This is a genomic window from Corynebacterium vitaeruminis (assembly GCF_001054325.1).
GTDB classification, from domain to species: Bacteria; Actinomycetota; Actinomycetes; order Mycobacteriales; family Mycobacteriaceae; genus Corynebacterium; species Corynebacterium vitaeruminis_A.
In genome coordinates this window covers 230,063-287,733 of record NZ_JVVM01000020.1, presented here as the reverse complement: position 1 = coordinate 287,733, position 57,671 = coordinate 230,063, and the positions used below count along the sequence as shown (strand labels likewise).

General features: G+C 58.5%; 51 protein-coding genes, 1 tRNA gene, 1 other RNA gene, 1 pseudogene and 1 riboswitch (2 of these 55 running past the window's edge). Of the genes and pseudogenes, 26 read left to right on the top strand and 28 right to left on the bottom strand.

Annotated features, from left to right (window positions below; all coding sequences use genetic code 11):
• Positions 1-1,169: the 5' portion of an aminodeoxychorismate synthase component I gene (locus ADA16_RS05515; RefSeq protein WP_048759889.1), read on the bottom strand. 97 nt of this gene lie to the left of the window's left edge; only the first 1,169 of its 1,266 coding nucleotides appear in the window; the start codon lies at positions 1,167-1,169; its stop codon lies off the left edge, out of view.
• A gap of 126 nt (positions 1,170-1,295) precedes the next feature.
• Between ADA16_RS05515 and metG the strand changes: the two genes are divergently transcribed.
• The 4 genes from metG to rsmA all read left to right on the top strand — a co-directional run bounded on the left by metG (position 1,296) and on the right by rsmA (position 6,245).
• Positions 1,296-3,122, top strand: coding sequence for a methionine--tRNA ligase (metG, locus tag ADA16_RS05510; RefSeq protein WP_048759886.1), 1,827 nt, complete (start codon positions 1,296-1,298; stop codon positions 3,120-3,122).
• An 18-nt stretch (positions 3,123-3,140) separates the two neighbouring features.
• Positions 3,141-3,965 carry a TatD family hydrolase gene (locus ADA16_RS05505; protein WP_048759883.1) on the top strand — a complete coding sequence of 275 codons (825 nt, stop codon included), beginning with the start codon at positions 3,141-3,143 and terminating at the stop codon, positions 3,963-3,965.
• Between the two features lie 178 nt (positions 3,966-4,143).
• Entirely contained in the window at positions 4,144-5,283 is a 1,140-nt protein-coding gene (locus ADA16_RS11445; RefSeq protein ID WP_048759881.1) for a resuscitation-promoting factor, read from the top strand.
• A 65-nt stretch (positions 5,284-5,348) separates the two neighbouring features.
• Positions 5,349-6,245: a 16S rRNA (adenine(1518)-N(6)/adenine(1519)-N(6))-dimethyltransferase RsmA gene (gene rsmA, locus ADA16_RS05495; RefSeq protein ID WP_048759879.1), complete on the top strand. Its 897-nt coding sequence runs from the start codon at positions 5,349-5,351 to the stop codon at positions 6,243-6,245.
• Positions 6,246-6,254: 9 nt separating this feature from the next.
• Here rsmA and ADA16_RS05490 read toward each other — a convergent pair whose 3' ends face one another.
• Entirely contained in the window at positions 6,255-8,303 is a 2,049-nt protein-coding gene (locus ADA16_RS05490) for an acyltransferase family protein (protein WP_048759876.1), read from the bottom strand.
• 231 nt (positions 8,304-8,534) lie between these two features.
• Here ADA16_RS05490 and ADA16_RS05485 point away from each other — a divergent pair, with 231 nt between their 5' ends.
• Together ADA16_RS05485 and ADA16_RS05480 are read left to right on the top strand one after the other, a co-directional pair.
• Positions 8,535-9,050, top strand: coding sequence for an NUDIX hydrolase (locus ADA16_RS05485; RefSeq protein WP_048759873.1), 516 nt, complete (start codon positions 8,535-8,537; stop codon positions 9,048-9,050).
• Positions 9,034-10,863 carry an ABC-F family ATP-binding cassette domain-containing protein gene (locus tag ADA16_RS05480; protein WP_048759872.1) on the top strand — a complete coding sequence of 610 codons (1,830 nt, stop codon included), beginning with the start codon at positions 9,034-9,036 and terminating at the stop codon, positions 10,861-10,863. Before ADA16_RS05485 ends, ADA16_RS05480 begins: the two co-directional genes overlap by 17 nt.
• Before the next feature lie 29 nt (positions 10,864-10,892).
• Here ADA16_RS05480 and ADA16_RS05475 read toward each other — a convergent pair whose 3' ends face one another.
• The 3 genes from ADA16_RS05475 to ADA16_RS05465 all read right to left on the bottom strand — a co-directional run bounded on the left by ADA16_RS05475 (position 10,893) and on the right by ADA16_RS05465 (position 14,468).
• The gene (locus ADA16_RS05475; protein WP_048759870.1) at positions 10,893-11,861 is read right to left on the bottom strand and encodes a cation diffusion facilitator family transporter; all 969 of its coding nucleotides are present in this window, start codon (positions 11,859-11,861) and stop codon (positions 10,893-10,895) included.
• A gap of 20 nt (positions 11,862-11,881) precedes the next feature.
• The gene (locus ADA16_RS05470; RefSeq protein WP_038626302.1) at positions 11,882-12,649 is read right to left on the bottom strand and encodes an alpha/beta hydrolase family protein; all 768 of its coding nucleotides are present in this window, start codon (positions 12,647-12,649) and stop codon (positions 11,882-11,884) included.
• A gap of 163 nt (positions 12,650-12,812) precedes the next feature.
• Positions 12,813-14,468 carry an AbgT family transporter gene (locus ADA16_RS05465; protein ID WP_048759867.1) on the bottom strand — a complete coding sequence of 552 codons (1,656 nt, stop codon included), beginning with the start codon at positions 14,466-14,468 and terminating at the stop codon, positions 12,813-12,815.
• Positions 14,469-14,647: 179 nt separating this feature from the next.
• On the opposite strand from ADA16_RS05465, the gene smpB reads away from it, so the two are divergent.
• On the top strand, positions 14,648-15,151 hold the full coding sequence (smpB, locus tag ADA16_RS05460; RefSeq protein ID WP_048759865.1) for an SsrA-binding protein SmpB: 504 nt from the start codon (positions 14,648-14,650) through the stop codon (positions 15,149-15,151).
• A gap of 28 nt (positions 15,152-15,179) precedes the next feature.
• Here smpB and ADA16_RS11495 read toward each other — a convergent pair whose 3' ends face one another.
• Positions 15,180-15,767: a DUF3887 domain-containing protein gene (locus ADA16_RS11495; RefSeq protein WP_048759864.1), complete on the bottom strand. Its 588-nt coding sequence runs from the start codon at positions 15,765-15,767 to the stop codon at positions 15,180-15,182.
• Between the two features lie 164 nt (positions 15,768-15,931).
• On the opposite strand from ADA16_RS11495, the gene ssrA reads away from it, so the two are divergent.
• Both ssrA and ADA16_RS05450 read left to right on the top strand, forming a co-directional pair.
• Positions 15,932-16,315, top strand: a transfer-messenger RNA (tmRNA) gene (gene ssrA, locus ADA16_RS10845).
• A gap of 261 nt (positions 16,316-16,576) precedes the next feature.
• Positions 16,577-18,412, top strand: coding sequence for a heavy metal translocating P-type ATPase (locus tag ADA16_RS05450; protein ID WP_239659354.1), 1,836 nt, complete (start codon positions 16,577-16,579; stop codon positions 18,410-18,412).
• 111 nt (positions 18,413-18,523) lie between these two features.
• On the opposite strand, the gene ADA16_RS05445 is transcribed toward ADA16_RS05450, so the two are convergent.
• A complete protein-coding gene (locus ADA16_RS05445) occupies positions 18,524-19,363 on the bottom strand; it encodes a GDSL-type esterase/lipase family protein (protein ID WP_048759862.1) in 840 nt (279 codons plus the stop codon).
• Between the two features lie 255 nt (positions 19,364-19,618).
• Positions 19,619-20,197, bottom strand: coding sequence for a PPA1309 family protein (locus ADA16_RS05440; protein ID WP_048759858.1), 579 nt, complete (start codon positions 20,195-20,197; stop codon positions 19,619-19,621).
• Between the two features lie 151 nt (positions 20,198-20,348).
• On the opposite strand from ADA16_RS05440, the gene ADA16_RS05435 reads away from it, so the two are divergent.
• Together ADA16_RS05435 and ADA16_RS05430 are read left to right on the top strand one after the other, a co-directional pair.
• Positions 20,349-23,348 (top strand): UPF0182 family protein, encoded by a 3,000-nt coding sequence (locus ADA16_RS05435; RefSeq protein ID WP_048759857.1) that lies wholly within the window; start codon positions 20,349-20,351, stop codon positions 23,346-23,348.
• 199 nt (positions 23,349-23,547) lie between these two features.
• Positions 23,548-23,621 (top strand) — tRNA-Met (locus tag ADA16_RS05430).
• Here the strand turns inward: ADA16_RS05430 and mobF are convergent.
• Positions 23,581-24,459 carry a MobF family relaxase gene (gene mobF / locus ADA16_RS11490; protein WP_414629648.1) on the bottom strand — a complete coding sequence of 293 codons (879 nt, stop codon included), beginning with the start codon at positions 24,457-24,459 and terminating at the stop codon, positions 23,581-23,583. The two genes, ADA16_RS05430 and mobF, sit on opposite strands and share 41 nt — an antisense overlap.
• Complete coding sequence (locus tag ADA16_RS11385; protein WP_239659353.1) at positions 24,440-24,673, bottom strand: hypothetical protein; 234 nt, start codon at positions 24,671-24,673, stop codon at positions 24,440-24,442. Before ADA16_RS11385 ends, mobF begins: the two co-directional genes overlap by 20 nt.
• A gap of 844 nt (positions 24,674-25,517) precedes the next feature.
• Here ADA16_RS11385 and ADA16_RS10960 point away from each other — a divergent pair.
• Positions 25,518-25,859 (top strand): pentapeptide repeat-containing protein, encoded by a 342-nt coding sequence (locus ADA16_RS10960; protein ID WP_161797588.1) that lies wholly within the window; start codon positions 25,518-25,520, stop codon positions 25,857-25,859.
• A gap of 229 nt (positions 25,860-26,088) precedes the next feature.
• Here ADA16_RS10960 and ADA16_RS05425 read toward each other — a convergent pair whose 3' ends face one another.
• The 7 genes from ADA16_RS05425 to ADA16_RS05405 form a co-directional block, all read right to left on the bottom strand.
• On the bottom strand, positions 26,089-26,406 hold the full coding sequence (locus tag ADA16_RS05425) for a hypothetical protein (protein ID WP_048759855.1): 318 nt from the start codon (positions 26,404-26,406) through the stop codon (positions 26,089-26,091).
• Between the two features lies 1 nt (position 26,407).
• A complete protein-coding gene (locus tag ADA16_RS11120; RefSeq protein ID WP_152680731.1) occupies positions 26,408-27,025 on the bottom strand; it encodes a hypothetical protein in 618 nt (205 codons plus the stop codon).
• A 172-nt stretch (positions 27,026-27,197) separates the two neighbouring features.
• Positions 27,198-27,371, bottom strand: a complete 174-nt coding sequence (locus ADA16_RS11170; protein ID WP_161797587.1) for a hypothetical protein — start codon at positions 27,369-27,371, stop codon at positions 27,198-27,200.
• Between the two features lie 82 nt (positions 27,372-27,453).
• Entirely contained in the window at positions 27,454-27,783 is a 330-nt protein-coding gene (locus tag ADA16_RS10955; protein WP_082150659.1) for an IS110 family transposase, read from the bottom strand.
• Between the two features lie 471 nt (positions 27,784-28,254).
• Entirely contained in the window at positions 28,255-29,592 is a 1,338-nt protein-coding gene (locus ADA16_RS05415) for a sodium/glutamate symporter (protein WP_053084295.1), read from the bottom strand.
• Between the two features lie 231 nt (positions 29,593-29,823).
• On the bottom strand, positions 29,824-30,867 hold the full coding sequence (locus ADA16_RS05410; RefSeq protein WP_048759850.1) for a trypsin-like serine protease: 1,044 nt from the start codon (positions 30,865-30,867) through the stop codon (positions 29,824-29,826).
• Between the two features lie 2 nt (positions 30,868-30,869).
• Positions 30,870-31,826 carry a DUF418 domain-containing protein gene (locus tag ADA16_RS05405; RefSeq protein WP_048759848.1) on the bottom strand — a complete coding sequence of 319 codons (957 nt, stop codon included), beginning with the start codon at positions 31,824-31,826 and terminating at the stop codon, positions 30,870-30,872.
• Between the two features lie 220 nt (positions 31,827-32,046).
• Here ADA16_RS05405 and ADA16_RS11380 point away from each other — a divergent pair, with 220 nt between their 5' ends.
• Together ADA16_RS11380 and ADA16_RS11375 are read left to right on the top strand one after the other, a co-directional pair.
• Complete coding sequence (locus ADA16_RS11380) at positions 32,047-32,241, top strand: hypothetical protein (protein ID WP_239659352.1); 195 nt, start codon at positions 32,047-32,049, stop codon at positions 32,239-32,241.
• A gap of 57 nt (positions 32,242-32,298) precedes the next feature.
• Positions 32,299-32,544, top strand: coding sequence for a hypothetical protein (locus tag ADA16_RS11375; protein ID WP_239659351.1), 246 nt, complete (start codon positions 32,299-32,301; stop codon positions 32,542-32,544).
• On the opposite strand, the gene ADA16_RS05395 is transcribed toward ADA16_RS11375, so the two are convergent.
• Together ADA16_RS05395 and arsB are read right to left on the bottom strand one after the other, a co-directional pair.
• Entirely contained in the window at positions 32,541-32,969 is a 429-nt protein-coding gene (locus ADA16_RS05395; protein ID WP_048759846.1) for a low molecular weight phosphatase family protein, read from the bottom strand. The genes ADA16_RS11375 and ADA16_RS05395 overlap by 4 nt on opposite strands.
• 15 nt (positions 32,970-32,984) lie before the next feature.
• Positions 32,985-34,052: an ACR3 family arsenite efflux transporter gene (arsB, locus tag ADA16_RS05390; protein ID WP_048759844.1), complete on the bottom strand. Its 1,068-nt coding sequence runs from the start codon at positions 34,050-34,052 to the stop codon at positions 32,985-32,987.
• Positions 34,053-34,124: 72 nt separating this feature from the next.
• Between arsB and ADA16_RS05385 the strand changes: the two genes are divergently transcribed.
• Positions 34,125-34,463 carry an ArsR/SmtB family transcription factor gene (locus tag ADA16_RS05385; RefSeq protein WP_048759843.1) on the top strand — a complete coding sequence of 113 codons (339 nt, stop codon included), beginning with the start codon at positions 34,125-34,127 and terminating at the stop codon, positions 34,461-34,463.
• Between the two features lie 42 nt (positions 34,464-34,505).
• Here ADA16_RS05385 and hisN read toward each other — a convergent pair whose 3' ends face one another.
• Together hisN and ADA16_RS05375 are read right to left on the bottom strand one after the other, a co-directional pair.
• Complete coding sequence (gene hisN / locus ADA16_RS05380) at positions 34,506-35,306, bottom strand: histidinol-phosphatase (protein WP_048759842.1); 801 nt, start codon at positions 35,304-35,306, stop codon at positions 34,506-34,508.
• A 10-nt stretch (positions 35,307-35,316) separates the two neighbouring features.
• Complete coding sequence (locus ADA16_RS05375; protein ID WP_048759840.1) at positions 35,317-36,177, bottom strand: inositol monophosphatase family protein; 861 nt, start codon at positions 36,175-36,177, stop codon at positions 35,317-35,319.
• A 47-nt stretch (positions 36,178-36,224) separates the two neighbouring features.
• On the opposite strand from ADA16_RS05375, the gene prfB reads away from it, so the two are divergent.
• Positions 36,225-37,337, top strand: a complete 1,113-nt coding sequence (prfB, locus tag ADA16_RS05370; protein ID WP_048759839.1) for a peptide chain release factor 2 — start codon at positions 36,225-36,227, stop codon at positions 37,335-37,337.
• A 2-nt stretch (positions 37,338-37,339) separates the two neighbouring features.
• Here the strand turns inward: prfB and ADA16_RS05365 are convergent, their stop codons facing one another.
• Positions 37,340-38,668: an HNH endonuclease signature motif containing protein gene (locus tag ADA16_RS05365; RefSeq protein ID WP_239659350.1), complete on the bottom strand. Its 1,329-nt coding sequence runs from the start codon at positions 38,666-38,668 to the stop codon at positions 37,340-37,342.
• A 417-nt stretch (positions 38,669-39,085) separates the two neighbouring features.
• Here ADA16_RS05365 and ftsE point away from each other — a divergent pair, with 417 nt between their 5' ends.
• The 4 genes from ftsE (at position 39,086) to ADA16_RS05345 (ending at position 42,924) form a co-directional block, all read left to right on the top strand.
• Entirely contained in the window at positions 39,086-39,775 is a 690-nt protein-coding gene (gene ftsE, locus ADA16_RS05360; RefSeq protein ID WP_048759837.1) for a cell division ATP-binding protein FtsE, read from the top strand.
• 48 nt (positions 39,776-39,823) lie between these two features.
• The gene (ftsX, locus tag ADA16_RS05355) at positions 39,824-40,726 is read left to right on the top strand and encodes a permease-like cell division protein FtsX (protein ID WP_048759836.1); all 903 of its coding nucleotides are present in this window, start codon (positions 39,824-39,826) and stop codon (positions 40,724-40,726) included.
• A gap of 83 nt (positions 40,727-40,809) precedes the next feature.
• Positions 40,810-41,706 carry a polyphosphate kinase 2 gene (gene ppk2, locus ADA16_RS05350; protein ID WP_048759834.1) on the top strand — a complete coding sequence of 299 codons (897 nt, stop codon included), beginning with the start codon at positions 40,810-40,812 and terminating at the stop codon, positions 41,704-41,706.
• Between the two features lie 90 nt (positions 41,707-41,796).
• Positions 41,797-42,924: an enoyl-CoA hydratase/isomerase family protein gene (locus ADA16_RS05345; RefSeq protein ID WP_048759833.1), complete on the top strand. Its 1,128-nt coding sequence runs from the start codon at positions 41,797-41,799 to the stop codon at positions 42,922-42,924.
• A gap of 36 nt (positions 42,925-42,960) precedes the next feature.
• Here the strand turns inward: ADA16_RS05345 and ADA16_RS05340 are convergent, their stop codons facing one another.
• Both ADA16_RS05340 and ADA16_RS05335 read right to left on the bottom strand, forming a co-directional pair.
• The gene (locus tag ADA16_RS05340; protein WP_048759831.1) at positions 42,961-43,905 is read right to left on the bottom strand and encodes a MinD/ParA family ATP-binding protein; all 945 of its coding nucleotides are present in this window, start codon (positions 43,903-43,905) and stop codon (positions 42,961-42,963) included.
• A 51-nt stretch (positions 43,906-43,956) separates the two neighbouring features.
• Entirely contained in the window at positions 43,957-44,751 is a 795-nt protein-coding gene (locus ADA16_RS05335) for a YwiC-like family protein (protein WP_065421332.1), read from the bottom strand.
• Positions 44,752-44,847: 96 nt separating this feature from the next.
• Positions 44,848-45,016: riboswitch (FMN riboswitch) on the top strand.
• A gap of 10 nt (positions 45,017-45,026) precedes the next feature.
• Between ADA16_RS05335 and pnuC the strand changes: the two genes are divergently transcribed.
• Together pnuC and ADA16_RS05325 are read left to right on the top strand one after the other, a co-directional pair.
• A complete protein-coding gene (gene pnuC / locus ADA16_RS05330; RefSeq protein ID WP_048759829.1) occupies positions 45,027-45,746 on the top strand; it encodes a nicotinamide riboside transporter PnuC in 720 nt (239 codons plus the stop codon).
• A 10-nt stretch (positions 45,747-45,756) separates the two neighbouring features.
• Entirely contained in the window at positions 45,757-46,416 is a 660-nt protein-coding gene (locus ADA16_RS05325) for a hypothetical protein (RefSeq protein ID WP_048759827.1), read from the top strand.
• Here the strand turns inward: ADA16_RS05325 and ADA16_RS05320 are convergent.
• The 3 genes from ADA16_RS05320 to ADA16_RS05310 form a co-directional block, all read right to left on the bottom strand.
• The gene (locus tag ADA16_RS05320) at positions 46,413-48,113 is read right to left on the bottom strand and encodes an FUSC family protein (RefSeq protein WP_048759825.1); all 1,701 of its coding nucleotides are present in this window, start codon (positions 48,111-48,113) and stop codon (positions 46,413-46,415) included. The genes ADA16_RS05325 and ADA16_RS05320 overlap by 4 nt on opposite strands.
• Positions 48,114-48,179: 66 nt before the next feature.
• Positions 48,180-49,826: a peptide chain release factor 3 gene (locus ADA16_RS05315; RefSeq protein WP_048759822.1), complete on the bottom strand. Its 1,647-nt coding sequence runs from the start codon at positions 49,824-49,826 to the stop codon at positions 48,180-48,182.
• A 121-nt stretch (positions 49,827-49,947) separates the two neighbouring features.
• Positions 49,948-50,841: a Cof-type HAD-IIB family hydrolase gene (locus ADA16_RS05310; RefSeq protein ID WP_048759820.1), complete on the bottom strand. Its 894-nt coding sequence runs from the start codon at positions 50,839-50,841 to the stop codon at positions 49,948-49,950.
• Positions 50,842-51,022: 181 nt separating this feature from the next.
• On the opposite strand from ADA16_RS05310, the gene ADA16_RS05305 reads away from it, so the two are divergent.
• Positions 51,023-52,474 carry a glyceraldehyde-3-phosphate dehydrogenase gene (locus tag ADA16_RS05305; RefSeq protein WP_048759818.1) on the top strand — a complete coding sequence of 484 codons (1,452 nt, stop codon included), beginning with the start codon at positions 51,023-51,025 and terminating at the stop codon, positions 52,472-52,474.
• A gap of 333 nt (positions 52,475-52,807) precedes the next feature.
• Here ADA16_RS05305 and ADA16_RS05300 read toward each other — a convergent pair.
• Positions 52,808-54,018 (bottom strand): annotated as a pseudogene (locus ADA16_RS05300) (IS110 family transposase).
• Positions 54,019-54,496: 478 nt separating this feature from the next.
• Here ADA16_RS05300 and ADA16_RS05295 point away from each other — a divergent pair.
• The 3 genes from ADA16_RS05295 to ADA16_RS05285 all read left to right on the top strand — a co-directional run.
• Complete coding sequence (locus ADA16_RS05295) at positions 54,497-55,000, top strand: ECF transporter S component (RefSeq protein ID WP_239659349.1); 504 nt, start codon at positions 54,497-54,499, stop codon at positions 54,998-55,000.
• A gap of 107 nt (positions 55,001-55,107) precedes the next feature.
• Positions 55,108-57,354: an ATP-binding cassette domain-containing protein gene (locus ADA16_RS05290; protein WP_239659348.1), complete on the top strand. Its 2,247-nt coding sequence runs from the start codon at positions 55,108-55,110 to the stop codon at positions 57,352-57,354.
• Positions 57,355-57,528: 174 nt separating this feature from the next.
• Positions 57,529-57,671, top strand: partial view of an AMP-binding protein gene (locus ADA16_RS05285; RefSeq protein WP_048759813.1) — the 5' end (the start) only. It continues 739 nt past the right edge of the window; 143 of the gene's 882 nt are visible here — the first part of the coding sequence; its start codon is at positions 57,529-57,531; its stop codon lies beyond the right edge, outside the window.

Sequence of the window (57,671 nt, the reverse complement as noted above, 5' to 3'; positions counted from 1 at the left end):
TCGACCCGAACTCTCCCCGAGTTCGGGTCTTTTGCGTACTCAGCGGTACGAATGGCGACATTGAGCTCCAGAGCATCGCCGTGGGACGCACCGATCGCGCCGCAGTGAGCACCACGTGGTTCGGGTTCCCACTCGCGCAGCAGCTCAATTGCGCGCAGTTTTGGTGTGCCGGTGACAGAGGCCGGTGGGAAACAGGCAGCGATCAGCTCAGCGTGGCTGAGCTGATCGGGAAGTTCCGCGGAGACCGTGGAAAAGAGGTGCCACACTCCCGGTGCCGGGCGCACGCTGAGTAGGTCGGTGACCTTCACGGTGCCGGTCTTGGCCACCTGACCGAGGTCGTGGCGCACGAGGTCGACAATCATGATGTTCTCGGCGATGTCCTTGTCGCTACGCAATAGCTCATCCGGGGAGTGGTCAGCGGGAATCGTGCCTTTGATAGGCGTTTCCGTCACGGTCGCGCCCGAGCGGATGAGGAACTCCTCGGGACTCAGGGAGGCCAGAATGGGAATTCCAGCATCGAGGTTGCCGGGCAAGAAGGCTGCCCGAGCCGGCCGATACCGCGCCACACGGGAGGAAAACCACGCGCCGGCGTGGGCTAGTGCAGCGTTGTCCACATCGACGTCCGGGTCCAACTCCGCATTCAGCTCCGCGTGAAAACGCGTGGAAATGCAGGTTTGATACACCTCGCCTGCGGCAATTGCCTCCTTGCAGCTCTCCACCGCGAGCTGATGACGTACTCGGTCGCCCTGATCCCACTCCAGAGGTGAGGCCGCGGAGAGCGCGTCGTCACGCGCATTTTCATTTGAGTAGGTAATGGCCTCCTGGAGGGCTTGGAAATCCGGATTCAGCGGGTCACCGGTGCCGGGGCCGTCAAAGTGCCACGAGCCGTCGTCGGCAAGCAGCGCGACGCAGGCAGCGGCCCCGTGTGCGCTGGTGCCGGAGTAGGGGCGGAACCCAAAGATCCACGAATCGGGGGCGGAACTGGAGAAAAGCTCTGCAGGTTTGCAGGCGCTGAGCTCGACGTTGGCGGCGAGAACTGCGCGATAACCGAACCAGGAGCCGATGAGTGCGGCGGGACGATGACCGGCAGCGATGAGACGTGCCAGCGCTGAGGTTGCGCGCGAGGTGAGGTCAGCAGCCGAGCCGGAGGAGGTAGACCGAGTGGACATAGGACATAAGCGTAGTGACGGCGCTGGCGTGCGATGACGGGAGGGGACAGTTTAATGACGACTTTAGGAGAACTTCGTAAGGACACAGTTCATCGCGATGGCAGGTCATCTATTACCCTGTTAAATATGTCTCGCATTTTCACAGCAGTTGCCTGGCCGTACGCTAACGGTCCGCGCCATATTGGCCACGTTGCAGGTTTCGGGGTCCCCTCGGACGTTTTCGCTCGCTACCAGCGAATGATTGGCAATGATGTGCTGATGGTCTCCGGTACTGACGAGCACGGCACGCCGTTGCTGGTACAGGCGGAGAAGGAAGGCGTGCCGGTCCAGGAATTGGCCGACCGTTACAACCGCCAGATTGTGCAGGACCTCGCGGGTCTGGGACTTTCCTACGACCTTTTTACGCGCACCACCACGCGCAACCACTACGCGGTTGTCCAGGAGCTCTTCCGCGGACTCTACGAAAACGGTTACATGGTCAAGCAGACCACGATGGGTGCGATTTCCCCGTCGACCGGTCGTACGCTGCCGGATCGCTACATCGAAGGCACCTGCCCAATCTGTGGTGCGTCAGGTGCCCGCGGTGATCAGTGTGACAACTGCGGTAACCAGCTCGACCCGGCCGATCTGATTGACCCGGTGTCGAAGATCAACGGCGAGACCCCGAAGTTCGTTGAAACCGAGCACTTCTTGCTCGACCTGCCGGCTCTGGCTGAAGCCTTGACCGAGTGGCTTCGAGGGCGCAAGGATTGGCGCCCGAATGTGCTGAAGTTCTCCCTGAACATCCTGAAGGACATCCGTCCGCGCGCAATGAGCCGCGACATTGACTGGGGTGTGCCGATTCCGCTGGAGGGCTGGTCCGAAAACGGTACCAAGAAGCTCTACGTTTGGTTCGACGCGGTCGTTGGCTACCTGTCTGCTTCCATTGAGTGGGCCTGGCGCATTGGTGACCCGGAAGCGTGGCGCAAGTGGTGGAATGACCCGGAGGCGCTGTCCTACTACTTCATGGGCAAGGACAACATCACCTTCCACTCCCAGATTTGGCCAGCTGAGCTGCTGGGCTACCGTGGCGAAGGCTCCCGCGGGGGCGAGGTCGGTCAGCTCGGCGAGTTGAACCTGCCGACGGAGGTCGTCTCATCGGAGTACCTGACTATGTCGGGCTCGAAGTTTTCCTCATCCAAGGGCGTTGTCATCTATGTGAAGGACTTTCTCGCGGAGTTTGGCCCGGATCCACTGCGCTACTTCATCGCAATGGCAGGCCCGGAAAACCAGGACACCGATTTCACCTGGGATGAGTTTGTCCGCCGCGTGAACAACGAGCTGGCCAACTCCTGGGGCAACCTGGTCAATCGCACCGTGTCCATGGCTTTCAAGAACTTCGGCGAGGTGCCAACTCCGGGTGAGCTCACCGACGCTGACCGTGAACTGCTCGATCTGGCTGAGCGCTCCTTTGCCGAGGTCGGCGATGCGCTGGCACTGTCCCGCTTCCGTGCTGGTATCACTGCCGCAATGCACCTGGTCGGGGAGGCGAATGCCTACATTGCCGCGCAGGAGCCGTGGAAGCTGGCCAAGGATGAGTCGCAGCGCGAGCGTCTGGCCACCGTGTTGTGGACGGCTCTGCAGGTAGTCAGCGATGCCAATGTCCTGCTGACCCCGTACCTGCCGGAAAGCGCGCAAAAGGTCTTCGAGACCCTGGGCGGCGAGGACATTTGGGCCGCAATGCCGGAGATCCAGGAAGTGCAGGACGACATGCCGGTCGAACCGGTTGGCGCTGACCTGCCAACAGAGGGCCGGAGCTACCCGATCATCATTGGTGACTACGCCAATCAGAAGGCCGCCTGGCACCGCTTCGATATCGAGCCGGGTACGCCACTTGCCAAGCCAAAGCCGATTTTCACCAAGCTCGACTCCGAGCTGGCAGAGCACGGACCCGAGTGGGCACAGGTGAAGTAGGAGCGCAGTAGAACAGGCATGGGAAAGCGCAAACGCAAGATTGCAGAACCCGCGGAGTACCTCACTCCGCTGTTTGATGCCCATACGCATCTCGCGTCCTGCGGGGCGCAAACTCCGGAGGAGATAGCGGCGCTCATGGGCCGCGCCGCCGAAGCTGGCGTCGTCGGAGTCTGCACCGTGGGCGACGGCATGCCGGAAACCGAGCTGGCCTTCGCCGCCGCGCACGCGCACCCACATGTCTGGGCCGCCGCCGCCATCCATCCGACGCGCGCGCATGAGCTTGACGACGACGCCAAGGCCCGCCTGACCGAAATGGCTGCCGACCCCAGGGTCGTGGCCGTGGGCGAGACGGGATTGGATTGGTACTGGCTGGATTCCCTCGACGGCTGCGCGTCGAAGAGCGAGCAGCTGGCTGCGTTGCAGTGGCATATGGAGCTCGCTGCGACCGTCGGCAAGCCCCTGATGATTCATAACCGCGACGCCGACGAGGATCTGCTGGCGGCGTTGGACGGTTATGAGAACACGGTCATCTTGCACTGCTTCTCCTCGCCAATCGAGGTAGCCCGCGAGGCCATTGCGCGCGGATATCTGCTGAGCTTTACCGGCAATGTGACCTTCAAACGCAATGACTACCTGCGGCAGGCTGTCGCGGAGGCCCCGGCGGAGCAGCTGCTGGTGGAAACCGATGCTCCGTACATGACTGCGGAGCCATTCCGAGGCGCGCGCAATGAGTCCACTTTCATTGGTCATCAGGCGCGCGCGATGGCTGCAGCCCGAGCAATTGGGGCAGAAGAGATGGCACAGGTGCTGACGGACAACGCCCGTCGGGTATACGGCATTTAAGCACGTGCCGACGTATTACCGCCCCTGAGCTGTAGGAATGCAGCCGGGGTGGTTTGCTGTATTTCCCGTCACTTTTATCGATATATTTTAGACAACACTGAATCTTTACCGTACTGTTACAAACTGTATCTCTTACACCTGCTAACTGCCCATCCTCCGAAAGGCTGTGACGAACCCCGTGAGTGCTGCGAAGAAGCGTCATCTCAATCGTGCTAACGACGGAGTCTCCACTTCGTCCAAGTTCGCTGCTGGCGGTCTGGTCGCTGCTGTTGCTCTCGGTGGCGCTGTCGCAGCATCCAACTACGACACCATCACCGTCGAGATCGACGGCAAGGTTGAGCAGGTCGCTACCTGGTCCAAGGATGACAAGGCCATTTTGCAGAAGGCCGGTATCGAAACCTCCGGCGGCGATTTGGTTCAGCGTCAGGGGGACCTCGCGGACGGTGGCAAGCTGGTCTACCGTTCTGCCAAGCCGGTCACGATGGTCGTCGATGGCAAGCCGCAGGAGCACAAGACCAACGCGATTACCACCGATGAGCTGCTTGAGGGACTGAAGAAGCAGGGCCTCATCTCCGATAAGGACAAGGTCGAGGTCGCAAAGGGCAAGATCCCCGCTAAGGGCATCGAGCTCGACGTTGTTCGCGCCAAGAAGATTGTGCTTCACGACGACGCCAAGGACATCAACCTGACTGTTCCGGCGATGACCGTCGCTGACGTGCTGGCAGAGCGTGATATCAAGCTGGGTGAAGACGACACCGTCGAGCCGGGCCTGGATGCCCCGGTGACTGAGGGCATGCGCATTGCCGTGTCCCGACTAGTGGAGAAGACCATCACCGAGACCGAGGATATTCCGGCACTCGAGAACATCATCGAAGACGACTCCATGTTCGAAGACGAGCGCGTCGTTGAGCAGGAGGGTGAGCCCGGCCAGGTCGAGCGACAGGTCAAGGTCACCTCTCGCGATGGCGAAGAGCTGGGCCGCGAGGTTCTCGAAGAGAAGGAGCTGAAGGCTCCGGGCACCTCCACCATTCGCCAGGGCACCAAGTCCCGCGTTGCCGCTCCGGCTGCGGGCTACGGCGTGTGGGATCAGCTGGCTCAGTGTGAGTCCGGTGGCGACTGGGCTATCGACACCGGTAACGGTTTCTCCGGTGGTCTGCAGTTCACCGATTCCACCTGGGCAGCTTACGGTGGTACTGAGTACGCACCGCGCGCATCACAGGCTTCCCGTGAGCAGCAGATTGCTGTCGCTGAGCGCGTTCAGGCTGGTCAGGGGTGGGGAGCATGGCCCGCCTGCACCGCTTCCATGGGTATTCGTTAAGGCTAGGTCAGACTAGTCAAAAACTAGCTAAAACTATTTTTGTGTTGACCCCGTAGTATCTAACTGTGACTAAAGCAGAAGTTTCTTTCTTGGGGCCGGTCGAAGTACGTGACTTGGCGGCGCAGTTGGATATTGTCCCGACGAAGAAATTGGGACAGAACTTCGTCCATGACGCCAACACCGTGCGTCGAATTGTCGCTGCGGCCGATTTGTCGGAGGATTCCTACCCTGTTGAGGTCGGCCCCGGCCTAGGCTCTCTGACCCTGGGATTGCTCGAGCACTGTGGTCGTGCCGCGGCTGTCGAAATCGATCCGCGGTTGGCGGAGCGTTTGCCCCAGACAGTCGCCGAGCGCGCCGAGAGCTGTGAACTCGAGCTCATTGAGAAAGACGCGCTGAAGGTCAGCCGCGAGGACTTTCAGACCTCGCCGGATGCACTGGTGGCTAACCTTCCGTACAACGTTTCGGTACCGGTACTGCTGCACATGCTGGCCGAGCTTCCCACCATCCGCCGTGTGCTCGTGATGGTGCAGTCCGAGGTCGCTGACCGGCTGGCGGCTCAGCCGGGCTCCAAGATCTACGGAGTCCCCAGTGTCAAGGCCGCCTACTACGGCACAGTGCGCCGCGCAGGTGCCATTGGCCCGCACGTTTTCTGGCCGGCCCCCAAGGTTGACTCTGGTCTTGTGCGCATTGACTGCTATTCCCGCTCCGATGGTCCCACGACCTCCGATGCCCCCGAGGCGCCGTGGGAAATCTCGCCGCAGTTCCGCGCGCGCCTCTTCCCGCTTATCGACGCTGCGTTTGCGCAACGCCGCAAGACGCTCCGGGCAGCCCTGTCGGGAATTTACGGATCTGGTGCCGCGGCCGAGGAGGCACTCGTGGCAGCGGGGATTGACCCCAAACAGCGAGGCGAAAAGCTCGACATCGCCGATTTCGTTCGCCTTGCTGAGGCCACTCGCTCGTAACTAGCTGAACTAGCTGTTGACAATCTTCTTAGCTGGCTTGTGCCCCTTGCCACCTTCAGGGAAGGCATTAGCCAGAGCGCTGGCGAAGCGCTTCGCGCGCTCGGCATTGCCCTCTGGTAGGTAGTGTGTGCCATCGCCGGGGATGAACCAGTCGCTGTGTTCCGAGACCTCGGATGCCCAGTCCCAAATAGCAACATTCGGGTACTCCTTGGCGACTTCGGTCAACAGCTTGTTAAACAGCTTCATGTTGTCGTTGTTGTAGTAGGCATCCGAAGGCTGGTAGGTGCCGACCGTATTCCACATGACCATCTGTCCCTTGAGAAGGTCCAGCATGGTGCGGATGTTTGCCTTGATTTCTTCAGGATTCTGCTCGTAGCCGTAGTCCGGCAGGGCCGCGTAGTTCGCCGCGTCGTTGACACCGGTGGCAATGACCCAGCAAGTATCCTCATCCTGGCCCATGCTCAGCAATTCGGTGACCGATTGCACGGCAGAGGGGTAGTCCAGATAGCCCTGGTTGGTCGCACGGGCACCGAAAACGCTGTCGGTAACTTCCTCAGCGCCACGGTCGAGATAGGTCTGGAAGCCAGTGTCGGCGCCTTCCGGCACTTGGTTAGGGTCAAACAGGCCAATGGAGGTCGAGTCACCGACATGAACAACCGTCGTGCAGCGCATCCGTGCATCAGCAGAAGCCTTCGTATTCCCGGCTGCCTTACTTCCCGATGCGGACTTCTGCGCGGCATCCTTTGGCAGTTCCATGACCACGCCGGCGCCACCATTGCCGCCGCCACGGTTGTCAGTACCGCTGATGAGCAGCGGTGCACCGATGACAATCAGTGCCAGCATCGTGATGGTCGAGGTTGCGGGGAACGCCCCCATGTAGTGGGGCACATATTCCTTGGCGTCCTCGTTGTCAGCGCGGCGGGCACGGCGTGCCTGCAGGCGTTCACGCAGCGGCTCGACAATGCCGTAACGACGAATCGGATCTTCCAATATCACCCAACTGATGGCAGCCAGGAGGGTCGAGCCGACAAATACCAGTGCACTGGTTGCCCAGGCGACAGCTGTGTTCTCTGCAGTCCCCGGCAGCCACTGGCGGGGAAGGAAAGCGATGATGGGCATATGCCACAGGTAGATGCCATAAGACCGCTCACCTAGCCAGCGCATTGGGGTGGCGCCCAACACACGGCTGAAAAGACTCTCACGATTTAGCCCGGCCATGATAACCAGCACGCTCGCAATGGTCGCGAGAATGAGACCGCCTTGGTAGAGGAAGAGTCCTCGCTGCGAAGTCTGCGTGGCTAGCGCAAGAATACCGGCGAGACCGATGAGTCCCAGCAGTCCGGACAGGCCACGGTTCAAGGTAGCGGTGGCACCCTCGTGACGTCGAAAAGCAAGGGCGATGGCCAGTGCCGCGCCGAGCAGCAACCCACCTGCACGGGTGTCCGTTCCTTCATAGATGCGCGTGTGGTCGGCGCCGGCGGACGCCAGCCCCCACATCAGCCCAAACGACGCGACTGTCAGTGTGATGGTGGCGGCGACGATACGACGACGACCGCGCAGTACAGCAAAGAGCACAACCAGGATGATGGGCCAGATGATGTAGAACTGTTCCTCGATGGACAGTGACCACATGTGATCCAGCGGGCCGAGACCGGCGAACTTGTCAAAGTAGGATTCACCGGCGGCGATGGTATGCCAGTTATTCACGTAAAACAGTGCAGACAGTGCTTGCCAACCGGTCTTGGCGGTGTCCTCGGGGCGAAACGCGATGGTGAGGAACATGACCGTAATCAGCGTGGTAATCACAGCCGGCAGGAGCCGCCGGAAACGTCGGAACCAGAAGGTCTTTAAGCGGAAGGTGTCGTGGCGGAGCTTGGAGTTGACCAGGTTTGTGGTGATCAAGTAGCCCGACAGGGTGAAGAAGACAGCGACACCGAGTAGGCCGCCGCCGAAACCCGGCACTGCCAGGTGGTAGAGGACTACAAGCGCGACCGCGATGGTACGGATGCCGTCGAGAGCCGGTACATACTGCTCAGGGTGTTTTACTGGACGAGGCATGGAGGTAAGGGAGTTCTTTCAATAACTAAAAGCGCAGTGATGAAGTGTCGTCGCGGCGCCAGGAAAATTTAGTGGCAAAAGAATATTTGTGAATTATAAATTACTGACATTCACTAAGTCTCATCGGTGGATGCGCGCAGTACACCCTTTTGTAGTGAGCCCATCGCTAAAGTAGGAACAAGCGTCAAAAACGCGCTAAGAACAGAACTGAAGAAGGCAGGCACACCCTTCATGCACCGTGATGACAACCCCAGCAGCCCCGAAAGCAGTCGGCGCGAACCACGCGGTTTGGCGTGCACAAAGTACTGGCCTGACGACGATGGCTGGGTATGCAACTGCATAGTTTTCCGAGGTAGTCGCCTGCTGCTTCTGCTGCGTGAATACGATGGATTCCTCGGTGGCCAATGGGATTTGCCCGGCGGCAAACTCGATGCCGGGGAAGAACCGTCAGAGGCCGCTGTGCGCGAACTGCGCGAAGAGGCCGGTCTGCGCGCAGCGGAGGTCAGCGAGTTTGCGCATTATTCCAATCCTGATTTGGGCGGGGAGAACTTCCGTTTCCACACAGTGACCTTCCTAGTGCGCGAGGCTGACGACACGCAGAATGTCCAGCTCAGCGGCGAGCATCCGGAGTTTAAATGGGTAACCCGAGAGCAGTTCGATGAGCTGCCGGTGGCCTGGTATGTCCGGCGTGTGCTTGGCAACGTCGAATGGGGCACAATAAATACTCATCATGGCGAATCTGATTAATTGCGAGAATATTTCTAAGTCCTTCGGGCTCAAGACTCTGCTCGACGGCGTCAGCCTCGGCGTTCAAGAGGGCGACCGCATCGGCGTTGTCGGTTTGAACGGTGGCGGCAAGTCCACACTGCTGAAGATTCTGGCAGGCGTGGAGCCGGCGGACTCCGGACGTATTTCGCGAGCCAACGACATGGCCATGGCGCATGTCACCCAGGGCGCCGAACTCGACCCGAATTCCACCGTGTTTGAGTGCGTCATTGCACCGCTGGGACTCGCTGAACACGAGTGGGCGGGTAACGCTTCCATCCGCGAGGTCCTCGATGGCATCGGTATCAATGACCTCGGTATGGATACCAAGGTCGCCAATCTCTCCGGTGGTGAGCGCCGTCGCGTTAACCTGGCGGCCGCACTGGTCCGCGATCTGGATCTGCTCATTCTCGATGAGCCAACGAACCACCTCGATATTGAGGGTGTGCAGTGGTTGGCCGATCATGTCCTTTCGCGCCGGGCAGCCCTGGTCGTCGTCACGCACGATCGTTGGTTTCTGGATACCGTTGCCACGAAGACGTGGGAAGTCCACGACGGCACCGTCGATTTTTACGATGGCGGTTACAACGACTGGACGTTCGCGCGTGCCGAGCGTGCGCGCCAAGCCGATGCCGCCGAGCAGCGTCGCCAGAACCTTGCGCGTAAGGAACTCGCGTGGTTGCGCCGGGGTGCGCCGGCCCGCACGTCGAAGCCTCGCTACCGCATCGAAGCAGCTGAGGCTCTCATCGCCGATGTCCCGGCGCCGCGTGATTCCGTGGAGTTGATGGCGTTTTCGCAGCGTCGACAGGGCAAGGTGGTCGTGGAGCTAGAGCATGCGTCCCTGGAAACGCCCGATGGTAGGGAATTGCTTAACGACGTCACGTGGCGTCTGGCCCCCGGCGAGCGCATTGGCCTGGTCGGTGTCAACGGCTCGGGTAAGACGACTTTGTTGCGCGCATTGGCGGGAGACTACCCCTTAAGCGATGGCAAGCGGATTGAGGGCAAGACGGTGCGCCTGGGTTGGCTGCGACAGGAGCTCGATGATCTGCCGCTGGATATGCGTGTGCTCGACGCTGTGGAGGACGTGGCGACCTACATTGACCTGGGCAAGAAGCAGATTAGCGCCTCGCAACTGGCGGAGCGACTGGGTTTTTCCCCGAAGCGGCAGCGCACCCCAATCGCAGACCTCTCCGGTGGTGAGCGTCGCCGCTTGCAACTCACACGCGTGTTGATGAGTGAGCCGAACTTCCTGCTGCTCGACGAGCCGACGAATGACCTGGATATTGATACGCTGCAGGAATTGGAAGACCTGCTGGACAATTGGCCGGGCACACTGGTGGTCATCTCGCACGACCGCTATTTAATTGAGCGTATCGCCGATTCGACTTGGGCCCTCTTCGGCGACGGCGAGCTGACGAACCTGCCTGGCGGGATTGGTCAGTACCTGGAGCGCCGCGCGCAGCTGGCTGACTCGGCCGCTAGCGGCGGTACCTCTCAATCAAGTGCCGGTCGCACACAGGCTCGTGGTGAGGATTCAGCGGCGGAGGAACCTAAGCTCTCGGCCGCACAGGCTCATGCTCTGCAAAAGAAGATGAGTGCCCTGGAGCGGAAGATGGCGAAGCTGAGTCAGCAGGAAAGTGAACTGCACGCGCAGATGGCGGAGGCAAGCGCTGACGTAGCCAATCTGGATACCCAGAAACTTGCGGATCTGGATCGCCAGGCAGGTGAGGTGGCTGAGCAGAAGTCAGAGCTGGAGATGGAGTGGCTGGAGCTGGGGGAGCAGCTCGAGGGCTAGCACCTCACTTCAGCTACTAGCCGAGCACCCTAGGTATGAGCCGGGTACTCGTGGTCAGCGTGCCCGGTTCTTTCAATTTGCACCGTGGCGTGTTCAATCCCGTGGACGTCGTGAAGCAGTGCCTGCGCACGGTCGAGCAATGCGTGCTCGTCGCCGTTGGGGAGCGTGTCACAGCGCACGAGGTGAACAGATGCCAGCAGGTCGCTGCCGTTGAGGGACCAGACGTGGAGATCGTGGACATCGACCACTCCCTCTAGGCCGGACAGGTCAGCAGTGATTTTCTCAGTGTCGACGCCCTTCGGGGTGTACTCCAGCAACACGTGGAGACAGTCGCGCACCAGAACGGCGGCTCGGGGGACGATGAAGAGCGCAATCACGATGGAGACCACAGAGTCGATGGCAGTCCAGCCGGTGTATGCGATAGCGATAGCGGAGATAATGACGGCAACCGAACCAGCGGCGTCGACAAGCACATGCAGATACGCACCGCGGACGTTGACGCTTTCCTTGGCAGCCCCCGCGAGCAGAAAGGCCGCAATAACATTGGTGAGCAGGCCGATGACCGCGATGATGAGCATCGACGTGGTCTGAATTTCCGATTGTTCTGGGGAGCCAAAACGCCTGATTGCGCCCCAGAGAATCACAGCGGCAATGATGAAAACTGTCAGACCGTTGACGAGGGCAGTCAGAACCTCAACACGACGGTACCCGTATGTCGCGCGGTGATTGGCGCCGCGCTGGGCGATAGCCAAACCGGCAACTGCCATCAGCAGGCCCGCGGAGTCCGTCACCATATGACCGGCATCTGCCAGCAGCGCCAGCGAACCCGAAACCAAGCCACCGATGAGCTCGGCGAGAAATACGACAAGAGTCAGACCCGCAGCCGCGAGCAGGCGGCGGGCAGGAGTATTCGCGGGGTCAATATGAGCGTGGTCATGGCCGTGTGAGTGGCCGTGGTCGTGGCCGTGTGAGTGGCCAGAGTGTTCAGTAGTGTCCATAACCCTTAATGATAACGGGGCTATTCAGCCTCTGGAAGATAGCTATCCGCCCACGCATAAATCAGGTCAGCAGCGCGCGCGGCGGACTTTGCACGAGTGAGTAAGTGATCCGCACGATCCAAGCTCATCAGGGACTTTGGATAGCGAGAGACCTGGAAAATCTTCTGGGCGCTATCGATACCAACAGTCTGGTCGGTCGGGGAGTGCAGAATAAGCAGTGGCTTGCGCAGCTGGCTGAGATAAACCTCCGGGTTGTAGTCCGCCAACACTTCCAGGAACTCACGGGAGATGGGAATGCCACGACCTTCAATCTGCAGAACCTGCGTGCCGTGCTCATCGACCGTCGAAATGTCACCGGCGATGCGCACAATCGAGTGTGCCGGATCGAAGGGGGCACCGATTGTCGCTACCGCTTTGACCTTCGGCATATCGTGGCCGGCGTTCAGCGCCGCTGCGCCACCGAGCGAGTGCCCAATCAGCAGCGAGGGGGCCTCAAATTCTGCCTCCATGAACTCGTAGGCGGCCTTAAGGTCATCGATGTTGGTCTGGAACGTCGTCTCACCGAAATCGCCAGTGGACTGCCCAAGACCAGTGAAGTCGAACCGGAACGCCGCAATGCCCTTCTTAGCCAGCGCCTTGCAGGTGCGTGACGCGCCGGGCACCATCCGATTACACGTGAAACAATGACCAAATAGCGCCCACGCGCGTGGCTTACCGTCCGGCAAATCAATTGATGCAGCCAGAGTCTCGCCGGTCGATCCCGTAAATTTTAGGTGCTTTGTTGGCATAGGTTATATCCGCGTCTCAGTGTGTGCTCAATGTGTGTACGTTTTCGCTTTACGACGCCCGTTGTGGTGGCGACCGTACGCAATACTAAGCCGGAGTACCGCAAATAAGTGAGGGATTGACCGAAAAATTCGACCAATCCCTCAATATCCTAGTGGCTGTGAGTTAACGCACCGGAACCCCTGGCCCCAGCGGAATGCCCGCGAGGTACCACACGACAAAGAATAGGAACCAGCCCACCATCATGCACAGCGAGTACGGGATGGCCAGTGACATCAGCGTGCCGACACCCGCCGGCTTGTAGTACTTCTGCAGGAAAGTCAGCGCCAGCGCAAAGTACGGCGACATCGGCGTAATGATGTTGGTCGGGGAGTCACCAATACGGAATAGCTGCTGGGAGACCTCTGGGGAGACGTTGACGTACATCAGCATCGGTACCACGACCGGCGCCATCAGAGCCCACTGTGCGGAACCCGAGGTAATCAGCAGGTTGAGAACAGCCACCATCAGGACGAAGGCAGCAAAGAGCAACAGCGGCGGCAGATCCGCCTTGGTCAGGAATTCGGCGCCCTTGATAGCGGTCCACTGCCCGATATTGGACCACTTGAAGTAGGCCGTGAACTGCGAGACAGCGAAGAAGAGCACCATCATTGTGGTCAGTGTGCCCAGGCCACGTTCCATGAAGGCGGGTACGTCTGCGGAGGAGGTGATGGTCTTGGCGCCAATGCCGTATGCAATACCGACCACGGCGAAGAAGAGGGCGATGGACACCACGACGTCGGTAAGCAGTACGGAATTCAAGATGCCGTCGCCCTCACCGCGCAGGGGCGAGCCCGGGGTGAACAGAGCAGCAAACCAGAGTGCCAGGAAGATAACGGCGGTGATGTTGCCGTAACGCAGACCACGACGTTCGGAGTCGTTCAGGACGAGCTTGTCGCGGCCATTGCTGGAGTTACCTATATCGCTATCAGAATCGCTGTCCTGATCCGTTTCCCTAGCGTTTCCTTCGGCAGCCTCTTCCGAAGCGCCCGGCTTGGTGAACTCAGCAGCTTCGTGGTCAATGTGATCTTCGTGAATGGTTTTATCCACGTGCTTGGTAATGAACAGCTCAGTGACAGCGGTAATAATCAGCGCCAGCACAATTGACGAGGCCATGGTGAAGAAGTAGTTGGCCAGCGGCGAAACAACGTACTCCGGATCCACGAACTGCGCCGCATGCGTAGAGATACCCGCTAGCAACACATCGGTGATGTTCAGCACCAGGGAGGAATTGAACCCAGCCGACGAGGCAGCAAAGGCGACCATCGCACCGACAATCGGGTTGCGACCAACAGCGGCAAAAGAGGCGGCACCCAGCGGAATGAGGATGACATAGACGGCATCAGAAGCAATCGAGCCGGTCACGCCAGCCAGCGCGACAATAAACGTCAGCAGGACCGGCGAGTGAACCTTGGAAATTGCTGCGCGAATTGCAGAGCCGATGTAACCGGAGTACTCCGCAATTGCGACACCGAGCATGCACACCAGGATCAGGCCAACTGGTGCGAAATCCGTGAAGTTGGTTACCGCCTCAGAGACCATCTTCTGCAGGTACTCCGCGGTGGCGAGGCTTTCCACCTCGATGATGTCACCCGACGCGGGATCCTTGGCCTGCATACCCACAGCCGCACCGATCCACGAAGAAACGATAACGACACCGGCGAGAATCACGAACAGCCAAAACGGATTTGGCAGTGCGTTGCCGATGCGTTCAAGTGTGGCTAGGAAACCCTTTGGCTTCGGTGGCACCTTATCCGGTTCCAACGTTTTTGACTGTCCCATATATATAAATCCCTCTGTGTTAGACGTTGGTAAAAGGTTAGGGGAAAGTAAGTTGCGTCACAACGTAAAAGGCCAGGGGCATATGTATGTTGGCCGCAAGAAGGTGCACAAGAGGAAAGTTAAGGGAATATCTAGGGAATAGCTGTAGTGCACCTTCTTCGACTAGAGTTAAGCAGGTTATGGGCAAGAAGAAGTCGAAGAAAGAAAAGGTCAGCGCCAACAACGCGGTGGTGGCCACCAATCGTCGTGCCCGCCATGACTACAACATTCTTGACACCTACGAATGCGGTGTCGTTCTCGTGGGCACTGAGGTCAAGGCGCTGCGCGAGGGCAAGGTATCGCTTAACGACGCCTTCGCGACCATCGATGACGGAGAAGTGTGGCTGCGCGGGTTGCATATCCCGGAGTATTCCTACGGTTCGTGGACTAATCACTCGCCGCGTCGTTCGCGCAAGCTGTTGTTGCACCGCAAGGAGATTGACACCCTGTGGGGCAAGGTCCGCGATGGCAACAACACGCTTGTACCGCTGAAGCTGTACTTCACCAACGGTCGCTTGAAGGTCGAGCTCGCACTCGCCCGCGGTAAGCAGGACTATGACAAGCGCCAGGACATCAAGCGCCGCACGGAGGAGCGCGAAGCTACTCGTGCGCTGGGGCGTCGTGTGAAGGGGATTCAGGGGTAGAAGAGGTCTTCCTTAGAAGAGGCCTCTATTAGAAGGGGAACTCAGTCGCATCGACTGGGAGGATGAGCAGGCCAATGACATTTTCGTGACGGTCAAAGGCAACTCGAGCCATCCACTCGCCGGCCTCATGCTTGAGGGTGGTTATGACGAGGCTAGTGCCGAGAATCTTCGACAGTAGTTTCTGCGAGGTCGGTGCCTTAGTCCTGGTTCCCCCGAGGCTGGTGACTTGGGTGTCGTCGAAAGATTCGAACGCGCCAGTCTCGGTGAGAACATCTGTCCATGCAGAGTAGATGGTGGACCAGGGGAGGTCCTTTCGGAGCTTTGGCGAGATCATGTTGACGGTTTCTGTTTCTTCACCGTTGATGATGTGGCGAAGGAATTTTTCGCCGAGCTCGGCGATATGAGTAGTTTTTGTGGCAGTCATTAATTCTCCTGAAACGGGGTTTTGGACACTTCCGAACCGCTTGAATGCCGCCTGCCGGGAGATATTGAGTGCATTTCCAATCTCTGCCCATGAGTGGCCCGCTGCGCGAGCCTGCGCCACGGCATCCTCAAGTTCTTGTTCGGCAATGTTCTTTGCTTGCAGTCGGTGACGGATTGTCGTCAATGGATCCATGACTGCAGTCAACCATAGGTTGACGCCAGTGTCAACCCGGAGTTGACGACCGTATTGGGTTGCTGGCTTTTATGACGAGGTTTGTTGACTTTTCTCGTCGTAAAGCGTTATTCTTGATAATCCTTTGAGCGCAACGCACTTTCCCGCGCTCGAAGGCGTTGTATGGGGCTGACATGGTTTCGACACCGTACAGTGAGCCAGGGGAAGCGTGCCGGTGCAGGCTAGAGACCACCGTTAAGCGTCGTAGCAACTGATTAAGCGCCGAGAACACTCAGCGCGACTACGCTCTCGCTGCCTAATTAAGCGACTAGCGTGTCTGTCAGGCCGGGCTTGCCCTTTGGTCCGGACCCTGGCATCGACTTAAAAGGGCTCGCCCGATGGGTGTGCCGTAAGGCTCATCGGGGATCTTCTTACTTGCGGCTGGGCCCGTCATTCGGACATGTTTGCCTGAGCCGAAGGGTCGAGTAGAGGCGATTGTGCGAACTGCGCACGGAGAAGCCCTGGCGAGTTGGCGGTGGACCCGAGTTCAATTCTCGGCAGCTCCACGGATAGGAAATCCCCGGCCGTAATGGTCGGGGATTTTTCTTTTTATATTTTTATGTCACGCAATTGTATTTTTCAATTGGGTGAATTTAATCGTAAATTTAGCCGATGTATTTGCAAATTGGCCAGGTACTGCATAGTGAAAAGTATTAGGTAATGCTTATTGAACAGTCTGTATTGCAGTCTCTGAACTCGTAAAACATGCAATATCCTGGCATTATCGGGGTATGGGTAAAGCAAGCAATATTTTAAAGGAATATCGCCTTTTGATTGCTGTAGCAATCGAACTCATTGTTGTGCTTATTCTGTATTTCACAGGTTTGACTGCCGCGGCTCAAATTGTTGCAACTGTCTTTGTTGGATTTGTCATAATTTTGACGGTATTCGACATGGTAAAGCAGATAGTGCGCGGGGAATTCGGATTAGATATTCTCGCTGTTATTGCAATGGTTGCGACCCTTGCGGTGGGGGAGTATATCGCGGCATCGATTATTGCTCTAATGCTCACCGGCGGTGAGGCATTGGAAAACTACGCGGCCTACCGCGCAAAGCGGGATTTGCACAGTCTTCTCGACCGCGCACCGCATATGGCGCGTCGTTTGCCGTCGCTGGATGCGACGCCGGATGATGCGGAGGAAATCCTCATTGAGGATGTCGCAAAAGGCGACTACCTGCTGGTACGTCCGTCGGAGGTCGTTCCGGTTGACGGCGTGACTTTTGATAAAACGTCGGTCGACGAGTCTTCGCTGACGGGTGAGGCTGGCTCGGTTCATAAGAATGTCGGGGACACGATTCTGTCAGGTTCCGTCAATGGAACGCAGGCAATTCGCATTCAAGCTTCCAAGTCGGCAGCAGACTCGCAGTACCAAAAGATCATCGCGCTGGTCCGACAGGCGGAGGATCAGCAGGCACCTATTGTGCGTGTGGCGGATCGTTACGCGGTGCCGTTTACAGTAATTTCACTGCTCATCGCAGCGGTGGCATGGATTATGAGTGGCGAACCCGTGCGCTTCGCTGAGGTACTCGTTTTGGCGACCCCATGTCCGCTGCTGATTGGTGCTCCAGTGGCATTTCTCGGTGGTATGAGTCGTGCATCCAACGCCGGTGTGATTGTTAAGGGCGGTGCTGTCCTAGAGAGTCTTGCTGCTGCTAAATCGATTGCTTTCGATAAGACCGGCACGCTGACTTACGGTCACCCAACGGTCGCTGAGATTCATACGGTAGATATCGAGCGTGACCAGATGCTTGCTTATGCTGCGGCGGCCGAGCAGTTCTCCACGCATGTCTTGGCCGCTAGTGTTATTCAGGCGGCCGATGGTCTAGAGCTGCCAGTGGCCGAAGATGGCACGGAAGTAGATGCCGAAGGTGTGGAAGCCACAGTCGATGGAGTGAAGGTGCGCGTCGGCACGCTGGATTTCATTCATCGGGTAGCGCCGGAAGCTAGGGAAATCGACTTCCGCCACGGACAGACGGCAGCGTACGTCACTATTGACAACAAGTACGCTGGCGCACTGATTCTGGATGATCAACCACGCGCAAATGCAGCGGAGCTAGTGAGTGCGCTCCAGCATCACGGCTTTGAACGGACAGTGGTGCTCACCGGCGACAATGCCAATACCGCGCATGCAATCGCAGGTCAGGTGGGTATTTCCGAATACCATGCTTCGCTACTGCCGCAGGATAAGGTGCGCCTGTTGAAGGAGATGGAGCCGCACCCGGTCATTATGGTGGGCGACGGGATTAATGATGCCCCGGTGCTCGCAGCTGCTGGTGTGGGTATTGCTATGGGGGCTCGCGGCGATACGGAAGCTTCCGAGGCCGCAGATGTGGTCATCACTCGCGACGACATTTCTCGTGTAGCACGGGCAGTCGACATTGGTCGCTGGACACTGACCGTAGCTAAGACAGCCATTTGGATTGGTATCGTGCTTTCGGTCGCGCTGATGCTTATTGCGGCATTCGGCTACATCCCAGCAGTGGTCGGTGCGCTGCTGCAGGAGGTTATCGACCTGGCAACAATTCTCTACGCACTTCGCGCGCTGAAGGGAAGAGAGCGCATAAAGGTCACTGCAGAAGCCGACGCGACGGAAGCGAAAGTGTAGAACGGCGCCCGCCGCGCACGGTACAGCAAAACCTCGACCCGCTTTGCAAAAGTGGGTCGAGGGTTTTATTTTTCAGAATCCTTCAAAACGCCTGAGCGGCATCGGACAATCTTAGAAAGTGCTCTTGTAAACGTTGGCGATAGTGGTGCCAGTAACTGCCGAACCGTGGAAGGTCGGGTGGTTGGTCATGTTGTAGGAAGCAACATCGGTATCCAGAATGGCGGAGACCTGACGCTCGCCGTCCGGACCACACATTGCCACGTCGATGTTGGTAACTTCCTTCATATTGACGAAACCGACACCAGCTTCATTGGCAGCGCGTACCTGACGGTTCTGCAGAGCCATCTCGTATTGGTGCATGCTGGCAGCCGGAATGTGCGGCGCAAAACCTGCGGCGTTAACCGGGCAGGCGTAGTGAGTCGGGTCATTGGAAGTGAAAGCCGGGTAGCCAATCAGCATGATGCGGGCAGTCGGATTAGCGGCCTTAATCTTGTCCAGGGCAGCGACTACGTTGGTGGTGTACAGGTCATCCTGAACCGGCATTGGCAGAACGGCACCTTGCATCGCATCGTTGGCACCCACATAGATGGTCACTAGCTGGGTATTCGGGCCGAGAGAGCCCTGAGCGATGGCGTTGTCAACTTGGCCCATCAGGGACTTCTGCGGCTGATTTGGAATGAAAGCCGTGGTGCCGTTGCAGGAGTAGTCGTGCAGCTCCAGACCAGTCTCACGAGCAACGTGAGAGCCAATGTTCGACACCGAAATCGGGCAGCCGCCACGGCCCGGTACAGCTGGGTCAGACTTGCCCGGGTTAGCAGCGAAGGAATCGCCGAAGGCAACGTAAGTGCCAGTCGGAAGAGCGTTGGCAACACCGCCAGTCAGGAGGGAGGCCGCCAGAGCAGAAGCTGCGGCCGCCGAGGCTGCTGCACGGCGAACAACGTTGTTCTTCATAATTAAAAACCTCTTAGTCGAAAACCTTATAGAAGGAAAAACTCGCGCTACACTTGCGATTTCCTCGCCGGACTAGCTCGCCTCTCGAAAGCCCCATTCCCGCCGACCCCTGAGGTGAACCCTGAGTGGATGCTTAGAGACGCGCCTTTATCACTTTGTTATACAACTAGGTTCTAGTCCCGATGTCAACCGGCACTAGGTAGAAATATGGATATTTGCCGATGTTAATGACCTTTTCGCAGATAGGTGAAAATATCAGGCGGCGCCGAACGTGGAATACAACGCAGCGATGACACCATCGGCTACCCCTGAGCCATCTTTTAGCTCAATCTCATCTTCAGCAAAGGGGCCACGCTCATCCAGCTCCGCTTCCGTGGGGCGCGGCTGAATCAGCGTCAGATGTGGGCCCTCACTGATAACACCGCTGAAAAGACGCGCCTGACGAGCCGCTTTGCCATCCGCCTGTGCCCGTACCTCATCCAGTGATGCACCCTCAAAACTGTCCGCTTGCTCCGGAGCGATGACCATGATCTCCTGCGCCAGCACGGCGCCGACTACACCTGCCGGCCACGACGTCCGAGCGATAAAGTCCGCCAACTCAGGGCTGCCGCCTTCAATTCCCTCGGGGAGCGGCTCCTGCGCAATGACGGTCAGTGGGGCGCTGTCAATCAGCTCGTCGGCAAGCACGTCGGCAAGCGCGGCGGTGGGGACGAGGGCGAAGAGGCTCGGGGCGCGGTCCCAACCTTCGGCGTGGACGTATTCGACGGCTTCACGCACGGCGCGGTTGAGTGCTTGCTGGCTGAGATGAGTCTGAGTGCTGCTGTTTTCGCTCATGACGCTTGACGACGCCCCTTTCCTGGCAACGCTGTATAAACAGCATCCTTAGTCAAATGTTAGGAACTTTATTTAGAGTAGATGACGGATAAGCGTACGACCGACTTACCAGCTCGCTGGCAAGTCAAGCTCAACTTGGACAGGAGAGACGTTGTCTCTAAACCAGACTCGACCGAGACGATCGGCGGGTGGCCGCCCGGGGTGGCTGGCAATTACCGTGTTGGTGATTGCTGCGCTGACCTTTGTGATTCCCATCGCCGTCAATCTTTATACGGACTTTCAGTGGTTCGGTGAAGTGGGCTATCGAGGAGTCTTCGGCACCACATGGCTCACTCGCATCGTCCTGTTTGTCATCGTAGGCCTGATAACGGGCGCGCTGACATTTCTATCTATGTGGTTGGCGTGGCGCTCGCGTCCCGTCGACCTGGGGCTGACGGATCCGCGCAGCCCGCAGGCCGTATACCGACGAATGGCTGAATCCGGTTCGAAGTCGATGTTCACCACGCTGCCCATCGTCTTCGGCGTGCTCGGTGGCCTCGTGGGGCAGGGGAATTGGCAGACGGTCCAGCTGTTCTTAAACCGTCAGTCCTTCGGGGAGACCGATCCGCAGTACGGCAAGGACTTGGGTTTCTATGCATTCCAGTTGCCGCTGTGGTCGTACATCGCCTCGACGCTGGTTGTCCTAGTAGTTATTGCGTTCCTGCTGTCGCTGGTGACGCATTACTTCCTCGGTGGTATCCGTGCCGGCAATCCGACCACAGGGGAGAAGACCCGAGTCTCTAATGCGGCTCGTGCGCAGTTGGCATCCTGGGCCGGTGTCTTCATGCTGCTCAAGGCTGTGTCGTATTGGCTGGACCGTTACGAGCTACTGAATAACAAGCAGAAGACCTTCACCGGTGGCTCCTACACCGATATCAACGCCCTGCTGCCGGCGAAGATTACGCTGCTGGTCATCGCGATTGTGGTGGCTGCCGCATTCTTCGCTTCTATCTTCCTGCGCAACCTCTCCATTCCGGCGTTTGCCACAGTGCTGATGCTGGTCTCCGCCGGTCTAATTGGCGTGGCCTGGCCGCTGGCAGTTGAGCAGTTCTCGGTTAACCCGAACCGAGCTTCCAAGGAACGCGAGTACATTGCGCGCAATATTGAATCGACGCGCTATCACTACGGGCTTACCGACGACAAGGTGAAGGTTGAGCGCGACTGGGGCGTGCCCGTTGAAAAGGAAGGCGATAAGGAGGCAGCAAAGGAAGGTGCGGATTCGATTTCGCGCGATGCCGCGACACTGGCCAATATCCGAATTCTAGATCCGGAAGTGCTGCCGCGTACCTTCACCCAGCAGCGCCAGCTGAAGAACTTCTACGGTTTCTCCGATCCTCTGGCTATCGACCGCTACCAGATTGATGGGGAGTCCCGTGACTTCATTGTCGCTGCTCGTGAGCTGAACCCGCAGACTCTGCAGGGCAACCAGACTGACTGGATTAACCGCCACACGGTCTACACCCACGGCAATGGTTTCGTTGCCGCACCAGCTAACAAGGTCGACGAGGTCGCGTCCGAGTCTGGTTCTGCCCGCGGTGGTTACCCGCTGTACACCGTGGCTGACCTGTTCGAGTCCGAGGACCCGAATGGCATGAACCTGAACCTGAAGCAGCCGCGCATTTACTACGGTCCGGTCATTGCTAATAGTGATGCCGACTACGCAATTGTCGGCGGCAACGGCGACGGCAATGACTACGAGTATGATGCCGATGGCCGTAACTTCACTTACGACGGTGAGGGCGGTGTTGGCGTGGGTGGGCTTGCCAGCCGCATGATTTTCGCGACCCGTTACCAGGAGCTCAACATCCTGCTGTCCGACCGAATTGGGGCGGACTCCAAGATTATTTACAACCGCGATCCGCGTGACCGTGTTCAGAAGGTCGCCCCGTGGCTGACTACTGACACGAAGACGTACCCGGCTGTAGTCGATGGTCGTATGAAGTGGATTGTCGACGGCTACACCACGCTGGCCAAGATGCCGTACTCCCAGCGCATGAGTCTCCAGGAGACCACGCAGGACTCCATCAACCCGGATGGCACACCACGTCCGCTGCCGAACAGTGAGGTCAGCTACATTCGCAACTCTGTGAAGGCGACCGTTGATGCCTACGATGGCACTGTCGACCTCTACGAATTCGATGAAAATGATCCAGTGCTCAAGGCCTGGGAGGGCGTCTTCCCAGGCGTGGTGAAGCCGAAGTCGGAGATTTCCGAAGAACTGCAGGAGCACCTGCGTTACCCGGAGGACCTGTTCAAGGTCCAGCGTGAGCTGATGGCCAAGTACCATGTCAGCGACCCGGGCGTGTTCTTCGCTAACGATTCCTTCTGGTCTGTCCCGTCCGACCCGACCGCGCCGGAAGAGCAGAAGCTCTCCCAGCCGCCGTACTACGTTGTTGCTTCCGATCCGGAGACTGGTAAGCCGAGCTTCCAGCTGATTTCCGCTTTCCGTGGTCTGGAGCGCGAGTTCCTCGCTGCTCAGATGAGTGCGTCCTCTGATCCGGAGACCTACGGCCGCATCACCATCCGTGCCCTGCCGACCAACACCCAGACCATGGGCCCGCGTCAGGCCCAGGACACGATGATGTCCGCCGATGAGGTCGCCCAGGACCGTACCCTGCTCGAGGGCACGAACGTGGTCACCAATGGCAACCTACTGACGCTGCCGGTCGGCGATGGCGAGATTCTCTACGTCGAGCCGGTCTACACTCAGCGCAAGGGGCAGGAGACCGCGTTCCCGAAGCTGCTGCGTATTCTCGTCGCTTACCGCGGTCAGGTGGGCTACGGTGCCACGGTTACTGAGGCTCTGAGCCAGGTTGGTATCGACGCTTCCGCCGTGACCAAGGTTCGCGGTGAGGAAGAGGCCGAGGAGCAGCCGGCGGATAAGGACAAGGAAACCGCCGAGTCCACGACCGGTGCCGAGTCCGACGGCGAGGCGCCGAAGGAAGAGCGCAAGGTTGATGTCGCCGCGCGTGACGACGCCGCTCGCCGTATCTCCGACGCGCTACAGAAGCTTAACGACGCCCAGAAGAACGGTGACTACGCAGCGCAAGGCCAGGCACTTGCCGAGCTCGATCGTGCCGCCGCTGACTACCAGAAGGCTAATGGTCAGTAATGCTTACGGTGAGTAAGGCTTGCGGTGAGTAATTGACCGAGAATCATAGGTTCTTATGGTTCCCACGTCCCCAGGTTGTAGCGAAACCCGCTATGACCTGGGGATTGGTCTTTGTTGGAACCTCCGTGCTACAGTTACTTCTCGTTGGCCGGAGAGGTCAGCGCCCGCTGTGAGTGCTTGTAAAAGCCAGGACAGTTGACGCGGGGTGGAGCAGTTCGGTAGCTCGCTGGGCTCATAACCCAGAGGTCGTTGGTTCGAATCCAGCCCCCGCCACTAAGTTGGAACCCTCGGTTCGCGAAAGCGAACCGGGGGTTTCTTGCGTCTGGGGAACGCGATGGGGGAGGAGGTCGGTGATATCGACTTCAAAGAAGTCGGCAACACGATACAAGTTGCTAAGCGACCAGGAAATTTCTCCCCGAATCTTAATCAGTGCGTTGTAGTAGGTGGATACAGTAACCGCAGACTTCATTAACGAGAGTGAATCAACACTGCGCCATTGGCCGTCGGGGCCTTGGACTTTGTTTGAAACCAGGCAGTGTGTGTGAAGATCCGGAGCACCACTACGGGGGCCATAGTGGACAAACTGTGCGGCAATGAGGCCGCGCGTGCGCGTTAACTTCTTGACTCCATTGACCTCGCAGCGGGTACGCAGTGCTGTCTCATCGAGCCAATCCAGGCAAGCTGAGACACATTCATTGTGAACGGCCTCAATGGTTTTCCGCATCTCCTCGTTGCCGAGTGCCCACAGCACAGAGATAGGCTTCACCGGTGAAAACGTCAGGTCGAAGTCAGCAGTAGCTAGGCGAACGGAGTTTTTCTTCTCGTTGCCCCACGCCAGAATCTCCTTTGGCGTCGCATTTGAGTAGCCGGTTTCGTCGCTGTAGTGCTTGCGTGCGACATCGACCGCGATAGTGTTTCGTTCCTGCTCGGTGAGCCTGCGCCCAGCGTGGTAGCGGAACTGTTTCTCCATGGTCGGTAGCTCCTTTAGTACCTGATGCCGGCCGGAGTAGAACGGGTAGGCGCGACCGAGTTGTACGTCAGCAATGGATGCGCCGTTGGCGATACGGGAATCGGCCTCGGGGTGAAGCCCCTCACCGTAGAGTGCGGCCATGAGCTCCTGGGTGACAGTTGTGCCCGCTGTGATTGGCAGTGGAGTCGAGGCCGGTGAGTCCGCGCCCGTACCAGCGGCCAGGGGGGGGAGTACCGGTGGCTTGGTAGTAGTCACCGAGTTTGGTTTTTGTCCCTGAGCCGACGTCGGCAGTGGCAACGTTGCGTAGGAGATAGGCGTACCCATCTACTGCGTTGACCACTCGAATCGACATCATGAGCGTGACGCTAGGAAGAAAAATTGCAGAAGTTAAGACCTACTTTTGAGGTCTGAACGATGACGAACTTAAGCAATTTTTCACCCCTGCGCGTTCGCGCTGGTCAGCCTCTAAGAAGTTGCAGATGTACATCTGCCAGAGGTGTGTTGCTCTTTAGGAGCAATGTGAAAAACACCACAAAGACGGTAAGGCATGTACTGATAGAGATTTGGAGGATGTGCTGAAGCACAGGTCTTTGAAATTAGTACACGAGAGAAAGTGCACGAATGAGAAAAAGAGTAGACCTAATTGCTTAGGCCGCATTCGGCGCAATGATGGTTCATACTCCAATCGCTGAGGCATCTTCGGAGGTAACGGATTTTGGAAGCATTGAAGGAATGCCGGTCTCAGAAGATCCGTTAAGTTCGGAATTACTTCTACGTGGCACTAGAACAGCCTTTATGTCAGGCGGGGGAGAGACGGCTATCGGATTGTCGGAGAGTGGGACGACAAGAATGGCCGACGAGTAGTGATGCGTGAACGTGCTCAATCAAAGATTCAGTCAAAACACGGGCTTAGTGCTAATGCACCGCGAGTAGTTACCCAGTATGCTCCCAAGATTGAAACCTTTAACGGCGGAGATAGAGTCGAATACCGATTGCCGATAGATCTGAGGGATGGGGGCCGATCAGGAAATGCCAGAAACTGGAGACTCGGGATGTTCTGGCAGTAGTCGGATTCAACAAGATCACCGATGGGCGACCATATGGTGTTGTAACAACATACTGCCCATGGGTACACGGACGCTGTCCTGACTGGGTAGTCAATTCTCCTTAGCTGAAGTAGGTGCTCGATGTACAGGGAAATGTCTGAATCCTCCCGTCGAGAATTACGAGGAAAAGACCTGAGGGGTAAAGATTTCTCAAACTATGATTTATCCGCCGCTGATTTTGAAGGCTCCCAGTGCCAGGGATGCTCCTTCCGAGGAGCAATGCTGGCGTGGTCTAACATGAGGAATGCGAACCTAATTGATGCAGACTTTGAAGGCGCATTCCTTAACGAGGTTGATTTTCGGGGTGCGGTACTTGATGGAGCGAAGTTTTTCGACGCTTGTCTTCTACCGGTTTATGCTGAACCTGAGCAGTTCAGAAACAGCATAGGACTGACCACATCCTCCGTTGATATACGCAGTCCAGATGGAAATTAGCGAGTGTTAGCGCCTGTTGTGGGGGGGGCAGCGTCTTAACTTTGTTTCTGCGCGGTGTTTTTCTTTGGGCATGGTGACTAAAGACAGAAGGGCACAAGCCCGCCGTCGTGCGCGCGAGCTTCAAAAGGAAGAAGCTGACCGTCTTGCCCGTATGACGCTGCTTCGGTTTCCGAGCCATAACCTTGTGCATCTCCCTATCTACTATGCATGTGGGGTTTTGACGCGCGAGTTAGGCGGTTTCCACCAAATGCCACAGCCCGGTTTCATCACTAAGACACAGCTCCGGTTGTATCCATTCCCTTTCATCGAGTTTGTACAGCTCCTCGTCCAGGAAAAGGCTGAAATACACGCCCTCGGGGTTGCTGGTGATATATTCCATCCGCTTCCAGCCAAGCTCCTTGATGCGTACAGGAATCTGCCACGGTAGGTCTGTTCCTTGGTATCGCACCAAACGAGCATCACCGTCAGCCCCGATAAAAGCAGCATGGTCGGCATCCACTGAGTCGTCTGCATTTAGAGCGTCAATAAACTTTTGCGCGAAACTCATGCTATTTACACTTCGACGTATTAGTAGGGTAAGCAGTGATGACATGATGACCGTGTTCAGCCACAAATTTTGATGGTTCAAGTGTCTGAACAATTATCCCGCGAACTTTATCGACTAAGTAGATTTGTGCCGAAGCGCAGAATTTGTCATCACGATTTGCAGTTGAAGGTGAGACTCTCTTTGACCAGGTGGTCCCCTCTAGCGCAGCATCGATTGCAATACGAATTAGGGCATCGCCATCCTTCCCTTCGATGGCTGCAAGCGACGACCATTCGGGGCGGTTCTGGCGGATATGTTTTAACCCATGTGAACTGTCTCCACAGCGCAACGTCACCTCGTTCGCATGCATAAAATCCTGAGGTGTTCCCAGGTCAACGTACTGCCAGCTTGCTACAGTCTTAAATTTATCTGTTGCAGGGCCACACGCTGAAAAAGGCGGTATCCCCGGATCCGGATTCCACGACAAGAACGCAGCACTTAACAGTGACTCATTGGGTACATCGGGCTTGACTCGCCACTCTAGAAGCCTAAGCCGCGTTAGCTCTTCGATATTTCCTGCAGCGTGCGCCGATGTGGCTAGTTGAACGAACGAAAGAAACGCTATTCCAATCCCGGCCATTAGCCTTAACGGTTTGCCTTCGCACCTTCCGCATAAAATACCCCTCCAAGGCTTACCAATGACTGATAGATATATAAATTAACATATATTAGATAGGATCATCCTAAACGAGGGTGAAGTTGAGGTCCCGGGGTAAGTCAACGCGTCCCATAGGTCACGCTCGCTCATTGCTTCACCGGTCATTGGTCAGCGCAGTAGAGCAAATACGTTCGATGTAGTCATCTACGTCGAGTTTTCCTTGCACAATTCGATACCCGCACTCAATGTCGTCGTCCGTGAGGACAATTCCCTTGGTGGTTGCCGACGCAGCAGCATTCCTTACGCGTCGCTTGGTTTTATCTGTCAATCCTCCAAGCCCATCTGGTAGTACATTCGGGCGTTAATGTGCCTCGGGTTTTCCCATCTACTGAGGCGTAACAAAAGCCGAGCTAGTTTGGATTTCTTCGATGCTTATCAGTATGGCCCGGGTAGAGGTCAGCAGCTTTGCGCATGGCAAGCCCTGGCAAACAGCCGATCTGGCAATCTCGGGCGCGGGCGACTGCAGTAGGAAAGGCGCCAATGGTGTTGGGCTGATCTACAACGGCAAGTACATGGCCGTGTTGTTGCAGGTTGTCAAAGGGTGTCGCGAGGCCTGACTTTAGTTGTGGAAGCGGCTTGGCGAAGAGTTTCTTTCTTTGTCGGTCGAGTGCACATGCTTGGTGTTCAGATTTGTCGACATCCATGCCGAGGAAAATGTCGATGGGGTGATTCGGCGACATAGCGGGCTCCTAGCAAACTGGGTAGATACGCCAGTCGCTGGTGTCGGGTGTCGGGACATTCGCTGCGAGCACCCACGTTACAAGGAGACCTAGAGATTCCGGCCGTGCCCCATTAGCTGTCAACGAACGTCCTGGTGCCGGGCGACAACACTCCCGGATCATGAAACTACAGGGCGATTCAGCCATACCCGGCCCAGCGACTATCCCCATTATCGGGGATAGCCTAAAGGTAATGGGGAGACTAACGCTATCGCCCTGTCTGGCATTTGTACCAGAGGTCATTGGTTCGAATCCATCCCCGCCACTAAGTTGGAACCCCAAGTTCGCGATGAACTGGCTCCGAAAGTTGGACTGGGGGTTTCTTGCGTTTCGGGAAATAGTTGGCAGGCAGGTTCGACCAGTCCATGGTGGGCTCACAACAGTAGAAGGCGACGGGAGCAGATTTTCCTTTCCCGCTCTCTAAAAAGACCTTTACGAAGCCTTGGCTTTCGATTTCTTCAGCCAGATCATTGGCGGAATCAGCAGCGCTAGGCCACCGATAAGCGCGACCCCACCGAACAACCACACCAATCCGGCGATGATGGCGATGGGTGCGAGGATGGCCGCCGCGATTTCGAAAGGTGCGAAGCCTACGTAGGCCATACCGAATTCTTCGAGGGTGCCGGATTTCTGCTCCGGGTCCACAATCTTCAGGACGGCGATGCCCGTGGCTACGGAAGCGGTTGCCCAGCCCCAGCTGAATACGGCGCGCTCGAACCAACCATATTCGAAGACTCGTGGTGCGACGTAGAAGAACAACACCAGGCAGAAGGCCAGACCCACGACGAACAGAATAATCAGCGGGACGATGTAGGTGGCCACCACTGCCGGCACAATCGACGCGATGCCCACTGCAACCAGGAAGTCCGTCGATGCACCGGAGACTGAACCCATCAACTTCGTATCCAGGTAGTGCGGTGCCTTAATCAGGTGCAGCACACCTACTCCCGCCAGGCCGACAAGGAAGGCCATCGCGAACAGCGGGAAGCTTAAGGCTGGGAAAGCGTCATTGACCCAGTTAGTCAGGATATTTGCCAGGAAGAGCGTCACCGCCAGTGCCGCCACGTGCAGCGCGATTGGCTCAATTGAGGACGGGCTCGTGGTCGCCCGTCCCACGCTTGGACGCTGGCCGGGAAGAGAGATGATGCCGGTACGCATGTCCTCCGGCAGTTTATCCAAGGCGGGCAGCTCGTTGGTGTGCCCCTTCTTTGAACCCCAGCGGGCAAAGATAACGCCACCGACAATTGCGGAAAACATGCCCACCGCGGCGGCTGTAAAGCCCAAACTCGTGGCCTCAGTCATGCCGGCCGAGTCCAGTGCGCCACCAACGGCTGCTGCCACACCGAAACCGCCGACGAAGCCGACGGGCAGCATGATGCCGAACCAGTCCGGAGTATTGAACAGCGGGGCGAAAAGAATCACGCCAAGCAGTGCGAAGAAGCCCCACTGTGTCAGGTACATGCCCACGGAATAGGACCACATTGTTCGCGCGCGCTGGCGAACCTTGGCATCGAAGTCCATTGTGAACGGAAGGGCACCGAAGACTGCGGCGATTAGAATCGTCGCATAGTCGCCGAAGTGCTCGCTGAACTGGATGATCCCCAAAGCGTTTGGGCCTAGTAGCAAGCCGAGTAGGCCTGCAGTAATCGGTGCAGGGATGAGGAGCTTCTGGAACCAGGGGATGAATCGCCGCATCAAATTACCGATGATGAGCAGCAACGAAATCCAACCGATATCCATCAAGATGTCGAAGGGCGTGTAACCATCCACGGGAATTGATTACCTTTCTCGTTGGTGGGGTTTCACCAATTAGCAATTATGTGAATCGCATCGTCGATTCTTAGAAAAATTGGAATAAAACCATAGGATTACCTCACGATTGTACGTCAGTTACCGAGAGATTTTGTGGCTTCAGTCACGATTAAGTTCCTCGCATGCACGATAAAAGCCGCCTACCCAGTACTTTCCGGGGAGGCGGCTTGTGGTTGTGGTTAGACGGTTCTACTGTCGGCCATTCCTAATGCGCGACCAGGCTGCTGCGACAACCAGGCCAACACACGCGATGGTGAGGTAACCCCACATGTGATCGGCGCTGGTCTGAATGGTCTTTGGCGGAGCAGGAGTGTTCTCTGCGGTTAGGACGCTTTCTGTGTCGCGACCAGAGGTGACACCGTCAATCCAGTCGGAGGTGCCTGCGAGGGTAGTGATTGCCGCGCTGGGGGAGGGCAGGTCAGGATCGCCATTGGAAGTTCCGGCGGTAGCAAGCCCGGCGAGCTTTCCATCGACGAAGAATGGTCCGCCGGAGTCGCCGCCCTGCATACCTGCACCGGAGACCGAATGCGCGTCCAGGATGGCGCTTTCGATCATCGGCATCATGGCAGCGTCGGCTGGGATGCTTTCCGTTCCCGCGGGGATGGACTCGGTTTGGGAGTCATCTGGCTTTACCGCATCCGGCATGACAGCCTCACCCGGAACAGCTTCACCTGGAGTAGCTTCACCAGGCGCAGCCTCACCTGGAGCAGCTTCACCAGGCGCAGCCTCACCTGGAGTTCCTTCAGACGGTCCGCCGCCCAGCAGCTCATTGACGACCATCTTGGCCATCGGAAGCTGTCCGGATCGGGCCATCGACGAGCTGCTGCTCCAACCGTAGAGAGTTCCCGTCTGCCCAGGTGTCGGGATATCGCGGGAAACCTTTGCAGGGGTTGCGTCAGTGACCTTCTCGGTCAAGTGAAGTAATCCTGCATCGGACACTGGAGACAGTGCCCAAGAATCGGCATCGTAGACCTTCCCGCCGATGCGGGCCTGGGTCCCTTCGTTGTTTACAGACTCCAGGCAGTGGCGTGCTGTGAGTACCCACTGATCGGCAACCAGCGTTCCGGTGCAGTCACCAAAATTGCCGACTTTGCCAATCTTCAGCGCGGCCACGGAACTGCTTTCAGCATTTGCCGGTGCGGGTTCGCCGTTTTCCAATGCAAGTGCTGGGGCGGAAGATAGAAGCAGCGTGGTGCTAACAAGTGCTGCGATGGAAAAAGATGTTTTCTTCACGGTTATTTCCCTTTCCCAGAAGGAACAATGGCCTTGATTGCGGTGGCAACGAGCTTTTCAGCAGGGCCCTGTCCCACAAACTTCTTCCAGAGACTTGCGATGATGAGGAAGAATACGATGAAACCTGCTGCGGACAACGTGGAATGCAATGCCACATTCTGTTGCCAATAAAACGCGGTGAGAACGTGCAGGATGTAAATAGTCAGTGACATTGTTCCCATGGCCGCGAATGGGTAGACCACGGTCGGGAAACGGTCGCCTACGAACAAGCACAAATGCAGCACAATGGCGGCAACAGCGACGGAGAGAATGATTTCTCCGAAGACACCGGTATGTCCGGTAAAGCGGAGCCAGCCAGCAATCTCGGGATCAAATCGGAAGTACATGCCGACGGCAGTGATAACAACGCTGACAGCGGTAACAATCCAGCTCAACCGAGTATTGGAGCTGGTCTCGGAGGGGGAAGTGCCTTGCAGGCGACCGCGTAGGTAGACGTCGTAAAGCAGCATGCCGCCGATGAAATATGCGATCCACGCCAGTAGCGGATAAATCTGTGGCAGCGTCATGGGCGCGTACTTAATTGTTGCGGCGATAGTTGCGGCGATGAAGAAGCCGACTCGCCACCAGGTTCCGAGCGCTGGCATCCAGGAAACCAGCATCATTACCAGCCCCATGACAACGAGGACCACCTGAATTTCTCCACCGACCGGCAACAGCGCCAGGCCGATGAGAATAATCAGAGCGCCGCGAGTGATCAGCCGCAAGAAGGTAGTGCTGCTGTAATTTCGGCCGATAATCATCATTGTGGCTCCGGCGATGATGGCGAACAGTGATGAGGGTAGGCCAGAGAGCACAACCTTTGTGCTCCAAAGCAGTGAGGCCATATGGACAATGATCATGCCGATGATGGCGAGTGAGCGCGCTATATCAAGCCCCACAATTCGTGAAGGTTTATTCACCCCAGATTTCTCCTTTACTACAACTTATCGGGAGGTGCTCTTTGGTAAAAAGTACTCCCTATAAACGTCTTAATGAAAACGACTTTCTAGTTGTAGCAGCTGAATCTGACAATACATTAAGTGAGCATGTGTAAAACACAGTGTTTCGTCTGTGTTTTTTCTGGGAAACTAGCGCGTTCAAAGAGCCCAGGGGCACGCGTAACCTAGTGGTATGAGATCAATGCTGACGAGTTTCACCTGGTCCGAGGTGCCAGGTGTATTCTTCGTGTACCTGTTAATCATTACCATCCCCACCGTCCTCGCATGGGTAGGTGCCGCGTGGCTGGCCAAAAAGTCCGGTGAGCGCATCGCATTTGGTCACACGGTTTTCGTCTTTGTCGCCGCATTCGTAATCTGCTTTTGTACGCTCGCGTGAACGCTCGAGGGCGAATACGACTATTCGCCGTGGCAGGTCTTCTGCTCCGGCTTCGCGATGGTCGTCCTCACTGCCTCTGCCATGATGCGCGTGCCCGCCCCAACTCTGAACGTGCTGCCCACCTGGTGGGCAGCGGTCGCCGGCTATGCCCTGTGCTGGAGCATCATCGCCGGCACTGACGACATCACCGGGCTTTGGGGAGTCGGTCTGATATTCCTGCTTCTCGGTCTCATCGCAGGCGTCGGCGCAGTCGTGTGGCTTACGCTGGCGATAAGGAGGCTTTTGTTGGATTCTGCCGCTTAGGGATTCTTAGTGGAACGGAGTTCGACAGCTAACTCGTCGATACGGCGCTCGAGGTCATCGCGAATCAGGTCCATGCGTTCTTTTCCGTCGATGCCTCGTTTTGAAGGCTCGTCAGTAAGCCAACGCTCGAGTGAGCCTTGAGCGTCCGAGGGGAGCTCTACATGAGCGGCATCGCCGATGATGACAACACGATCTGCAGTCCGGAGAATCGTGGGGTCAATGGGCTTTGGTGATGCACCGTCCATAGAGGCGCCGATTTCTGCAACTGATTTGGCTGCAAGCGCATTGGTAGTAGTTTTGGGGTTCGTTCCTGCTGAAAGGGCGGTGAACTGCGTGGCATATTTTGCAAGCGCAATGGCCTCGGCCATCTGGGATTTACCGGCATTTGCCACGCAGATGAAAAGTACCTTCGGGATTTCCTTCATTTCAGAATCCTTTTTCTATAGTTTGTCCGGTACGGAAAGGTCATTGGGGAAAAGGCGTGGCCCGAGCCAGCGGGTGACGTAGACAAGTGCAACGAGTACGGGTACTTCAATAAGTGGTCCAATCGTTCCCGCAAGTGCTTGCTGGGACAATGGGCCGAAGGTGCCAACCGCAACCGCAATTGCCAACTCGAAGTTATTTCCGGCGGCCGTAAAGGCAATCGATGCGGAGGTTGCGTAGTTCATGCCCGCGGCCTTGGCTGAAGTGAGAGCGATCGCGAACATGGCGAGGAAGTAGATCACTAGTGGTAGCGCCACTTTCGCAACGGTCCAGGGATTCTCAAGAATCTGCTGTGACTGAAGCGCAAAGAGCAACACGATTGTGTATAGAAGGCCGGCAAGTGCCAATGGTGAGATTTTGGGCAAGTACTCATTTTCATACCAGTCGCGACCACGGGTGCGTTCACCAATTATGCGTGATGCCGCGCCAGCCAGAAGCGGAATACCGAGGAATACCACTACGGATAGTGCGATTGCCCAAAAAGAAAAGGAGGCGGAAGTGGTTTCCAGTCCCAACCAGGAGGGCAGAATCTGCAGGTAGAACCACCCTAGAGCGCCGAACATGAAAATCTGAAATAGCGAGTTTACGGCCACCAATACGGCAGCGACTTCAGTATCGCCGCAAGATAGGTCGTTCCAGACCAAAACCATTGCAATGCAGCGGGCGAGACCGACGATAATCACGCCAGTGCGCAGTTCTGGACTATCACTGAGGAATATCCAGGCAAGGGTGAACATCAGTGCGGGGCCGAGAATCCAATTGAGGAAGACTGTGATGCCCATCAGCTTCCTGGATGTCAAAATTTTGCCCGTTTTGTCGTATCGAACCTTTGCGAGCGGTGGGTACATCATGACCAGCAAGCCGATGGCGATTGGTACGGAAATTGTCGCAATTTTTGCCTCTGCCAGCCAGTTCACAAGTGACGGTGCAATTTTGCCCAGAATGAGGCCAATTGCCATTGCAGCTGCAATCCATAGCGGCAAGAAGCGATCTAGGAAGCTGAGTGACTTTGTAGTCTGTGTCATAGTTTCCTGTGTAATCAATATATCGATGATTGTCAATATGTTTAGAGAGGAGGCCGTGTAGCCTCAACAGGTATGGACGAAATCTCAGAATGCTGTGCACTTGGCGGTCGGCCTCTCGACGCGGCGGAAGCGCAGGCTGCGGCAACGCTCTTCAAAGCGCTGGCGCAACCGGCGCGCCTGCAAATTTTGTCTCAGCTCGCTGCCGCTGGCTGTAGTCCGATGACCGTGGGGGATCTGGCCGCTGTTTCTGGGCTTAGTCAGCCGACGGTGTCGCATCATTTAAAGACCATGGCGGATGCCGGGCTGCTAACTAGGTCTAAGAGTGGACGGGTGGTAACCCATGAGGTACGCCCTGAGGTATTTGCTGAGCTGCGACGTATCCTGGATATCGGTCACGCGGACGGGAGATAGTGAGCCGCTCGTCGCAAATCGCGGTAGGTTGGAAAACCCTGTTTACCCGTTCAGGCGCTTGACGACGGCGTCGTGAAGCAACCCATTCGTCGCAACCGCGTCCCCGCCGTGCGGCCCGTCGACACCTGCTAGGGAAGTGAAGCGGCCGCCAGCTTCCTCTACCAGGATTGCAAGCGGAGCCAGGTCCCACAGGGAAACTTCCGGCTCAGCGGCGACATCGACCGCGCCCTCGGCTACCAGGCAGTAGGAGAAAAAGTCACCGTAGCCGCGCAGACGCCACGCGTCATCGGTGAGTTCAATGAAGTTGTCGCGCAAATCGCGTTCGGCCCAACCTGTGAGCGAAGAGTTGGAGATTGAGCAGTCTGCGATGTTCGCCACCTTCGAGACCTCAATGCGGCGCTCGGCGGCGTCCCGGCCACCAACCTGCGAGCGCTTGAATGCGCCGTCGCCCTTAGACGCCCACCAGCGACGTCCCAGCGCAGGTGCAGAGACCACGCCGACAACGGGCTTACCGTCCTCCAACAGGGCAATCAAGGTGGCCCAGACCGGGACATTGCGCACGAAGTTCTTTGTGCCGTCGATGGGGTCGATGACCCACTGGCGGCCCTCAAACACAGCTTCGCCGCCGAATTCTTCGCCGAGAACCTCATCGCTCGGGCGTTTTGCCGACAGAATCTCGCGGAGCAGCTTTTCACACGCGATATCGGCATCGGAGACCGGCGTGAGGTCAGGCTTGGACTCGACGACTAGATTGGCCGCCTCGAAGCGGGACATCGTGAGGTCATCGGCTGCGTCGGCAAGCGACAGTGCGAGGGCGAGATCTTCGGAGTAAGAGGTGGTCATGGCCGAAATTCTAGCGCAGAACCTCACGCAGCTCAGCGACCTGGCCACTTGAGCCCGCCAGCTTCCATCGGCCAACCGCCTCGCATTCGCCACCTGCGCCCGTAATAAGCGCATAACCAGGCAGCCAGTCCCAAGCCGCGACGTCGCGCTGGAACCATACGCCGATACGGCCGTCGACAACGCCTGCCATATCCACCGACGCTGAGCCCAGCATGCGCCAGGTAGCGCTGCGGGACACCGCATCCAACCAGGACTTTGTAGCCGTGACCTCGGATTCTTCGCTCGAGCTCACCACTGTGGTGTGGAGGTACGTCGCTGCACAGACTTCCGAGAGGGGACGGTTAGTGACCCGGAGGTCATCAACAGTGCCATCGAGGTTGATACGAGTGGTAGGGAGATTGGGGCCACCAATCCAGCTCTCGCCCGTGGCAGGTCGGTGCACCGCGCCGAGAATGACCTCATCCGGATCGTTCGCATCGCCCATAACCAGCGCCAATGCGCTGCACCAGTAGTCCGAGCCCGTGGTGAAGTTGTAGGTGCCATCGACGGGGTCAATCACCCACGTGCGACCCGATTGGGACTCCTTCGCCGACCCTTCCTCGCCAAGGATGCCGTCCTCCGGGCGGAGCGCTGCCAAGGCCTCGACGACGAACTTTTCCGCTGCCCGGTCGGCCGCGGTGACAACGTCGGAAAGCGATGTCTTGTACTCCGTGACCAGGCCTTCGTCACGCATACGAGCGGCAATGGCGGCGGCGCGCTTGACGATGGCAACCGCAACACTGGTATCCGATGCCACAATCGACTCGGATACTTGGGAGAGGAAGAGTTCTAGATCTTGGCTGGAATCTTGGCTGGCGGTGGATTCAGACATACGTCCTATTGTGCACCGAAACAGGCGGTATAGCTAAGGTAGTACCCGTGAACCCGGATCTGAATGCTGACCTCAAAGAACTCGACGCGACGCTGACCACCATTGAGAAGGTGGTCGATGTCGACGAGCTTTCCGACCGGATCAGAGAGTTGGAAGCCCAGGCCGCCGACCCGTCGCTGTGGGACGACCCCGACCACGCGCAGCAGGTCACCAGCGCACTGTCGCAGGCGCAGGCGAAGAAGAAAAAGATCGACTCGCTACGCGGGCGCCTCGACGACCTCTCCGTGATGTACGAACTCGCGGAAGATGAGGACGACTCCGATGCCGTCGAGATGGCCGACGCCGAACGCGCCGACCTGCGTGCCGATATCGAGTCGCTCGAGGTCACGACCATGCTTTCGGGGCCTTACGACGAGCGCGAGGCGGTCATCAACATCCGCTCCGGTGCCGGTGGCGTGGATGCCGCCGACTGGGCCGAGATGCTCATGCGCATGTACCTGCGCTGGGCCGACAAGCACGGACATAAGGTCGAGGTCTACGACACCTCCTACGCTGAAGAGGCCGGTATTAAGTCCGCCACCTTCGTCGTTCACGGCGAGTACATGTACGGCACCCTCTCGGTCGAGCAGGGCGCGCACCGTCTGGTTCGTATTAGTCCTTTCGATAACCAGGGGCGCCGCCAGACCTCCTTCGCTGAGGTCGAGGTGCTGCCGGTTGTCGAGGAAACGGATCACATCGACATCCCCGAGTCAGATTTGCGTATCGACGTCTACCGTTCCTCCGGCCCAGGTGGGCAGTCGGTGAACACCACGGACTCCGCGGTGCGACTTACGCACGTCCCGACCGGCATCGTGGTGACTTGCCAGAACGAGAAATCCCAGCACCAGAACAAGGCTTCCGCCATGCGAGTTCTGCAGGCGAAGTTGCTGGAGAAGAAGCGCCAGGAAGAACGCGCGGAGCTGGATGCTCTCGGCGCAGGCGGCAATGCCTCGTGGGGTAACCAGATGCGCTCCTATGTGTTGCACCCGTACCAGATGGTCAAGGATCTGCGTACCGAATACGAAGTCAACAACCCACAGTCGGTCCTTGGCGGTGACCTCGACGGGTTCATCGAGGCCGGTATTCGCTGGCGCATGGCTCAGCAGTCCGAAGGGGAGTAGCGCTAGAAGGGCGGCTCGTCTTCGATTTCTTCGTTGCTCTCGTCCTCGTTCAATCCTAGTTCTTCACGAGCCTGATTTGTCAGCTCCTGTGATTCGCGGAGATTTTCCAACCTTTGTTCGTTGTACTCCTTGAGTGTCTGTGCTTTCTTCGTCTTGCGTAGATCGAAAGAGTAGCGACCGTGACCGGCGAGCGGCCCCGACTCTGTGCTGATAAGGGCAGCTTTTTCAGCGCTCTGATTGGTGGTGGAGGTCCAGTACTCCACGCCGTCGATATCGCGGACGACATTCCAAAGGCCGGCCGTTTTTAGATTGTGGTGTCGACGACACAGGCAATGGAGGTTGGGCGTTTCGGTTTGGCCACCTTCTTCGGGATTCTCGTGGTTATACGGCTGAATGTGGTCGATGTCGCACTTCGTTGCATCGACATTGCATCCAGGAAAGCGGCAGGTGCCGTCTCTGCCTTGGACGTAAGTCCGCTGTCGCTCTGTTGGCGAGTACTTTTCCGTTTTCTCGTCGGCTAGTAGCCGGATACTAGTGACCCGGTCGAGCCACGATTCAGTGGCGATTTTGTTGATCCACCCCAGACCGCCGATCCATGCCTCCTGCGGCTTGTCTTGAGTAAGTGGGCAGTACAGATTCAACGTGGCGGTGACCTGAGCAGTCCCGTGCAGAAGGTGTGAAAAAGCCTCGACGAAGTCGCAGTCCTGATCAGCGGTAATTTCTTCCAAGACCTTCTGAAACTCAATTGCCCGCTCAGGCATCAGTTCCATGGTGACTTCAGTGAGGTTGTCCTTTAACTCGAACTTTATAGATTCGCCAGCTTTTTGCTCGATGCCTTTTTGAAACGAAGTAATCGGCGGGTCGTACTCATTTTTAGGGCGCAATAGCGGGCTGACTTCATTAATAAATCGCTGAATATTCTGTTGAAGACTCCGAACCCCGCGAAGAACTTCACCATTGACTCTCGGCGTGATCAGTTCGAGGAGATGGTCTTCGAAATATTTCACAGTAGAGGCGTCATCCAAGGGGAGGATGGCTGTGGCAATGACCCGCATGTGGGGAAGCGGTAGCTGTGCGCGTTTGAGCAGAAGCTCTTTCAACCGCGGGAGCCGCTCTAGCTGCATCCCGATATCGATGTACTGGAGTGTTCTCCCGCGTGACATGCCAAGAGCTGGAGCGATTTTGGCGATGTAATCTTCGACGTCTTTTGTTGAAGAAGACGGAACACAAGCAAGGGCAAGCTGCAGATCAGCTCGATTACGGTCAATTCCAAGACGTGCTGGTGCTGTTTGAGAAATCTCATGGTGAAAGCGTGGCGCTGTTGCTTCCATCGCCGCAGCGTAAGTGCGTTTCCGTGGTATATGTTCCCCGCTGGCCATTGTTGAATCCCCCTGAAAGATAAGACCTGGACGTTGAAATGTTGAAATAAGGAAGAGGTAGGGAAAATATTTTCGACTAACTCTGAGTGTCAATTTTCCGAGCTTTAAGCAGATCAGCGACGTTATTTGGTGTTTTTAATCCCCGCGTTTAATCTTTCATCGCTCATTATAGTCGAACTAGTGAGCGAGGCAAAGGGGGATTTGGAGATTTTTTGAGAAAATAATTTCGACAGGAGCTGTGGTGTGCTCCCATGCGGCCGCGCGCCTCGAGGGGTAGTGCTCAGCGCCGCCCAATCTCGCATGGTTCAATGTTCAATCCCATGCATTCCAGAGTGACTTGAGTGGCTTAAGTGATTAGAGTGTCTATCTATGATCACTTTCGACGGGGTTACCAAGTCCTACTCGACTTCTAGCCGACCAGCTCTCGACGATGTTTCAGTCCACATAGATAAAGGTGAGTTTGTCTTTCTTATTGGACCGTCGGGCTCTGGTAAGTCGACATTCCTGCGCCTTATGGTGCGTGAAGAGAAAGTGGATTCAGGAAAACTGACGGTCGCAGGCCAGGATCTGACCAAGATTTCTCGCCGCAACATCCCGAAATTGCGTCAAAAGGTGGGGTACGTCTTCCAGGACTTCCGCCTGCTGCCAAAGAAGACCGTGTACGAAAATGTCGCGTTCGCATTGCAGGTGATTGGCAAGCCGAAGGCGAAAATTGACAAGGCTGTTCCGGAAACGCTTGAAATGGTCGGACTCTCGGGCAAGGAGAACCGCTACCCGCACGAGTTGTCGGGTGGTGAGCAGCAGCGCGTCGCCATCGCTCGCGCCTTCGTCAACCGCCCGCTCATCCTGCTTGCCGACGAGCCCACCGGCAACCTCGACCCAAGCACTTCCGGTGACATCATGCTCTTGCTTGACCGCATCAATCGCATGGGCACGACGGTTATCGTGTCGACTCACGACAACGATGCCGTGGACTCCATGCGTCGCCGCGTACTGGAGCTGGAACTGGGGCGTCTTGTGCGTGACGACGCCACGGGTGTTTATGGCCTGAACAATTAGTAGATAGTCCATCGGTAGAAGAACTCATTCGAAAGGTATTACTGACCTATGAAGACTCGCTTTGTCCTCGGTGAGGCTTTCTCCTCCTTGGGCCGAAACATTACGATGACCATCGCGATGGTCATTACGACTGCGGTGTCGTTGGCGCTGCTCGCGACTGGCATCCTGGTTACTGAGCAGACCAGCCGTACGAAGGATCTTTATCTCGATCGCGTAGAAGTGCAGATTGAGCTGAATGAACAAATCTCCGCCGAGGACCAAACTTGCTCCTCGCCGGAGTGCGCTGAGGTCGTCGACAAGCTTGAAGAGGCTGATGGCGTTGATTCGGTGACTTTCCGAAATCGTCAGCAGAACTTTGACCACTTCGTGGAGATGTTCAAGGACAGTGACCCCGTGCTCGTGGAAAACGCGACGCCGGAGTCGCTGCCGGCTGTCGTGATGGTGCGCCTGACCGATCCGACAGACGTCAGCCCGCTGGATCCGATTCGGGAGTTGCCACAGGTCGACCACGTCACTGACCAGCATGAAGAGGTCGGAACTGCGGCGCAGAACTTGGATTCGGTGCGAAATGCGACCTTCCTGCTGGCGGCAGTGCAGGCCGTTGCCGCGGTGTTCCTGATTGCGAACATGGTGCAGATTGCGGCGTTCTCGCGTCGTAAGGAAGTTGAGATTATGCGCATGGTCGGTGCCAGCCGATGGTTTACGCAGGCGCCGTTCGTTCTTGAAGCTGTGATTGCGTCGCTGATTGGTGGACTGCTGGCTATCGGCGCGCTGTTCCTGGGTAAGGCGACGGTCATCGATCCTGCGCTGGGCAACCTGTACAAGGCACAGCTCCTGGCGCCGCTGACCAACGGCGATATTGGTGTGGTGGCGCCGATTGTGGTCATTATCGGCATGGTCTTCGCAGGCCTTGTTGCGCAGGTCACGCTGCGTCTTTACTCGCGTGACTAGGGCCCCAATTAGGTTTGCGATTAGACCCCTCGGTTAAACCCGGTGAATAGGGTCAGGGCAGGGTGCCGGGTAAGCTGGGGACTATGAATAATGACGACGTTCAGCGCCCACCGAAGCTCGACAAGAAGGCTTATGAAGCCGAGCTCAAAAAGCTCCAGGCAGAGCTCGTCGAAATGCAGCAGTGGGTGGTAGAAACCGGTGCCCGAATTGTCATCGTGATGGAGGGTCGTGACGCTGCCGGCAAGGGGTCGGCCATTAAGCGCATCACGCAGTACCTGAATCCCCGTACCTGTCGCATTGAGGCTCTGCCGGCTCCGACGAGCCGTGAGCAGGGTCAGTGGTACTTCCAGCGTTATGTCGAAAAGCTGCCAACTGCCGGCGAAATCGTGATTTTCGACCGCTCCTGGTACAACCGCGCCGGCGTTGAGCGCGTCATGGGCTTCTGTACCTCGCAGGAGTACCGTCGCTTCCTGCACCAGGCTCCAATCTTCGAGCGTCTGCTGGTTGAAGACGGCATTATCCTGCGCAAATACTGGTTCTCCGTGTCGGACGAGGAGCAGGTTGCTCGCTTCAAGTCCCGTCGTGAAGATCCGCTGCGCCGCTGGAAGCTCTCGCCGATGGACCTGGAGTCCATCACTCGCTGGGAGGACTACTCCCGCGCTAAGGATGAGATGTTCATCCACACTGATATCCCGTCCGCACCGTGGTTCACGGTTGAGTCCGAGGACAAGAAGCGCTCGCGTATCAATGTCATCAACCACCTGCTGACCACCATTCCGTACGAGCACATTCAGCGGGATGTTCCGGAAATTCCGGAGCGTCCGGAGTCTGAGGGGAGCTACGAGCGTCCACCGCGCACTGAATTCCGCTATGTGCCGGACGTGGCCGCGAAGCTCGAAGCTGACCGTGTGAACGGTGCAGGCAAGTCCGGTAAGAAGGGCAAGAAGCACAAGAAGGACAAGAAGAGCAAGAAGAAGTAGCTTCGTTGTTCAGGCAGTTCTAGCCGCCGTCAGTCGTTCCATCAAGTCAGAGCCTTTCCATAGATAGTTATCTGTGTCACACTGGGTGGCATGACTGCTACTGATAACGGTTCTGGCACTGCACGCATCGAGGTCAATGAGCCAAAGGTGCTGCGAGAAGTCCACGGGCGATCAGGTCACCTTCGGCTGAACAGGCCGAAGGCGCTTAATTCGCTCGATTTGGATATGGTCACCGAGGTCGTCGAGGGGCTCCGCGCATGGCGTGACGACGACCCGGTGGACCACATTGTTGTTTCATCCGGTCACCCCAAGGCGTTTTGTGCCGGTGGTGACGTGCGCGCAGTTCGGCAAGCTGTGCTCGATGGTGTTCCGGAGCAGGGGGAGAAGTTCTTCCGGGACGAGTACGAGATGAACGCGATGATTGCGGAATTCGCGCAGTCCAAACCATATATCGCGATTATTGATGGCATCGCTATGGGCGGTGGCCTGGGAGTTTCCATGCACGGCTCCCACCGAATCGTGACCGAGCGAGCCAGCGCCTCCATGCCAGAAATGGCAATCGGCTTTGTGCCTGACGTGGGCATTACCTATTTTTCACAGCATGTGAACACTCAGCTGGGCGGGCCCTCGCCGGCGATTGCTCGGTTTGCAGGACTGACCGGTTACCGCCTAACTGCGGCGGACATGCTGTGGACTGGATGGGCAACGCATGCGGTGCCATCCGCGCAGCTGGAGGAGTTTGTCGCGGCACTGGACCGAGATGGAATTGATTCGGCGCTTGCAGAGTATGCGCTCGATGTGGACTCGGCTGAGGCTCGTGAGCTGCTCGGTGAGCCGCAGCTGGCCGAGTGGACCGATTGCATCGAGGCCTGCTTCGGCGCTGATAGCTGGTTTGAGATTGAGCGTGCTCTCAACGAGGCCGCAGAGGCTGGCTCCTGTGCGTCGTCAACAGTGGAGACCTTCCGTGACCTGCTGGCACCCGCCAACCCGGAGAGTCTCGTGGCGGCAGTGGAGCTCTATGCAGCGAACGCGGGTCCGGAGGTTACGCTGCAGGAGGCTCTGAACCGGGAGATGAAGCTCGGCGCTTACATGCGTCAACACCCCAATTTTGCCGAAGGCGTGCGGGCGGTTTTGGTGGACAAGGACCGCGACGCCACCTTCAAGCCCGCCTCCGTTCAGGAGGTCGATGTCGAGGGGATTCGTCAGCACCTGAGCTAAATAAGATCGCGCTCAATAGGGCTAAATAGGCCAGTGCTAGACAAAGCTGTGACGGCCCGTAGTCGGCGCAAAATCATCGGCAATCATGGCCGCCAGCTCGAGATAGCTCTGGGCGGTGGCGGGTTGGAGATTGTCCAGCTCAATATTCGCGCCATTCGCAATGTGCGGGTCATAGGGGATGACCTGCACTGCGCGGCAACGCTGGGTAAATAGCTCGTGCACGGTCTCTGTGGACAGCCCCTGTTTGTTCAGTTCGTTGACCACCACGACAGTGGTAGAAACCAGCCGTTCGAAGCCGTGCGCTGAAAGCCAATCCAACGTCGTCCAGGCACTCTTCACCCCATCCAACGCGGGCGTGGTGACCAGCACCAAGCAATTGGCCGCAGACAGAATCGAAGCGGCGATGGGCTGCGTCAGGCCGGTGCCGCAATCAGTCAGGCTGACGTTGTAATGCCGCCGAAGGATGTCGAGGGCCGCGCAGTATTCACCGTCGGAAAGCGCGATTGTAGATGTCGGATTTTGGTCGCTGCCGACAACCTCCAGGCGCGATGGAGTGTGAGATGTGTACGCGCGGACCTGCGCGTATTTGTCCGTGTCCGGGGCGCGCAGCAGGTCGCGAATCGATGCCGGATTGGTCGAAGCGACACGCGCGCCGAGTGTGCCAAAGTCCGGATTCGCGTCGACGGCGACGATGCGGTCGCTGCGCAGGCTTGCAAGCGTGGCGCCCAGGCACATGGTTGTCGATGTCTTGCCGACGCCGCCCTTCACACTGATAACAGCGATGTTGTAGTCACCGTAAATCGGCTGGCGCACCCGCTCTATCAGTTCGCGTTGCTTGCGTGCCGACGCCGATTCCCGCGGCGAAATTGCGCCCCATGTAGCCTTATGAACCCAGCTGCGCCAGCCCGACTGCGGTGTCTGGCGCGAGTCCAGGCTGGCTGCCAAATCCGAGACAGAAAGTGCGTGATTGGTGGAAGTCATAGACTTCGTCCCCTCCCCAAAATTCCCCAAAGTTTGTCCCCGCCGTTGTTTTTACCATGCGGCCAGGACCACGGCGAGCCCAAAGACAGCATCGAGAATTCCGACCTGTTTGGGTGTCCATGGCTTAGCGCGGCGAGCACCGGAGATTGGCATGGCAAAAGACCTGATGAGAAGCCCAATGGCGACAATGGGCACACCGATGCTGATGAGATCCCGGTCGCGGAGCAGTATCCACCCGATGATGGCCGCAGCGGTAATGAGGGCGTGGTAGGTGACTGAGCCAATGAGCCACTGTCGGCTGCCGCGTTTGCGAATCATAGTTTTCACATAGGGCACGGTGCCGACGAAATACCCAGCGTAGATAGCCGCAATTGCCCAGGCTTTCGGGGTTGGCCCGGCAATAATGGGCACCATGAGGCTGGCGGCTAGAACAGTGGAGACACCGGAGAGAAGTGAGCGCGGTCGGCGCTGGTAGGTCTCCCAAATAGCGATAGCGGCAAGAGGGGCAATGAGGGCGACCCAGGTGAGGAGGGAAACGTCGGCAAGCAGTGTGATGCAGCCGGCGACGGCGGTGAGCGCGGTGTATGTGGCGGCGGGTGCGAGGTGGCGGCGTTGGCGGCGGGAGCGGAGCCAGACGCTGACGGCGAAGAACGCGAAGTAGCCGAGCAGCCAGGTCGCGGTGACCGAGAGTCCGGTCCATGTGGGGTTGAGCGCGAGTGCAGTCAGCGGAGGAATGGTGACCATGAACCAGGCGCCGTGCTGGTCAGGAATCCAGCCAGCGGAACGCTTGCGGTGGGAGTGGCGGGTGGGGCGAGGAGGTCTGGGCTGGCGGGGCTTTCGACTCATACTACGCATTATAGATACGTAATTATGTCGAGGTTGAGTTGAGACCTCGTTGAATAAAATGCACATGCGCGCAAGACAACAGTGCTAACGTTGAAATCGCATTCTCAGGGCGAGGTGAAATTCCTCACCGGTGGTGAAGCTGCGGCTGACGCAGACAAGTCCACGAGCGCCCTACCTGCGGCCAAGGGGTTGTCAGGTAGGGGACAAGCAGATTTCGGTTGGAATCCGAAACCGACGGTCATAGTCCGGATGAAAGAGAAGGAGTTGAATAATTCGTGGAATACGTGTCGGATTTTTTGGTGGGTTTCCTCACCGCACAGCTCAGTGTGGCGGGAGCGCCAATCTTGATTCGTGAAATTGTCGGTAACCTCTTCGGCCTGGCGTGTGCCTTCCTAGGTATGAAACGCAAGGTGTGGGCATGGCCGGTCGGCATTATCGGAAATGCCTTGCTGTTTACCGTCTTTCTCGGCGGAGTTTTCCATACGCCGCAGAATCTTGATCTCTATGGTCAGGCTGGGCGTCAGGTCATGTTTATCGTCGTCAGCCTCTACGGATGGTTTAGCTGGGTCAAGACCCGAAATCAAAACGGCGACGAGGTCGCAATTGAGCCACGGTGGGCGACGGCATCGGAACGCATTGGGATGATCGCGGTGGCTATCTTTGCCACGGTAATCTGTGCCAATGTATTTGAGATGCTGGGCTCGTGGGGGCCATGGGCCGATGCCTGGATTTTCGTCGGTTCGATGCTGGCCACCTGGGGTATGGCCCGCGGTTGGAACGAGTTCTGGCTGATTTGGATTGCCGTGGATGCCGTGGGTGTGCCGCTACTGCTCAAGGGTGGCTACTACCCGTCGGCGGCGCTGTACCTCTTCTACGGTTGCTTCGTTATTTGGGGCTTTGTTTCCTGGATTCGCCTCGAGCACCAGCACGACAATGACCAGCAGGAGAACCCCGAGAACGACCAAGTACCGGCTTTGGCGGCAGCCGAGCGGTAGGATAGTCCAGGTGAGCTTCCGACCAGATAACTCCCGTACCAACCGCGCCCATCAAGCCGAAGAGCGTGCCCGCAGTCTTGTGCAGGACGTCCTCGACCGCGAGGAGCGGGTACGCAACAATCTGGCCAGCACTGATGTCGACCCGTGGACGATGCGTTTCGTCGTTGACGAGTCGATTTCCGAGGGCGCAATCATCACCTGGCGCAACGAGGCCACTCGTGCCCGCCGCATCATGCGCCGCTACGACATCCAGCGGGGCTACCGCGAGAAGTTGCGCGAAGTTGAAAAGCGTATCGACGCCATGTTGCACCTCGCGGAGTCATTGGAGGAATCGTGGGACGCTGCGGCGCACGCTTCGAAGAGGCTTTCCGACGCGGAGGCTCGCGATGTTGCCGCCTTCGAGCGCGAGCGGGAGCGGCAAAATGACGCGGCAGAGACCAAACGTCAGCGCGAAGAGAAAGTCCGCAAGTTGCGTCGGAAAGCGGAAAATATCGCTACCGATGCGTGGGATGCGGGCCGTGACGCGCTAGAGAAGCTGCCGCCGCTGTCGTCTTCGTTGAAAGACATTGCGTCCAAGTTCCGTTCCCGGGGCTCGGATGAGGAACCGCGCGAGGTGCGGCGGGCAACCGCTCGCGACCTGCGCAAGGAGCCTCCACTGCCGGAGGACTAGTATTCCTCGGACTTAGCTGCCTGAACCACTTCGGCGAGCTTGGAAATCTCCTCGTGAGACGGCCTAGTATCTGGGTGCGTACGGCAGTAGTCCAACAGCAAGTAACCGGCCGTGCGAATGCGACGATGCCCATCCCAGTGTGGAGCGGCAGTTTCAGGATCGTTGGTGGCCAGAGAAGAGATAGCCTGGCGCTCGCTGAGCAGCTCGTACTGGAGATCGCGACGAATATCGAGTGCCTGATTCGGAGTGCCGGTTAGCAGCGCGCCGAGAAGAGCACCCATCTGTCGATAGCAGCGCGGAATATGACGCAGGTAGTGCTTCTCAATGCTCTCGGTTGGCCAGAAGTGCAGAACAGCTAGAGCCAGCGCGCAGGCGATACCGACTTCCAAAACACGATCGGTCACAATCGGTGCGAGCTCGCCAGCAACATTTCCGCCCAGCAGCAGAGCCAGCGGAGTGGTGACGATCGTCGTCAGCGCATAGTTCTTCACCACGAGAATCTCCGCGCCGAATTGGCAGGCTGCAAGCGCGATAAGTAGCGTCCAGCTGTCCAGGCCAAAGGAAAAGAGCAGCGCATAGAGGAAAATGCCGATAATCGAGCCCACCATGCGGTGAATCCCTCGAATCGAACCGGCGGTGCGGTCGGGGCCCCACTGTAGAGTCATCAATGCGCTGACCACCGCCCAGTCAGGTCGGTCAAGACCGACTAGCACGCTGATGAGGCCGGCTAAGCCGCCAGTAATAGCCACCTTTGCCGCAGTCATTGACGCATGGGAATAGCGATCGAAAGAGCGGAAGATTCGGTAACTCACGCTTGGTCGCGCGAGTGGAATGGTTGTCTGTGTCTCGTCGAAGAGGTTAGGCGTGTCCACGATGTCCACAGCGCTGCCGTGCACGCCCAAGCGTCCGCGGATAGCAATCAGCCGCTGATGAGCAGCAATGACACGGTTGACCAGTTCCGTATGGGAGGGCTTGACGATTTTGCTGCCACGGATGATGCCTGCGTCGGCAAGCGATTCCCATGCGTCGGTGAGTGCAGTTTGCGCCTGATGATGAACGGCGAACGATGTCGAGTCTGACTTTTCCATCGCCTCGATGGCTGATTCAAGGGATTGGACAGCCGCCATCTCGGGACCATGCGGATTCCACAACCGCGGTGCCATTCCGATGACTATCGCGGAAAGCACACCAACGGCAGCCCACATGGCGGTTTCAACCGGGTTGAAGCCAAGGCGGGCGACCATTGTTGTGCCGCCGGAGACCATCACAATGAAGAATGACCCCGGTGGTGGCAGGCGCAGTGCGTTTTGGATAAAGGCCCCGACCGTAGCCAACGCCGTGGTAAAAAGCGCGATGAGCAGCAGCCATAGATTACTGCCGCCGGAAGCGATCTCACTGTGGACCACTGAGCCGACAAAACTGCCGGACATAACGCCGGCAATCAGGCATAGCCCGGCGATGGCCATCACGCGCAGGCGACTGCGGTAGGGGTGGCCTTCGCCATAGATGACCACGCAACCACCAGCGGCGATAAGGAGCATCTCCGAGCCATGTCCGGTGAGAAGTGCCAGGGCGCCCGGCAAGAATAGCGCGAGTGCTGCGCGGAGGGCACCTGGCCATCTCTGCGCACGGGAGTGGAAGGCAGTAAAAAGCTGCCATGCACTCGGTTGTGGAGGAAGCTCAACCGTTTGGCTCAATGTTGGTGAAATCTCCTTATCTATATTGGGTTGTTATTGGGTTGTCGCTGTAGGCGGCCGAGAACTCTAGTCAGCGACCAGCGTCTCGAGCGTGAACTCCGGGTGCTCCTTCTCAATGAAGGACAGCTTCCACTTGTCGCCGAAGAGGGCAATGAGGGCGCCGTCGGAACGCGTGAAGATCTCCACGCCGCGTTGCTTTGCAAGCTCCGGCGCGGTCTCTTCGTCCGTGCGGCGGGCGACGGAGTAAGGGATGGGATCTGCGATGGTTTCGACGTTGTACTCGTTTTCCATTCGCGCCATCATCACCTCGAACTGCATCGGTCCGACCGCGGCCATGACCGGGGCGGCATCGCCGCGGGCATCGTTGCGCAGAATCTGCACCACGCCCTCGGCATCGAGCTGATCGACAGCCTTGCGGAACTGCTTGTACTTGCCCAGGCTCTTGGCGCGCAGGGTGCGGAAGTGCTCCGGTGCGAACTGCGGCATCGGCTTGAATTGAACCTTGCGGCCCTCGTAAATGGTGTCACCCGGCGCCAGCGAACCCGCATTGACCAGGCCGACAATGTCGCCCGGGTAGGCCGTCTCCACGGTCGAACGCGTCCGACCGAACACTGTCAGGGCGTACTTTGTAGAAAAACTGCGTCCCGACTGCGCATGCGTGACCTGCATGCCGCGGTCAAACTCACCAGAGACAACGCGCATGAACGCCAGCTTGTCGCGGTGGTGCGTATCCATACCCGCCTGCACCTTGAACACGACGCCCGAAAAATCATCCGTCGGTTCGCGCTTTTCGACGATAGTTCCCTGGCCGCCAGCCGCAGCAGCGGCAACGGCAGCCGGGTCGGACTCGCGGGCGCCAGGTGCCGGAGCCAGTTCGCAGAGAGTGTCCAGGATCTGGTGGACACCCCAATTCAGCATGGCCGAGGCGAAAATCACCGGAGAGGTGTCGCCAGCGAGGTACATCTCCTGGTCGTGGTCAGCGCTATCGGCGGAGAGAAGCTCGGACTCCTCGGCGGCGGTCTCCCAGGCATCGCCCTGTTCAGCGGCGGCCTCATCTGGGGTGAGGTGCCGCTCGGCGGCAATGGTGGCACCACCGGCAGTGCGCTCGAAGCTAATGAACTGCTTGGCTTCACCGTCCTCGCCACGCTCCAGTAGACCGCGGAAGTCGCCGGCTTCGCCGACTGGCCAGTACAGCGGTGTCGGCTGCAGGCCAATCTCCGCAACAATCTCATCCATCAGTTCCAGGGGAGCCTTACCCGGGCGGTCCCACTTGTTGATGACGGTGACGATGGGAATTCCGTTGGACTTACAAACCCGGAACAGCTTCAACGTCTGAGGCTCGAGACCCTTGGCGCCGTCGACAAGCATGACTGCGGCGTCGACAGCGGTGAGCACGCGGTAGGTGTCCTCGGAGAAGTCGGCGTGACCAGGCGTATCGACGAGATTGATCATGTACGGCTCGCCGTCGTGGCCCTCTGGTTGATACTCGAACTGCAGCGCGGAGGAGGCGATGGAGATGCCGCGATCCTTCTCCATGTCCATCCAGTCCGATACGGTCGACTTGCGGCCGGCTTTGCCGTGGACAGCACCAGCTTCGTTAATGACATGAGCATGTAGCGCCAATGCCTCGGTGAGTGTGGACTTACCGGCATCCGGGTGTGCGATGACGGCAAATGTGCGGCGGCGGGCGGCTTCTTCGGCGAGAGTGGTCACAGGGAGACTACGCTTTCCTCAAAAGAAAATCGGAATAAGGGAATCGGGTTCAACCTTTCTAACTTACCGCTCCAGTTGGGTAAGTGGTCAATTGCGGTTAGAGATGATGTTGGGAACAGTGCTAGAGAGTGAACAGCTTGCGTAGCGTCGTGATGACGCCTTCCTCCGCGTTCGACGGTGCGATGTCGGTGGCGCGGCGCTTGATTTCTGGATGTCCATTGGACATGGCAAACGAGCGGCCGGCGTGGTCGATGAGCTCCAAGTCATTCAGATAGTCGACAAAGCAGACGGTTTCGGCGGGAGAGACACCGATGGCCTGTTGCAGGGCGGCGAGTGCGGTGCCCTTGTTGGTGCTGGCATCGATGAGATCCACCCAGTGCTGGCCGGAGACGACCGCGCGCAAGTGCTTGCTCTGGGAGCGCAGGTAATCGGCGGATTCGTCTTCGACGGAGTATGGATCAAAAGCCGCGATCTTGACGATGCCATCCTCGGCAGCAGCGGCGATGACATCGTCGACTTTCTGCAGCTTCAAGTAGTACTTGGCGGCCTCATCGAACTGCAGCTGCTGGACTTCCTCCGGGATATTGAAGTGCGGCGGGAAAAACTCCACGTATGCGCTGGCAGCACCGCAGATAATAACTGACAGGGGAGTGCGGCCCGCCGCCACACGGTTGTCGTTGAACTGGCGGATAGCGTGCACCAGCTGAGTGACAATGTCGTGGTCGATACTGGTGACTGAGACCACGTGCCCCGCATCCGCAACATAGTTACCGTTTTCCGCGATGATGGGGATACGGTGCGCGATGGGGGCGAACTGGTCAGCCAAAGTGGCGTATTGGCGACCCGAAGCCGGGGCGAAGTAAACGCCACGGTCAAGGAGCTCGGTGATTACCGGCCAAAAGGAATCCGGGATTTCCTTGTCTTCATTTAATAGCGTGCCGTCCATATCCGTGACTACAAGGCGGTATGGCGGTTGGGTGGGAGATTGCTGCTGGATATCCGGGGTTTCCGTCATAGGCTCAATTGTAACGGGTAAGTAGGGTTCACTTTTCTCTTCCGGCGCTCGGCTGATTATCCCCCGATTGGGTGAAAGCTCGGCCACAATACGGGGTACCCAGTTGAGGGCGATAGCCGGTGAACGTCGTGTGCGGGGTATTTTGAGGGGGAACTCATATTCATTTAAGCCAGGAGGATTTATGTCGGATTCGGCCCCCATCAAGCGCAATGACTGGAATGAGCGCATCAGCCTTGCAGAGCAGATGATCCCCCTCCTGGGACAGCTGCGACGCAACAACGATGTCGTGACTTCAATCTTCGGCCGCCGACTGGAAAACGTCACCGAGACCGGCATCATTAAGTCGCACCGCTACGCCCGTCGCATTACCTCGCAGGAGCTGCCACTCAACCAGACTCTGCCGATCCTGCAGGAACTGGTGAAGATGGACCTTGGCACCGCCTCTATCGACCTAGGCGCCCTGGCTACCAGCTACGAAGAGGAAGGCGGCGACCTGCGCGCATTCCTCGAGCGCGAGCTTGCCGACGTCATCGGTGCCGAGACACACACCCCGAAGACCGACATTGTCCTCTACGGTTTCGGCCGCATTGGCCGTCTGCTGGCTCGCATTCTGCTGGCTCGCGAGGCACTGTTCAATGGCCCGCGCCTGCGCGCGATTGTGGTTCGCCAGAATGGTGAGGACGACATCGTCAAGCGTGCGTCGCTACTGCGTCGTGACTCCGTCCACGGTGCATTCGACGGCACCATCTCGGTCGACCGCGAAAACAACATTATCTGGGCAAACGGCACCCCAATCCAGGTCATTTACTCCAACGACCCGGCTACTGTTGACTACACCGCGTACGACATCAACGATGCGATTGTCATCGACAACACCGGCCGCTGGCGTGACCGCGAGGGGCTGTCACAGCACCTGCAGTCCAAGGGCGTTTCCAAGGTTCTGCTCACCGCGCCGGGCAAGGGTGATGTGAAGAACATCGTCTACGGAATTAACCACAGCATCATCGAGGAGTCTGACAGCATTTTGTCGGCAGCCTCCTGTACTACCAACGGCATCACCCCGGTGCTGAAGGTCGTCAATGACAAATGGGGCGTCGAGTTCGGTCACGTCGAGACCGTCCACTCCTTCACCAATGACCAGAACCTGATTGACAACTTCCACAAGGGGTCCCGCCGTGGTCGCGCAGCCACCCTGAACATGGTTCTCACTGAGACTGGTGCCGCAAAGGCCGTCGCCAAGGCTCTGCCGGAGTTCGAGGGCAAGCTGACCGGTAACGCCATCCGCGTTCCCACCCCGGACGTTTCCATGGCGGTGCTGAACCTGACCCTGGACACTGAGGTCGACCGCGACGAGGTCAACAACTACCTGCGTGAGGTTTCCCTGAAGTCCGTCCTGCGCCAGCAGATTGACTACATCCACTCACCAGAAGTGGTCTCCACTGACTTCGTTGGTTCCACCCACGCTGGCATCGTCGATGGTCTGGCTACCATCGCCAACGGTAAGCACCTAGTGCTCTACGTTTGGTACGACAACGAGTTCGGTTACTCCAACCAGGTTATCCGCATTGCTGAGGAGATCGCCGGTGCTCGCCCGCGCGTCTACCCGAAGCGTAAGCAGATCGACGAGCTCTAAGTCGGCGGTCCTGGGCTTGAGCTGTCGAGCCCTCGAACGCCTTCTTGCTCCTCCTAAACCACGGGGTTTGAGGCGATGGGGAGGGCAGGGGGAGGGGGACGGAGCTTTCGGTGCGGGAGGCCGCTATCGCTTACCGCTGGTGCACCTGGTTCTGCGCGGCTTCGGGCGCTGTTGGGCCGAGGGGTCGGCCGCCACTCGGTCCCGATCCGCGTGGGGTCCCTATGCGGATTGTCAATAGTCAGGCGGGACTTTCACGTACATCGTATGGGGTGTTGTATCCATGACTGACCGCCGGGCCGCATCATGCGGGTCGGCGGTGATTAGCCCAGCGGCCTACGCAGCCGTGGCGATGGTTCTAGCAGGGATTTCTCGGGAGAGCTTACGCCGAGTCAACAGGGCATAGATGACGTTGCAGCGGCTCCGGGCAAGCCGCATCACCGCGGCATTGTGCTTCTGTCCTTCAGTCCGTTTACGCGGGTAGTAGTCGCGCGATGCGGGATGGCAGTTCGACGCGATCCACGCCGATTGAAACATCGCGTTTTTCAACTGTTTATTGCCGGCCCTGGTGGGAAACTCGCCACGGACCGACGTACCCGACTGCCGGGTGGTCGGCGCGATGCCGGCGTAAGCGGCCAAGTGCGCGGCGTCGGCGAAGTCCTGGCAATCGCCGATGGACAACAAGATGTTAGAGGCGGTCTTGATGCCTACGCCGGGCATCGACATCAAGACCTGGGCAAGAGGGAACGATTCGAGCATCTCCTCGACTTGTCCGGCGATCGTGTCGCGCTGTGCTTGAAGCGCTTTGATGTTCGCCGCCAGCTGGGGAATGACCAATTCTGCTACCGCAGTGCCGGGTACCGTGACAGTTTGCTCGGCAAGGGCGGCGAAAATTGCGAGGGCAGCAGGGTCCTTCTTGGCGCGGTTGCGCATCCACTTCAGGACCCGGCCTCGACCTGCGGCGGCCAGTTTTGTCGGACCTTCGTAGTGGATTAGCGAGTCCAGCACCAGCGTGCGCGAGAGAATCTCGCCTGCAAAGACGCGCTCGAGTGCGGGGTGAATCTGTGTGAGCACGCTGCGAAGGCGGTTTTTCGTTCGGGTGGCGTCTTTGGTGATGTCGTCGTGGAATCCGGCGAGCATCTTCAGCGCTGCTAGTGCCTCGTCGTCGCGGTCGACTGCCCGCAGTGTGTGCGGCATGGTGCGGGCGGTGTCGGCGATGATGAATGCAGCCCGGCGGCGGTTTTTGATCGTCCAGGGTAGAAATCGGCTGCTTGTCGCATGGCTAGGTCGGGGAGGTCTCCGACCGTGCAACCGCAGTCGCGGGCCACGGCGATGGGCAGGGCGCCGATCGTGTTGGGTTGATTGACGACCATGAGAACGCTGCCGTGGGCTTGCATGGACGCGAAGATTTCGCGCCGTGCGGCTTCGTCTTTGGGCAGTGGTTTGTCGTAAATTCTCTCGCCGGTGTTGGTCAGCGCGCAGGCATGGTGGCCGGTTTTGCCGACGTCGAGGCCGATGATGATTTCGGGTGTTCTGGACGGTTCCATGGTGGTGTCCTTCTGTTGCGGCTGGTCGCCGGTGTCTTGGACATCCGTTGCAGGCACCCACGTTGCGACGAGACCTCTGTTTGGTCCGTGTCCCTATTAGCTGTCAGCGGTTGTCCCCGGTGTCCGGCGGCAACACCCCCGGATTATGGAAATGTTCACGCAGATAAGCCGTGCCGGGCCCGGTGACCGCGCCCCGTGAGGGGGGCACCATCACGGTAACGGGGGCGGGGGTAAGGCCAGTAAATTGAGCCTGGCGTAAGTCGATAAGCATTGCCTAACCTAATACTGTTTCAGGTGGTGTTCCCGATCGGGAATCGGCAACGGAAGCGAGGCGGCGACGATGAACGGAAAACGTGGATCGACCGGAGAACCCCTCTCCGGAGGGGTAGCCGGGGACGCGGGCCCAGACGGGACGGGTGACGGGCGGTTGGTGCACGTCGCACCGGTCGCAGCGGGTGGCCGACCATCCACCCGCGACATGCTCGTCGCCGCCGCGATCGGCGTCGCGGGGTCTCTCATCATCGTGCCCCTGACTTACCTGCAGGTGTTCGCCGGCATCGCCCACGTTTATCTCGTCGCGGCGACGCTCGGGTTGTGGTTCCTGCCGTGCGTTGTTCCCCTCATTGTCGTCCGCAAGCCTGGCGCGAGCCTTATCGCGTGCCTTGCCATGGGCGTCGTGTCCGCGGCGACCACCCCGTTCGGCGTCGCCGCAATCGGGGCGCTGATTATGGAAGGATTACTCATCGAGCTTCCGTTCATGATCACCCTGTACCGGCGGTGGACGCGTCCCCAGTTCGTAGCATCGGCGATATTGTTCTCCGCGCTGATGGGAACGATGGCCCCGCGCGCAGTCGGCGTCGACTCGCCGACCACGCCCATGACCCTGATCAGCTTCGCCGTAGCCTTGGCATCGAGCCTGGTGTTTTTGGTCCTGGGCTTTGCCGTCGCAAAGGGGCTTCGCAGCCGCGGGGTCACCCGGTGACCGGCGGAGCACCCGCGTGCGCCGGTGCGACACGCGGGACGGCCCCGGCCCGGTTACGGGTTAGTGGTGCGGGCGTGCGGCACGCCGATGGGCGATGGGCACCCGACATGGTGGATCTCTCCTTCGATTTCGGCACGATTAACGCCATCACGGGACCCGTGGGATGCGGAAAGACGAGCCTGGCCCACCTTATCGCTGGACTGATCCCCTCGCACATCCCCATCGACCATGCCGGATTCGTGCACATCGTCGATGCCGACGGCACCGAACGCCCCGTGGACGGGGACCGGGTCACCTTCGTCGGGCAAGATCCGGCGACGCAGGTGCTCACGCTCCGAGTCGTCGATGACGTGTCCATGGCCCTCGAGTTTTCCCTCGTGGAAGCCGACATCGTCGCCAAGCGATCAGCCGAGGCCCTATCGGAGCTCGGGCTGTCAGAGCTCGCGGAGAAGGATCCGTGGGCTTTGTCGGGTGGGCAACGCCAGCGGATGGCCATCGCCGGTGCGGTGGCCAGGGCGCCGGAGGTCATGATCTTCGACGAGCCCGCGGCCCACGTCGACGAGGACGGTCGGCGGGCGCTGTTCGCCGCCATCCGTGATTTGCGGGCCCCGGGGCGCGTCATCCTGCTCATCGAGCACGACCTCCGTCCGTTCGACGGGTGGGTTGACACGGTGACAATCCTCGATGCGGACGGGAGCGTCGCCGCGCACGGAGCGCCGGAGGGCATCGCGGTGAAGGGCATTGCGACGTCGGCCGCGACCGCCGGAGCGCCGGACGCCAGTACGCCGGGCACGGGGGCACCGGACCGTCTCAGTCCGGGCCGGCGGCGAAGGCCCCGGGGAGCCGGGGATGGCGCCGATCCGGAATCGGAGGCGGACGCCGTTCCACTGCTGGCCTTGACCGGAGCCCATGTGACCCGGGGCAGGGAGCGGATCCTGAACGGGGCCGAGCTGACACTGGAACGGGGCGAGATCCATGCCCTGGTCGGCACCAACGGAGCTGGTAAGTCCACCTTGCTGGCGGTGCTGTCGGGCCAGATGAAGGCGGGAGCGGACATCCGGATCGACGGCGAGCCAGCCCGGCGCGCTCCCGACGCCTTCGCGTCGTGGGCGTTCCAGAACCCCGAGCACCAGTTCACCCGCGCGACCGTCGCCGCGGAAATCGACTCCGCGCTGGCCGGCACGGACCCGCACGGGCCACTCGGCACCGATGACCTGCGGAAACTGCGGGAAGCCCTGTGCCCCCGGGCACTTGACCCCGTCTCGCCGTTCGTCCTGTCGGGCGGACAGAAAAGACGGTTGGGCATCTTCCTGGCGGTGGCGGCCAATCGCCGTTTGCTGCTTCTCGACGAGCCGTTGGCGCACCTGGATTCGCCGAGCTCGCGCATCGTACTGGATGCGCTAGCGGAATACGCCCGGGCCGGCGGAACCGTTGTGTTCACGTGCCACGACCGCCGTGTCGCGCGAACGTGGGCGGATCGGGCGAGCATCGTCGCCGAAGGGAAGGTCGCCTGGTCCGGTCCCGCGGCCGCCGTGCCGGCTGCCCCGGAGTCGTCCCGGCGGGATCGCGCACTGCCCGCCGCCGGCGCACGGACGTCCGGGGACGAAAGCCCCTGGACCGGTGAATCCGACGCTCGGAGGCGCGCGGGGTTGAACGCCATCACGATCGTCGCGGCGGTGATGCTCGTCCTCGTCGCCGGGCTGCTCTCCGGCGGAGACGCCGTTCTCGCGCTGACGGGGGGCGCGTTCCTCGCACTCGCTGCGATCGCGGAACGCGACGTTCGGGCGACGGCGGGGAAGGCCCTTCTCGTCCTGTTAATCGGGGTGTTCTTCGGCCTGCTCGGGTGGCGCTCCGAGTTCTACGGAGGTGGGGATCCGGCGGGGGCCGTCCGCCACGGCATCCATCACGGACTGCTGCTGACGGCCGTGTTCGCGGGGACGGTCCTGGTCTCCGCGTGCATGCGCGTCGAGGAGCTTTTCGACGCCATGGTGCAACGCCTCCGGGTGCCCTACACATGGTGCACCATAGCGATTGCCGGGGTGAGCATCGCGGCGTTCCTGCGCAGCGAAATCCCCCAGCTGACATGGGCGATTAGATTGCGCTCGATGCGACCGGAGCAGTCTTTCCGCTCCGGTTTCATTCGCGCGACGACGCCCGCGCGCATCGCCTTTCCCTTGTTCGTTAGCGCCGTGCGCTGCGCCGAAAAGCTGTCCCTGACCCTGGCGATGCGCAACTTCGGCCGCCATCCGTGGCGCACCTTCCGCACCAATCACCCCTGGCGAGTGCGTGACGGGTTCGCGGCCGCAGCGTCCGCCGCGGCCTTCGTCGCCGCCCTGGTGTCCGCAGTGACTTGACGGGCACCCGGAACCGGCGGGTCCCGGGCCCACGAGCGGTTCCGAGCTTGTGCGGAGACGCGCCCCACCCAGTTGCTTCACCCTTTCAACCCTTCAGACACATCCTCCGGGTCACGCCATGCGGGCCCGGTCCGCCCGGCACCGGCATGGCGCCGACAACCGAAAGAGGTACCAATGAACACGATCCGGACCATCAGCGACGTGCTTCGGGACAAGGCCGATGAGACGAAAAAGGGGATCACCTTCGTCGAGAATCGGCGGGACGTCTTCGTCCCGTATGGCCAGGTCCATGCGGAGGCGGTGGCGGCTGCGACTCG

Coding starts and splice junctions, on each gene's coding strand:
- ADA16_RS05340 (WP_048759831.1), bottom strand. CDS start 43,905: ATGACTTCCACCAATCACGCACTTTCTGTCTCGGATTTGGCAGCCAGC.
- ADA16_RS11385 (WP_239659353.1), bottom strand. CDS start 24,673: ATGATGTCGATTCGAGTGGTCAACGCAGTAGATGGGTACGCCTATCTC.
- ppk2 (WP_048759834.1), top strand. CDS start 40,810: ATGAATAATGACGACGTTCAGCGCCCACCGAAGCTCGACAAGAAGGCT.
- ADA16_RS05425 (WP_048759855.1), bottom strand. CDS start 26,406: ATGAGTTTCGCGCAAAAGTTTATTGACGCTCTAAATGCAGACGACTCA.
- ADA16_RS05505 (WP_048759883.1), top strand. CDS start 3,141: ATGGGAAAGCGCAAACGCAAGATTGCAGAACCCGCGGAGTACCTCACT.
- ADA16_RS11120 (WP_152680731.1), bottom strand. CDS start 27,025: ATGGCCGGGATTGGAATAGCGTTTCTTTCGTTCGTTCAACTAGCCACA.
- metG (WP_048759886.1), top strand. CDS start 1,296: ATGTCTCGCATTTTCACAGCAGTTGCCTGGCCGTACGCTAACGGTCCG.
- ADA16_RS10960 (WP_161797588.1), top strand. CDS start 25,518: ATGTCTGAATCCTCCCGTCGAGAATTACGAGGAAAAGACCTGAGGGGT.
- ADA16_RS05310 (WP_048759820.1), bottom strand. CDS start 50,841: ATGACGGAAACCCCGGATATCCAGCAGCAATCTCCCACCCAACCGCCA.
- ADA16_RS05475 (WP_048759870.1), bottom strand. CDS start 11,861: ATGGACACTACTGAACACTCTGGCCACTCACACGGCCACGACCACGGC.
- ADA16_RS05395 (WP_048759846.1), bottom strand. CDS start 32,969: ATGAAGGAAATCCCGAAGGTACTTTTCATCTGCGTGGCAAATGCCGGT.
- ADA16_RS11380 (WP_239659352.1), top strand. CDS start 32,047: ATGCTGACGAGTTTCACCTGGTCCGAGGTGCCAGGTGTATTCTTCGTG.
- hisN (WP_048759842.1), bottom strand. CDS start 35,306: ATGACCACCTCTTACTCCGAAGATCTCGCCCTCGCACTGTCGCTTGCC.
- ADA16_RS05485 (WP_048759873.1), top strand. CDS start 8,535: ATGCACCGTGATGACAACCCCAGCAGCCCCGAAAGCAGTCGGCGCGAA.
- ADA16_RS05295 (WP_239659349.1), top strand. CDS start 54,497: ATGCTCGTCGCCGCCGCGATCGGCGTCGCGGGGTCTCTCATCATCGTG.
- smpB (WP_048759865.1), top strand. CDS start 14,648: ATGGGCAAGAAGAAGTCGAAGAAAGAAAAGGTCAGCGCCAACAACGCG.
- ADA16_RS05470 (WP_038626302.1), bottom strand. CDS start 12,649: ATGCCAACAAAGCACCTAAAATTTACGGGATCGACCGGCGAGACTCTG.
- arsB (WP_048759844.1), bottom strand. CDS start 34,052: ATGACACAGACTACAAAGTCACTCAGCTTCCTAGATCGCTTCTTGCCG.
- mobF (WP_414629648.1), bottom strand. CDS start 24,459: ATGGCCGCACTCTACGGTGAGGGGCTTCACCCCGAGGCCGATTCCCGT.
- ADA16_RS05440 (WP_048759858.1), bottom strand. CDS start 20,197: ATGAGCGAAAACAGCAGCACTCAGACTCATCTCAGCCAGCAAGCACTC.
- ADA16_RS05490 (WP_048759876.1), bottom strand. CDS start 8,303: ATGCCTCGTCCAGTAAAACACCCTGAGCAGTATGTACCGGCTCTCGAC.
- ADA16_RS05365 (WP_239659350.1), bottom strand. CDS start 38,668: ATGGAAGCAACAGCGCCACGCTTTCACCATGAGATTTCTCAAACAGCA.
- ADA16_RS11375 (WP_239659351.1), top strand. CDS start 32,299: ATGGTCGTCCTCACTGCCTCTGCCATGATGCGCGTGCCCGCCCCAACT.
- ADA16_RS05445 (WP_048759862.1), bottom strand. CDS start 19,363: ATGAAGAACAACGTTGTTCGCCGTGCAGCAGCCTCGGCGGCCGCAGCT.
- ADA16_RS05305 (WP_048759818.1), top strand. CDS start 51,023: ATGTCGGATTCGGCCCCCATCAAGCGCAATGACTGGAATGAGCGCATC.
- ADA16_RS05465 (WP_048759867.1), bottom strand. CDS start 14,468: ATGGGACAGTCAAAAACGTTGGAACCGGATAAGGTGCCACCGAAGCCA.
- ADA16_RS05480 (WP_048759872.1), top strand. CDS start 9,034: ATGGCGAATCTGATTAATTGCGAGAATATTTCTAAGTCCTTCGGGCTC.
- ftsX (WP_048759836.1), top strand. CDS start 39,824: ATGAAGACTCGCTTTGTCCTCGGTGAGGCTTTCTCCTCCTTGGGCCGA.
- ADA16_RS11495 (WP_048759864.1), bottom strand. CDS start 15,767: ATGGATCCATTGACGACAATCCGTCACCGACTGCAAGCAAAGAACATT.
- ADA16_RS10955 (WP_082150659.1), bottom strand. CDS start 27,783: ATGTCGCCGAATCACCCCATCGACATTTTCCTCGGCATGGATGTCGAC.
- ADA16_RS05385 (WP_048759843.1), top strand. CDS start 34,125: ATGGACGAAATCTCAGAATGCTGTGCACTTGGCGGTCGGCCTCTCGAC.
- ADA16_RS05375 (WP_048759840.1), bottom strand. CDS start 36,177: ATGTCTGAATCCACCGCCAGCCAAGATTCCAGCCAAGATCTAGAACTC.
- ADA16_RS05345 (WP_048759833.1), top strand. CDS start 41,797: ATGACTGCTACTGATAACGGTTCTGGCACTGCACGCATCGAGGTCAAT.
- ADA16_RS05290 (WP_239659348.1), top strand. CDS start 55,108: ATGGTGGATCTCTCCTTCGATTTCGGCACGATTAACGCCATCACGGGA.
- ADA16_RS05335 (WP_065421332.1), bottom strand. CDS start 44,751: ATGAGTCGAAAGCCCCGCCAGCCCAGACCTCCTCGCCCCACCCGCCAC.
- ftsE (WP_048759837.1), top strand. CDS start 39,086: ATGATCACTTTCGACGGGGTTACCAAGTCCTACTCGACTTCTAGCCGA.